The organism is Legionella resiliens (genome assembly GCF_021344005.1).
Lineage (GTDB): Bacteria > Pseudomonadota > Gammaproteobacteria > Legionellales > Legionellaceae > Legionella > Legionella resiliens.
Map to the genome: position 1 here is coordinate 288,357 of NZ_JAJTND010000001.1, position 57,671 is coordinate 346,027.

Sequence of the window (57,671 nt, forward strand, 5' to 3'; positions counted from 1 at the left end):
AATAAGTCAATATTAAGATAAGAAAATAAGTAATGGGGCATGTCAGGGAATTGAAGACCAACAGAACGAAAACGTGCGCCAAGCCGAGCTTATTCTAATTGTAGCCGTTTAAACGGCTACAATTTATGCAACAAATTCAAAATAGCTTATTCCTCAGTACTATCAGAGCCTAGAATTACTATTCGCTCATTATCTTTATAACTGATAAATAGATTACATAGAAAACCCTCTATTTCCTGAGAAAAAATATTTAGCTTCTCTCTAGTTCTCAAACCAAATAGTACCAAGCCGTTTTCTTCAATTTCTGATATAATTTCATTCAATCGATATGATGCCCTAATTTGTTCACCAACATCTAAATCCCCCCAGATTTCTCCCCAATCCTTGATCTCTTGTATAACACTTGAAATAAGATCAGCATCTTTTGAATTTCTGGGTATTTCATAATCGATTTTATAAGCTAATGATTCAATAAATGATTCAACGATCATTTTTCCAGAATGCAGCCTAATTAAATACCTCTCTCCTTCATCAGTTTTTTGTTGCAACTGCTCTATTTTATCCATTCCCATTAGTTGACTAGCCTCAACTCCAAAAACTGCAGCAAGAGCTGTAATAGTTTCCATACTATTTACTCCGTCCTTTTCTGCTCTTGCAATAGTTCTTACACTACAATCGCATAAATGTGCCAAATGTTCTTGAGTCCAACCCCGGCTAACTCGCAGTTCCTTAATAATATTTCTTTTAACTTTCATTTTGAATTCCTGTTTATAACAACAAGGTAACTATATCAAAATAATAGTCCTAACTATCTGACAGTTTACTGACAGTAATAAGACAGCAGTAGGCAAATAAAAAAAATAGCTCATGTCTTAGAGTAAATTATTGGGGGGTTTATTGAACAAACTTACTAAATGCTACTGATTAATGTAAAAACGCTTCTAAATTAGTTAAGAAATACATTTAATTTATCAAAGTTCACAGAAAAATAACTAGAATGAGTAAATTAACTAATATTTTAAGCTCTAATAATAATGTAGAATTATTTTCTATTTGAAAGGGACTTAAAATTCAATGAAAAAATTTCTGGCGTATTGGAGTAAACGGAGGGGGAAATCAGTTACAGATCTTAAACTGTTAAAAACCATTTATAATGCATATTACAATGACTATATTACATTATTTAATAACGAAACCAAAGAACGTGAGACTAAAATCTATGTTCCAATTGATATAGATAAATTATCTAATCAACTTAAAATGGATAGCGAAATATTTCACCAAAGACTGTACACCCATTTAGAAAAAGAATTTGGTCATGAAGATAAGCATTTATTTGTAAAAAAATTGGTGGCAACCATAATTGTATAAATTTTCCTTATATGGCTTCCATTATTGCCAATTTAAGTTCAAAAAAGAAAGAATATTATCTGCCAATAATTATTTCCATAATTGCCTTAGTGATATCTATATATAAAATCAAGTTTAAATAATATATAGGTCAACTTTATCTCCATAAAAACCTTTAGCATATTTTATCTAAAATATAATACCACCTAGCTCATTATAAACATTTGTGCCCGGGGTTATTGAATTAGCTAGACTTTCTTTCAGCTTTTTTAAATCGGGTTCTTTACATAATTTTTGGAATCCATCAAATAAAGTTTTTATGTCAGTATTTATAATATCAGAACACAAAAGATCATAGTCCTTATCGGTAATATGAGGGTAGGCTTTCATAACAATTTCTTTATCAAATAGATAATTTTCAAATTCATTTCTTTTTAATTTACATACTTCAACATTTGACTCTTTTGGTATGTTGATAGTGGGGTCATCTCTATCGACAAGAACTTTTATTTGCACATCATCAAATGCTCTATTAAGTATTGTCAAAGCAACCCCTGCATATTTTATCGCTTCACTTTTATTTGTCGCTGAAATAAATAACGTATCATGATACTCAGAAAATATTTCATTTAAAATTTTCTCGTCCAGAGAATTGCGCATTTTTCCCTCGCAATAAACGATTGTTTTTGGAGCAACCAAGCCCGTGAGATCCTCTAATGCAATTTTAAATATTTTTTGCCAATTTTTTCTTGTAGGCTTAATTGGAGTTAACTTTATACTTTCATCAAAATCACATTCATTCATATCGATAATTTGTGTTTTATCCTTAAGATTTTCCTGTAGAGCATTAAGAAACCCAATGCTATGTGTCGCTATCCATAACTGACAACTATCTGGTACTAATTTTTCTATTTCAATCAAAAGATTTTTTTGTATGGCAGTATTCAGGTGTAATTCTGGCTCATCAATGCAAAATATTGTCTCAGAAAATATTTTTGTTTTTAAAAAGATATCGATTAATAAATCAACAGCCTCTTTTTCACCAGAGGAAAGGTTATTATATGGGAAATTCTTAGATTTGCCCTTTTCAAAATATAAACAGCCTTTATTTTCTACAGGATTACCTAAATTAGATATTCTAATTTCCAGTATTCTTTCGAGAATACTATTTAAAGAATCTATATTTTTTTTTGCCCATCCTTTACCAGATTCTTCGGTGCCATAAACATCAGAAAAAAACTGTCCTATTAATCTTGCATAATTTTCCTCTAATCTATTATCTAAATCACTACTTGTATTTGGTCGTCGCTGATCTTCTTCCATTCCAGGTAATTGGGAAATCTTATTTAATGATATTCTGGGAGTAAATCTGTATGAACTTCGAAAATAGACTTCTGTCTTATTAAACCTGTTTCCTCTGTCTGTTTCAATTTGTATACAGCGATTTCGATCGTACGCATCAGAAGTACCTAGATAAATCCCCTTATAAAGGTACGTATGATCAGCAGACCCTCCTCTAAAATCTTTGGCTTTTTCTTCAATTGCATCAAAAATGCTACTTTTTCCACATCCATTTGGTCCAACTAGTGCAATGATTTTTTTTGGGTTTTCTCCAAGGCTTATAGTTAAATTACTAAACCGTTTAAAATGATCTAACTTGATGGACTTTATTCTCATTTCAATCCTATTTATCTATAAAACCACTTTATCTTTATTAGTATTAGCTTTAAGAATCCTAAAAACACTAGCAATACCGATCCCCAATTTTTCTGCAATAGCTTTTCTAGTATTACCTTGTTTAGCTAAGTTAATTACTTCGTCCGATAATGCCCTAGCTGTAGGTTTGCGTCCTTTATACTTACCTAATACTTTAGCTTTTTGGATTCCCTCCATTTGTCTCTCACGTCTTAAATTAGTTTCAAACTCAGCAAAAACACCTAACATATCTAAGAAGAATTTACCTGCAGCTGTTGAAGTATCTACAGGCTGCTCAATGGCTTTTAAATGAATTTGTTTTTCTCGCAAGTCATGTAATAAATTTTGCAAATCTCGAATACTTCTGGTCAAACGATCGATACGTGTAACGACTAATGTATCCCCTTCTCTAATAAAATTCATACAATCATTAAATGCCATACGTTCATCTTTGGTAGCTCCACTTTTCTTTTCGGCGAATATTTTGATACATCCAGCATTTTTCAATGCTTCTTCTTGAATTGAATAATCCTGATCTGTTGTTGAAACTCTTGCGTATCCTACTAGGGCCATTGATTTATATCAATAAGATTAAGATGCTATGATAGTTACATATCAAAACTCAAAAAACAACTTTATTGATATAAAATTTCATTAATTTCTCAATCTATCATTAGAGTGTACCTTTAGTATATAAATTAGTTTCGGGGATTTTTTATTTGTTCTATGACAGAATCTATATATTTATGATTATCTATTAATCCAACCCACTTCTGAAGTAAATACTTCGCTTTATTAGTATCTCCGGAATTAAATAAAGCTACAGCATAGCCAGCAATATATCTATCACAAATTTCTTTTCTTTCCCCTAATAGTTCTGGGAAATCAATTTTTAATTCATAACAATATCTGGCTTCAAGGTACTTTTCTTGACTCACAAGTGTCTCACCTAACTGGCCACAATTATCTGCATTTAAGAAGCCTGATTTAAAACCTTCTCCGACCAAAGTATTTGTTTCCAATGCCCAATATGCAGGAGTTTTTGCATACAGAATTTTTGGCTCAAGTAAGCTATAATTATTTTTTGAAAAAACTATCCCAAAGCCTCCTTGTAAAAAATATAATCCTACCTTTGCTCCATTCCCAAAAAATTCAGCCGTATAACTTCCATCAGTTGATGTGCCATACGTAATTAGTTGGGGACGTGAGCTAATATTTTCTAAATTCGGAAGCTTTACCACGGAGTCTACATAATTCATATAGCTAAAGCTTCCATTATGTGAACATAAGGGAACAATAATTCCACCCACACTAGAAGTTTTGTTATTTAAACAAACCTCTCTTAAGCAAGAGTACATTCTCATATACATATCATTAATAGTTTTTGAATTAGGCTCTGGCATTAGTAGAATACAAATTGATGCTCCTTCTAGCTCTAATTTAATATCATAATTATGAAAATATCCTTGGTAATAATTAAAGGCAGAAGAATCACCTATAAATCCAGAGTCCTGTTTTTCTAATACGCCATTCTTAATAAAAATAAGCTCTAGACTCTTAAGATCAGCAATGATCAAATCATAATGTTTATTTTCAATTTTGGCTTTTAGGGCTATATCACATATATTTTTTACAGTAGTACAATCTAAAATGTTATTTAAATCTAGTTCGAAATCATTTTTATTGCCTGCAAAAGCAATAGCAATGTTTTGATTAACAATATATTGCTTTAGGCAACCATTGAAGAAGGGATTGTTTTTTTGCTCATGTCTTAGAGTAAGCTGGGTATCACCTAAAATTAATAGATGATTCAATATTTTTCTTGCGACTATCAATGTCAATTAATCTAACCTCTTCTAAAACTAATTTGTATCATAATTATAGACAATTAGAATTTAATAATTTAGTTAGGATAAATGTAAACATGAGCAACCGTTCGAGTAAGTTTGGTTTTAAAATTATAACTAAGCTAATATTTATGACCTTTGATTTGTGACAAGAGTTTTTGAACTCATATAATGACAAAATCCTTCATTTATTAACTGTTCCGCTCATAGTCCACAAACCCATCATTTTCTAGACAATAGTTGCTTAGTATGGGATCGGCACCCCATGACTATAGTTTTCATGTTCATTTTTTGCAGCCTAATCTCCGAATTCAGGTATCAAGGAACAAAAACTTATTCAGCGCATCAAAATAAAATTGTTAGAAACGGGAAATGGGAATTCCTATATATTTCAAGATAAAATGACTAATTGAAATTTTAATTTTTTTAACCAAAAAAAGGCCGTAATCGTTTTGCAGCAGCGCGTTGTTCTAATTGCTCCGAAGTCGTTGGGTGATCAAACTGTTTGATGGGATAATGGGGATGTGGGCTAAAGGTACTTGGCATTAAGTGAAGTACTTCTTGCGTTTCCTTTAGCACCGCATTAAGTTGATAATCAATTAAAGGCGTTTTATTTACCTGGAGGTAGAGCTGCTTTGCCTGTTCGAGACCATGAATTATGGCTTGGTGAAAATGTGAAATGGGCCCTCTTAGTGCTGCAATGTAATCAAAAATAGGCTCTCCAGCTTGTTGTTTCATAAGCAATTCCATCTCCGGATCCAACTGGTGAAGCACTTCTAAGAATTGGTTTTGTTTGGCAAGGAGCATCGACAATTCTTTCGTGATAAGGTGATGTTTTTGCGATCTTTTATCTTTAAATGAAAACGAGTTATGGCTGGATTTATAACTAGCCACAATTTTAGAGAGGGACCCGGTTAATATGGCTAAAACATTTAAGATTTGTTTTAAATCCTCATTTCCTACAGCATAGGCTAATCGATCCATATTCATTTTAGCGGACTGCCTGGGTTGAATCCCCAGATAATACAGCACATTATGATCCAGCTGAAATATAAAGCTCAAGGCATCTTCACAACTTAAACGATATTGCAGCGTTAATTGAATTTTGAGAATTTTATCTTCATCAGAAGAGTCTTCATCGTCACCATCAGCTGTTTCTTGAAGAAGTTTACTTAGAATAGATTGAGTCTCATTAAGATATAACTTGGCTTTATTTATTAAAAGATCAATATTGTGAAACACGCTATGCATAAGATTCAAGACTTTATAGTGTCGTTGTGACCCAATTATAGCATCAGTTCGTTGCAGGACATAAAGGAACAACCTGGCACCATAGATTTTCTATAACCAGGCTCCATCCACCTATTCAAAAAAATCCAAAATCAGCGTAGGCTAGCGCTGAATTTAGTGCCCAACTGGGATGTACCATGCATTGTTTTTACTATACTTAGTATATCAATTAATTGGAGCTTTTTAGTTATGCCAAATAAAGCAGCCCAATCTGACTCCCAAGATATGACTTCAATTACTCATGTTAAAATGACACATAGTCCTGTTGCTCCCGATTGGTGGACTTATCAAACTTCAGCAAAAAGTAATAAACAATTTGATCAAGAAGTTTGTGAAGAAGAACTTGCTGCTTCCCAATTTGCAGTCGCTAAATATATTCTCGCCCACCCGGAATATATTGTTGTCCATGAAGGACTTAGTGAAATTTGGTCTTCTGCCGAAATCGATCCCGAAAAAGAAATTACCCAGCAGATCCGGACTCATTTTAATAAAGAAACCTTTGATAAAGAATTTGATGAATTATCACCGGAGCAAAAAGCCCTATTAAGAGGGCGGCACGGGGCGCCAATTCTATTATATCTTGGTCTTCTAGATACACTTTACCCATCAGCTTCTTTGGAAACTACAGAGAAGTTGGTGCACGATATTAATTCTTTAAGAAGCAATTACGGTTCTCTTATAGATATTGAACAAAAATTTCGAGAGACGCGTGAAAAAGAAGCGATTATTTTATCGAAATGTGCTGCAGATGAGACTGGAGTTAGAAAGGTTTTATTAGTGTACGGTGGGATACACAACTTAGAAGATGCCGTAGAACAACTTGACGATGAAACGATTGTCTTAGAAAAGCCAGTAGACTTGAGTCAAGTTCTCCCCCAGAACACCCATAAAGAAAGTCTAAACACCAACTTAGCTGTAAACCAATTTAATTTCTGGTCAGATTCGCCCAAAAAAGCGTTTACCATCTATGGCGATACAAAGTCAGAGAAAAATGATGACGCGACGAACAAAACCAAACCTACTTAGATTGTTTTGTTGGGCCAAAACGATCCAACCTACCTCGCTGGAAGATCTCCTGGATACCGCGCATAAAGCGCGGTACGTAGACAAAGAAATTAAGCGCGGTAGGTAGGCGAAAAAATTAGTGGGGGTTTCTCATCAAAAACTGACGATACCCCAGGTCAAACGACCCAACCTACCTCGCTATTGGTTAGAGCTAAAGCAAAAATATTTCTTGCTTTTAGGGATAAGTCCTGAATTTAATAGGACTAATGGTAATTATTGTTAACGGATTAACTGGGGAGGGATTTTGGTTTCAAAAAAAACAGGCACCATAATCTTGCTTGGCAGCGCACTGCTAATGCTTGTGATTGGCTTATTGCTCCCACCCATTCCCCAGCCGCAAAGTTATCACCACTTTGCGGAACAACGTACTTGGTTTGGTCTCCACAATGCCTGGGACGTCCTATCTAATCTGCCTTTTGCCTTAGTAGGAATCTGGGGCTTGTTCCTCTTATTTTTTGATAACAAAATCCAGTTTATAGAGCGCAGTGAGCGCTGGATTTGGGTCGGTATTTCGCTTGGACTGATTTTAGTAGCCTTGGGTTCAGGCTACTACCATTTAGCACCAGACAATCGCCGCTTAGTATGGGATAGGCTGCCGATAATGGTCGTGTTCATGTCATTTTTAGCGGCCCTAATCTCCGATAGAATAAACAGCCAACTGGCTTTGTGGTTCTGGCCTTTTCTATTATTCATTGGTATTTTTAGTGTTTTACAATGGTATGCCAGTGAACTTCATGGAACTGGTGATTTGCGACTTTATGTAGCCGTGCAAGCATATACTATCCTGGTAGCATTTATAATGCTGCTGTTGCCATCACATTATACCCGATCCTGGGATATAGCTGTAGTTGCCCTGCTCTATAGTTTATCAAAAGTATTTGAAATTTATGATAATCAGATTTATCGATTCTGTAGCGGTATGACTAGCGGACATACTTTGAAGCATTTGGCCGCAGCATTGGCGGCTTTCTGGTTGATACGGATGATGTGGAAACGACACATTTTATAGCCTATTTTTGCCATATCAATGCATAAGACATGGTCTTGCCCTTTGTTTATTTATATAAGCCCCGCCCCTCTGAAGTACTGTGGCCATAGACAAAAGACCTGCTCCACGGGCAAATCCTGGTTGAAGCACCAGGCTGCACTGTTTGAGTTTAGGAGATGTTCATAGAGATTTGGAGATCAGAAGAACTGGTTGAGGCCAATTTACGCTCTTGGAGCTGCTTCACAATTTCCCTGAATTGATGTGTTATATCTCTGCAGTCATTTACAGGATCTGTTTTTGCCAATGAGTGAATTGAATGAACTATTGTGGCAATATTCTCTGGTTTTTTGGGTGGGTTTACATCATTAAAACCACAATAAGTAGATAACCATTGAAATAATGGCTTTATATTGCCAACAATAGGCTCTGCTACCTGTTGAAACACGCTGGGTCCGTTCATTGAATTTGCAAAACTTGCCACACAATCACCAGTTGCCATGTCCATAGCACAAAATGAAATAGAGCCCGTGTTATTCCCCCAATGAAAGGCAATGGTCTTTCCTGTCTCTTTGTCATTATAAACACCCATCCCCAAACCCCATTGAATGTATGAGGTTTCAGGCGAGGTCGTTGGCGGTAGGCTTGATAAAACGCCAGTCAGTAATGTGGATTTAAGATGTTCATTTTTATAACAATACTGTAAAAAGCTGATGTAGTCCTCTGCAGTTGTAAGCAGCGATCCAGCAGGTCCTCCCGGTACCTCGTCAGGTAATGGGGGTAAAGGGGCAAGAGGACCATCGGGGTGAGGATTGGCCACGTGCGCTTTGGCAACATCTCGACGGGTACCATTGAGATACCCACCTGGCAGCTGCCTCATAAAAGTAGAACTCTGCATCCCCGCTTTTTTAAAAAAATCTTGAGCAACTTCTTCCCACTCTTTACCCGTTTTTTTCTCAAGAACTTCCTTTAAAAAATCAAGTGCTACTCCTGAATAGGTGAATCGAGTGTTAGGGGTTGCGATAAATTTTTTTCCATCATCACCATCCTGACCAAAGTTTGCTAGACCAGAGCATTGTCCAATGACCATACGCGTTGTAAGTGTTCGATAATGAGGGTCTTGCCTAAGTTCTGGGGGGCCATAGTCAGCAATATCCGCTAGAGGTGTGTCTAGATCCCATTTGCCTTGGGCAACCAAATCTAAAATAATAGCTGCTGATACGGGCTTACTTAGGGATGCCGCTTGAAATAGGGTATTTGTATCAACACGGCTTTGTATTGAGGTGTCAGTCTTTCCGTCCGTCACAGCATCGCGGGTACCTTTTTGAGACCAAGAGAATGATAATGCTGGAATATTTGTATTATCAAGCAGTTCATTCATTAATTCTTGTCGTTCTTTCATAAATTCTTCTCGTCCTTTCATAAAATCATGGCCGGTGAATAAAATAAATGCCCACCAGGCTTAGATAATTTGCTACGTGCCAAACGAGCTCAATCCGTAGTGCAAATTCTATCTATAAAAGCCTTATGGGATAAATGGCTGATTTTGCTTTTCAACTGCATTGCATGTACAAAAATTATACCAAAATAGGATTAAGTAAACATTACCTCAGCTCGTTAAGTTTATTTGCGCGAATTGCAAATCTGTTATCAGGAATAAATGTCTTTTAACCAAAGAAGAAGTATTTCTTCTGAATTCCTGTTTTTAATGTTTTTTCTATTTTTGTCTTTCCAGCGCTTCAATTTTCCATTTTTTAACCATTCGAGAATTTGGGGATGAATATAACTTGTTTTACAGATAGTTGGCGTATGGCCTAATAAACTGGCAACTTCTAACAAACTATTTTTTATGTGTTTCATGCGTAAATTTTTTACTTCGAGTAATTTAATAATTCGTGTAAAAAATTCTCGCGTAGCAATCCAGGTTCTAAAGTCTTTGGCAGTAAAATGATGTTGCGTCACAGAATATAAATATTCATTTATATCTTGAGAGGTAATCATTTCGATTTCCTTTTGCTCATTGTAATATTTAAAAATTTCATACCCTGGGATTTGGCCGCACTGCTTTAAAATTTGAACTATATTTTCCTCTTTGACTTCGAAGTTCCATGGATGCTTATTTTTTCCTAAGAATTTAAAAGAGACCGCATTTTTCTTATGTTGCATATGCTTTTTTCTCAGAGTGGTAATTCCATAAGTTTGATTTGTCTTAGCATAAGTACTATTCCCTATTCTCACAGAATAATTGTCCACTAAAAAAAGAACCGAACAAATGATTTGGATTTTATTAAGTGATGGTGGTTTATGAATCTCTTCGTCAATTTTCTTCCGTAGTAAAGGAAGAGAAGAACCAAATTCCAATAAAGACTTAAATTTTTGCTCCTGCCTTATTTGAGTCCATAATGGATGATAAATATACTGCTTTCTGTTTTTGCTGTCTCGTCCTACGGCTTGAATATGTCCCTTTTCATGAGGGCATATCCAGACATGGGTATAGGCAGGGGGTATCGCTAATGATTTGATACGCTCCAAAATTGTTGGATCGGTTATTTTTTTACCTTTTGGGGAGTAGTAAACAAATGTTCTACCTTGCCTTTTCCTTTGGATTCCACCTATGTTTTTTACATACACCAAAGAAGTATTATTATTCATATTCATGAAATTCTTTTTCAAAATGAGGGCTATTTTTTTGCTTCAGTTTATTATAGTGCAATTTTTATAGCTTTATTTCATGGCAATAACATAACTAATGTACTTGAAATGGATGAAATAGAACAACCTAACCCCTGAAATAATCCTTTTAGGATAAAATAAGTCAGCTTATTTGGTGATTTATCCAATACTTACTAAAATGCTTTTTTAAGGAAAAAACGCTTATGTCCTGGAGGGCAATTTTCAATTACCCCGAAGATCTCATAACCGTGTTTTAAATAAAAATCTTTCGCCTGCCAATCAAATGTATCGGTATGAGATAGTGTGGCACCCTTAATTTTGGCTTCTTCCTCAATTTTATTGAGGAGAATAGAGCCTATTCCCTGTTTGCGAAATTCTGGAGCTACATAGAATTCGCTAATGTAAACCATTTGCCAACATGAAAAAGCGTTGATGCCAGCAATAATCAAACCACTTTCGTCCTTTATATGGTAATTAAGGGGTATGTAATCCATTTTAGAGGTATATTGAACTTTACTCCTATTGAATTCACCCAGCGTATTATCGATATATTCAATATCATTTTCTGAACTTTTTACAATGTTGCATTTCACCTGGTGCTCACTCCAGTATATTTAAAGTCATAACTCTTACCTTGATCTGTCATTGGCTCGTATCCTTTATAGATAAATCTCGAATTGATATTTCTATATATTTGATTCGTGATGTGCAACTAGTTATAGTCGTACTAAGTCGAATCTCAGTAATATATTTTACACCATGTCTGAGAAAATCTATTGGGTTTATATTTTGCGATGTAACAATCAAAGTTATTACACAGGATATACAGATAATCTTGAAAAACGTTTTCAAGATCACATTGCAGGTAAAGGGAGTAAATATACGCGAAGCTTCAAGCCGCTCTCAATTGCCCAAAGTTGGGAGATCAAAGGTGATAAATCAATCGCCATGTGCATAGAGCGTTATATAAAAAAACTTTCTAAAGCTCAAAAGGAACAACTAATACTCAATCCATATTCTGATACTTTTATAAACATTTTGTCCCATGAGTTTTTTAAGCAAACGGTGCTCGCTTGATTCCGAAACCGTTCCACGCAGTGCATAGGCCCTGGCCTTGCCTTTTGTTTTTTATATAAATAGGCATAAGGCCTGGGCCAATAGATATCCATATTTTGGGGACAGTGCTTTTAAATTTTGAAATAATCAGGCTTATTAGACAATTATGTGTTATACTTCAACTTTGGTTTAGTTATGAACCATCTATTATCTTCTTATTGCCTATCATGTGAAATTTCATTTTTATTATTAATTTCTTAACTTTATCTAATAGTCATTTGGAAGCATCTTTGGCTATTTGGTAGGATTTTTATGAACGACAATATCTGTCATTATTGTTTAGAAATTAAAGATTATTTTTCAATAAGAGGCCAATACCGAGTTTCGAAGGGAAAGCTCCTTTGCTATCGTCTATGTCTTTCATGTTCTAGAAAACTAATTGGGATTAATAGTTATTCAGATAAAGAAAGTCGTCATATTTTTTTAACTACTGTAAAAGATAACGCTAAAAAAGATCCCTTATATGTTGATAGTTAATCAAAACATCAAAAAACATTCTCAAGAGATTGGTTTAATTTATGGTTAATTTTAAGCAAGCAGATTTGTATAGTTTACTCCGACAAAGAGTGAATGATCATTTTAAAAAATTGAATATTTCTAAACACGGTGGTTATGCCGTCACGATTAAAAGCATCCTTTTAATATCAATGTTATTTATTCCCTATAGCGTACTATTAATGGGCAGCCACAGTACTCTAACTATGATTTTACTTATAGTGATTATGGGAACAGCAATAGCCGGTTTGGGTATGAGTGTAATGCATGACTGTATCCATGGTTCATTTTCCTCATCACCAAAGGCAAATACTCTGTGGGGGACGTTCATATATGTGATTATCATAGGTGGAAACCCGATTTGTTGGAGGCTACAACATAATGTTCTGCATCATCGATTCACTAACATTTATGATATTGATGAAGACTTAAATCCTTATGGATTTATGCGCTTTTCTCCTCATGATAAACAGAAATTAATTTTTAAGCTTCAACATATATACGCTATTTTCTTATATGGGATGACTACGTTAATCTGGGTGTTGCATAAAGAATTCGCTCAGTTGAAAAAATATTTTTTAATGGGTTTAATTAAATCAAAAAAACAATACCGGCGAGAACTTGCTTTTTTAATAGGTTCAAAAACCATTTACTTTACTTATTTACTTCTTATTCCTTTACTTTGTTTAAACATTAATTTTTTTCAGTGGCTGATAGGTTTTATCATGCTGCATGCTGTTACAGGACTTATCATTGCGGTGGTGTTCCAGCTAGCACATGTAACTGAAGATACAGAATACCCAAAGCCTGACAGGAATAATAATATCTATCATGATTGGGCAAGTCATCAAATAAAAACCACATCAAATTTTTCCCCAAAAAATCGTCTTTTAACATGGTTTATAGGCGGTTTGAATTATCAAATAGAACACCATTTTTTTCCGACTATTTCCCATATTCATTATCCCAAGATTTCGAGGATTGTAGAGGAAACCGTTAAAGAATTTGGACTCAAATACCGTAGTTATCCAACGTTAGTCCCTGCAGTAAAAGCACATTTTAAGCATCTCTATAATCTGGGTCATAATTAACCATCACTTGGTTTATTTCCCTATGGGTCAGAATACTGAGCCGTGTACCTGTTTAGGAACTTCGAAATGTCTCCTTCAAGAGACCCTCTTTGTCAGGAATGATAGACGCCACAACCCATTACAAAGCAAAATAATGACATCAATGGCTGTATTGTGAATAAGGTACAGGTTCATCAGGAGAAGACAATGCTCCAGATGAACCTAAACGCTTAATATTAGATTATCAAATGAGGACAAATTATCTATGACGTCCGCGCGAAGTTTTATTTATTTTCTCTTGAGCCATATTAACTTTTAATGGGCGTCCTTCTAATGCTTTCCCATTCATTTCTAAAGAAGACTGGGCATCCTGTTGGGAACTGAAGGTGATAAAGCCAAAACCCTTGGTTTGACCAGTAATGTGATCTTTAATTAACACAAGCTCGTCTACCTTACCATATTTAGAAAATTCTGCTTGTAACGTTTCTTCGGTAATGCCAAATGGTAAGTTGCCTACATATATCTTATTTTGTTTCATTGCCGTTTCCTTAAGTTGTTACGTACAATGATCTTAAGAGTAGGCATCGATAAATAAGAAAACCTAAAGGATATTGCGCGCTTTAATTAAACTACGAGCAGGTATCCTAACATTTAAGGGGTTAATAGGCAATTGACAAAATAGACCGAACCCGCTCATAAAGATTTTAAGGAGTTCTTTTGCATTGCCACCCAAGACTGTGTTGTTGATATCTTTAAGTTTTTCAGCAATAAATTTTAAAATCATAATATTTAATACTTTGCAGCCTACTTCAATCCGAATAATGATTCTTGTAGGGTATCGTAATTAAATTTGAACCCGCTCTCGAGTAACCTTTTCGGCTCTACTCGTTCAGAATCCGTTAATATAACAGATGACTCGCCGAGGAGTATTTTTAAAACTGACTCGGATAGAGGTACTCCAGGTCCCGATTTGACTAATCTCAATTCGTTCAACATTTCAGAATTACGACATGGCTGCGGGGCAGTTATATTTATTGCGCCGTCCATAATCGTGTCGTTGTTCGCAATAAATTCAATCGCTTTAGCAACATCTTTAACCTGTACAAAAGGGACGTATTGATTCCCAGAACCAAATCGACTGGTACAGAAAAAACCAGCGTATCTATAATAGGGTAAAAGACCACCTCTATTGGATAGAACATGCCCAATTCTTAAATTAATCACATTGCAATTCGCTTTTTCAGCTCTATTTTCAATTTCTTTACAGACTTCTACTCTGAATTTTGTTCCAGGCTCACCACCGAATACTGGTTCACTTTCCTCAGTCAAAATTGAATCGCCAGCATTTCCATAAAATCCAGCTGCTGAAGCCTGGAGATATTTTAATGGCTTTTCGCTAGCATTTTCTATGTTACGAATTATTGTATCTATTACTCGAAAGCGTGACTCTGCTATATCCGCTTTTACAGAAGAGGTCCATCTTTTAGCGCCTGGATTTGCCCCACTCAAGTTTAATATGATTGTATTTTTATCAATTAGATCGGACCAATCTTCATCAATGCCTCTGACTTTGACCCCTTCAATATTAATTAATGTATTCGCAGAACGGCTTAAGCAATATACCTCATACCCTTTTTTAATAAATTCCAAACATACCTCTTGTCCGATCATACCAGAGCCACCTGCTATAATGATTCGTTTATTCTTCACAACCTCTGTTTTGTCGGCTTGAAAATGACCATAATAATGCAATAAGGTCCCTATCATCGGGAACGAGACTTTACCATCAAATTTCCAACCTGTTTCTGTTGGTTTTTCGGTCCACTCTGATTTTGGTAATAAAAATGTGGGTAATGGCAGTTTGAATGAATCAAAAATTGTTATGCCTTGCGATTCATATTTTAACGATTTATCGGGTTGAAGCTCTATTTTGTAGATAAAGCGAAATGCTTTATCTAAAATACCACCAATGCCTTCACTTAAATACATTTGTTGGTTAAATCCACGATAAAGCGAGTGTGTTGTTGTATATGTTTTCTGTTGTGGCGTGTTATAGCCAAATACTCTGTTCCAACGTTGTACGTCTTTAGATAAATTGACTACTTCTGCGTAAAATGGTTGCTTGTTCATCTCACTGGGGAAGCCAGCAAGCGCTCCGAATATCTTTGCAAAAGATGTTGGCTTTTCTACAGTAACAACGCCTAAACCACTGCCTCCTATACTTGAAGTTTTAAATTCTTTTATATGATTATCAAGTAAATGGAAGTTAGGAAAAACCCTGGCAAATAAAGAGGTTCGCGCATCATCTGTTATGAATAATCGTGGAGCCTGCCAATATGCTGACTTTTTTGAGCCGCCCAAGCTGAAGGATACTGCATGTTCAAATATAAGTCGTTGCAACGATGGAAGAAGGGTAGTTGCAGAACGCATAACTCCATTTCTTAACATTCTAAGTAATGGATTTTTAACTTGCCCTACTGACGCGATCAAATCCGCAACATTTTGAACTGTTTTAGCACGTGGTTTTCGTTCTTGTTCATATTCAGAGATACCTTGTAAATAGTCTACTCTGTTCAGCTTGGAAGCCAAGCAAGCTGCATCTTCTATGCACAAGCCTGCTCCTTGTGCAATATTTGGAGCAGTAGCATGAGCTGAATCCCCCATTAATACAACTCGATTATCCCGTGATGTCCAGGGAAATTTTTCAACCCCTTTAATTTTAGCAATATCCGTTCTTAGTATTTTATTGGTTAAGTTAATTAATTCTTCATACGCAACAACTGTATCTCCAGAGTCTGTACGAATAGGTTCCCATTCCCGAACCAAATTTTTCAGGAATTCCTTGGTGTCCTGGTTTACTAACTCAACACCATCAATTGGCGATAGGTATGGGTGATTTTTTTGTGTTTTAATCGCAATAAACCAAAAAACATGGGGTGGTTTAAGCGGAACATAACCAAAGCGAACCTCATGATTTCCGTATTTTTTGGATTGGCAAGTTCCCCATGTTTCAAATGAGGTGGACCACCATTTATGGTTTGTATTTACAGGGATCTCAGTATTTGCACGAAAATACGTATAACCAAGATCTGTCTCAAAGACTGGCGGTTTTTCTAATTCAGACATGAGACAATTTCTGATTTTTGAATGAATGCCATCGCAAGCGATTAATAAATCTCCTTTATAGGATTTATTTCCATCAATATTAATTACTATTTGCTCATTATCTCTTTTGTATTCACAGATTTTTTGTGATGTAATAATTTCAACATCATCTCTATTTTTTAAACCCGCTAACAAGAAATTTATTAAATCGTCCCGGTTTAAACATTGAATAGGAAATCGATCACCAAAGTCATCATTCGCTCTTGCCAATATCTTTCCATTGGAATCTCGGTAACTGGGGGGTGGCATGTTATAACCAAATTGATCAATAAATTTTTGGTAATTGGGTATATTCCTCAATACACTCTGGCTTGGCGGCCACAGACCTATTCCACCACCTATGCTTTCCTGATTGCTACTCTCCGATCGAGATTCGAATAGTGTTACATGAATTTTAACTTTTTTATTGCCATGAATTAATAAATTAGCCAAAGTCAATCCCGAGATCCCACCACCTACTATTAGAACATGAACTGATTTAACCACAGTTATCTCCCTCACTATTCAGCCAATCATTCGCACATAAAATATACATGAACTATCATAATTTGCTAGTACGTTAAATAAATGTATTTTCTTCGACGCATACAAAGAATTTATTGCGTTTAGAATCTGAACAATCTACGAATGTGCAAATCGAAACCCAAGCCATTTTTAAAAACATCTGTATAAACCTTAAAACAGAAATGATGTTTCCATTGCTCTGATCCCGCAACGGGTCATTTGGATAAATGGGAAAAATAGAATTTATTATATACTTAATGTTTTCATAATGTACATTTGGTAAAATAAGTACAAGCATGATTGATTTAGTTTTTAATTTCATCGCTCATGCAGTGCGGCGAGTCTTCTCCTTAGGTAAGCTGGAGAACTGGTAAACCATACTTAGTTTTAATCAATAAACGGGTTTGTCGCTGAGGCAAGTAATAAGAAAAAGCATATGCTTTTTTCTAAACTTGATTCGGCGAAGTGAACTCTTCTTATCTTCAAAAAATCATATTAACTGCCTCTAAATTTATGCCTTTTAGGTGAGTGTAAAATTTTGTTGTTCGAGGTGGATTATGAGTTACAGTAATATAGATATGGGTTTTGGTAGTGGGGAAGATAGTAATGATTCTACTTCTAATGAACCAACTCAGGTTGAAGTATGTGAGTCTTCTGGCCGTGGATTTACCTATGAAGACTATTGTGATACAGATTATAATAACACAGAGAAAGAATTACAAAGAGACTACGGTCATTTAGACAGCTTTTATGAAAGCAGCAGTGAATCCTCATCATCAAGTAGTGATGGCCCGGGGAATGATGATCCCTGGTCAGGGGCTAAATTTCTATTATCCCCTTTATCTTCTTTTACAAATTGGGTTATCACTTCGCTTCAAAATACTGAGGAATCTACTTCGAAAGATGAGCTTCCAGAGAGAGGGGATGGGAATTTTGGTGAAGTAGACTATAAGGAACATCAAAAAAACAATGGAAGCTCAACAAATGTCATTGTAAAGGCATTAGCTCACACAATAGAAGACGCTGCCACAATCTCCCGTCAAGAGTGCATGGATCATGAATTTAAATGCAAGGAAAGGAAAAAACTTCATGAAAAAACAGGTGGTGTAGACAATCAAGAAATGGCGGGTGTCAATGTCAGCCTTGATAAGCGTGAGAAGCCTTTATTACCTGGAGCTCGCAAAGAGTTGGAAGGACAAGCTAAGAGCAAGCAAAAGACAAAAAAGATATATGAAAGTGAGCTGGCGCCTCCCAGTGAAGCCATCACGCATGCGCGAAATGAATTTAAAATCGCTGACGAATTTAGTAAAGGCGAGGATGAATTCGATAAAGCAGGTAGTATGATTCATACAGCAAAGGGAGTTGCCGAAGTAGCAGCTCTTGATCTGAATCCAATAGAGGATGTTACTTCTCAGCCTGGGTTCGTTACTCGATCTCCTTGCTCTAACTACTTAATGAAAGTATTAAGAGAGCGTACTGAGACAATAGTTAAAATGTATCAGAGTAGAAATAAAACTCCGACTGCAGATAATGACCACAGTGGAACTGATGAAAGTGAACGCTTGAATAAGCCTTCATCAGGAAAATAGGATAATAATGCAACTAATGAAGGCTGATTTAAGCCTTCATTAGATTTTCTGATACTTTGAATATTCTGCACACACTATTTTTTCACAAATGACATTCCCGTCTGTATGCCTTGGTTAAGTAGTTCCTCTCCTTCATTTAATAAGGATTGACTCTTTCCTCCACTTCCCTTTTTCTGCAAAATCGAATCTAAGTTTTTAGGCAACATAGATGATGCGAACTGCATTGCAGCATCTGGACTAAACATACCTCCTGAAGGGGCACTCATGGAAACACCTTGGTCATCACCAGGGGATTTGTTTTGATCCTGGTTTTGACTCTGTTTTTGCCCCTGTTTCTGTAACATCTCTTCAGCCTTATCCATTGCTATCTGGGCGGCTACTACTCCGACTATCTGGGCCATAATAAATATCTTTTTAAGAAAGTACTACATATAATATAGCACAAATAATAAACAAATATAAATTTATCGACACTGTAATACAGTTAGGCTCAATTTGATTGAAGTAAACGTAATTACTGAGATTAAAGCTAAAAATCTGTTTATGATATTCAACGTGAACAACGATGCATGCATTTTTATATTCATGGCAAGTTAATCCTGGTTGCAAGCACAGCAGGCTACTCTAGAAAATAGGAGCTAATTTGATAATTTATAAAGGCTTTTAATGGTCTTATAATACATAGATACTACTGGTAATAAGCTAATCTTCGGGTGATAAAAATTAATGATGCCAACATTTACTGAATTACAATATTTCATCGAAGTTTCAAAATCGTTAAACCTGTCTAGAGCTTCGGAAATACTTGGTATTAGCCAGCCATCACTGAGTCTCGCAATCAAGCGCTTAGAGCGCAGCGTTGGTACAGAACTTTTAATTAGGCATCAACACGGTGTTGCATTAACCCAGAGTGGGAAACAATTACTTGCTCATGCGAAAAAATTGCTAAATTATTGGCAAGATACCAGAGCGCTAACGTTGGCCTCCAAAGTTGAAGTGCAAGGCTCCTATACCTTGGGTTGCCACCCAACAGTTGCTATTGATATTGTGTCGGGGTTTTTACCTAATTTACTAGAAACTTATCCGAAACTGGAAATCCATTTAAAAAATGACCTTTCACGACGAATTTTAGAACAAATAATTGATTTTAAAATTGATATAGGCATTTTAGTGAACCCAGTGAAACATCCCGATTTGATCATTAGCAAACTATGTAACGATGAAATGACTTTCTGGAGCATAACAAAAAAAAGGAAAATCCACGACGTCTATTCTGGTGAGGCAATTGTTTTATGTGATCCCGATTTGCAACAAACTCAAACTTTATTAACCAAAGGAAGAGATCAGGGATTTATCTTTGATCGTATTATTACTATGAATAGCTTGGAAGTTGTTGCAAGCATGACTGCTAATGGTTGTGGGATTGGTATATTGCCAACACTAATGACCAACACCTTATATCCTAAAAAACTGAAACAGATTATTGATGCACCCGTCTATAGCGAGGAGTTGTGTTTAGTGTATCGCAATGAAATAAGAAGTATCCAAGCGATTCAAACGATTACGACTGCTATAAAAAACTATTGTAATAAATAGCAGATATAGAGTAAACGCTATGGTGAAGATAGAATTATCCTAATTTACTTAATACCCATTGTCAGTAAAAATACACTCGCTTTATATGGAGATATTTTCAAACACAGGGATTAATTATGAATCAGGAAAATATATTAACTGAACAAATAGATGTGGCAAATTTGCAATTTACATCCGCAGTAAAGAGCAAGTTAAAGGATTTAACTAGATGGAGTGAAGATGCCTTGGAATGGCTGATGGTAGAACATTATCAATTTTCATTACGCAACCCATACTTTTTGGCTATCGCAGCAAATACCACGAAACAATTTAATCAAACCGCTGTTTTTGATGAGCTGGATCGTAATTATAATGAAGAAGAGAATCACGCCAAAATATACAAAAAAGCATTATTTGAGATAGGAACAGATGTAGAACAGAGAGGTGAGTTCAATCCAACAACTGAATTCTTTGATAAAATAATGCAACTCATCTCGACCTGCCCCTCTTGCACGCTAGGTGCCATGTATGCAACCGAAACAGCCGCTATATTTGAGCATGAAGTTTTTAGAGATATATCCCAACAGATAGCATACAAACGAAATAAAACATGGGAAAAGGCACGTTTGAAAGCGTTCCACGATATGCATTTGAGTGGAGTAGAACAAAGTCATAAAGATGAACTTGGAAAATTCGTTAACATTGAAACCATAACCAACATGAAGATAAATACTAAAACTTCCCTTATAAAGTCTATAGACAAAAATAAAGTATTGAGTGGAGCAAAGCAGGCTATTGATGCCATGGTTATTTGGTGGGATGCCTTGCTAAATCATGCAATTAGGATGTAGCGCATTATGAAAAACACATTGCAATATGAAATGAAATCAGGAACAGATCAACATCATAGCCTTACTCAAATAAGCGCTTTAAGAAAACAGGTTTGGCCTGATTTTATTCGTATTCCGGATGAGATTATTTTCAAACTATATGCAATCTATCCTGATTTTCAGGTGAGCATATCCAGTCCGGATACAGACGAACTTATTGGGATAGCCAATTCCATACCTCTCATCTGGCATGAATCTCTTTCCAGGCTTTCTGATAATGGCCTGAGTTGGGTAATGAATGAGGGAGTTCATCTGCGGAAGAGCAGTGATGGAGCCAATATGTTATGTGCAATATCTATCACAGTCGCTGAAAATTATCGCAATAAAGGTATTAGCAAAATGCTTCTTCGACATTTAAAACGGATTTCGGAAAATAAAAAATATACCCACTTAATTGTACCAGTCAGGCCGAGTTTGAAAAGCGCTTATCCACTCATACCCATGATTAAGTATATAGAATGGAAAAATAAAGACGGCTTGCCTTTTGATCCATGGCTGCGGACTCATACATCCCTGGGAGCTCAAATAATAAAGGTATGTGAGCGATCGGCTTGTATTACCTCCTCAATTGAACAATGGGAACGCTGGACCAAGGTACCATTCCCTGGCGATGGCAACTATGTGATAAACGATGCATTATCACCGGTAAAAATTGAATTTGATAATAATACTGGAACCTATATAGAACCTAACGTTTGGGTTTCTTATCCTATAAATCATACTGGTGAGGTTCAATGTGAATAGATCGATTCATCTAACGAGGAGAACTAATTTCCCTCAAGATCCAATTGATAAGATTTTCGCGCAAGTTCCATGTGTTGATCAAGAGCGACAGAAAACAGGGTTGCCAGCCCTTATCAATTTGACTATAGGGGAACCTCATCTCAGCATCAACAGCGCAATTCTAGAGGATTTAAGCAACTATTTAGATAAGCCAGCATCAGGTTTAGCATTTCATTATCCACCTCTATACGGTAGTCAAGCTACTTTAGAAGCGATTTCAAGACTGTATAAGTCTTATTATCCTCAGGTTGATTTTACAGAAAACGAAGTGATGATTAGTAATGGTGCTACCCAGGGACTTTGGAATGCATTTAATATTTTAATTGACGAAGGTGATGAGGTTTTAGCATTTGAACCGTATTACAGTACTTATGAAATACAAGTGAATATGCTTGGTGGTAAGCTAATTAAAATTCCCACGCAAACTGATTATTTTAAACCAACTGGAATAATGTTGGAAAAAGCCATATCAACCCATTCAAGAGCCAAGGCACTTATTCTTAATTATCCAAACAATCCTACTGGAATTGACTTAACTAAAACTGTAGCAATTGAGATAGCGCAAATAGTACAAAAATACTCTCATCTAAGTATCATCATTGATGATGTATACCGAGAGCTTACATTCAAAGAACATATAACTCTTCTCGATGTTGACCCATCACTAAAAAATAGATGTATTGTAATTAATTCTGCTTCAAAGGGATTAATAGGAGCACCCGGAATGCGAGCGGGTATGATTGGTGCTAATACTGAATGGATAAGGAAAATGGCAGCCATTCAGGCCATGACCGTTAGTAGTGTTTCTTGTTTAACAGAACAAGTCCTGATTGCTGGAATAAATAGCAAATTATCCGGTTCATCTTCCTATACAGACTGGATAAATAAATCTTTGCATGAATATACCTATAACATTAAATATTTATCTCAACAGTTAAAATTAGCGGGCTTTAATATAATTAATGGCGGAAATGGATTTTTTATTTTAGCAGATGCAAGTTTTCTGCTGGGCCTTACTGTTCCTGACACCATTACCTATCAATTAGAAAACGCTAATGAATATTATCTTTGCAACATTCAGCAAAAGATTGGTACTACTGTCTTGAAAAACGATTACGATATTGTCTCTTATTTATTACATACTGCAGGAGTAGCACTTATTCCCGGTTCCGCTTTTGGGATTAGTGAAACCAGCGGATATATACGATTTTCATGCGCCAAATCCCTGGACTCCATAAAAAAAGCTACATGGAACATTCAAGCATCCATTAAATGCATTGGAATGAGGAACAAGCATGTCAATAATTAATTTATCTAGAGATAATCGTAAAATAATATTTTTATCTTCTCTGGGCGGCGCATTGGAATTCTATGATTTTATCGTTTATGTCTTCCTGGCCAGTGAACTGAGTCAATTATTTTTCCCCAAATCAAATCACTTAGCTTCCTTGATGGGTGTATATGCAGTCTTTGCTCTTGGGTATCTAGTTCGTCCTTTGGGAGGAATAATATTTAGTCATTTCGGCGATACATATGGCCGTAAAACAACATTTGTTATCACCTTAATATTAATGGTGTTGCCAACATTTTTGATCGGTTTACTTCCTACTCATGAAACTATTGGTATCGGGGCTCCTGTTTTACTTATTTTATTACGCTTGATGCAAGGCTTATCGGTAGGCGGTGAAATCCCTGGCGCAATTACTTTTGCGGCAGAACATGTGAGTCCAAAATATCGCGGACTGGCCTGTGCAATTATATTTTTTGGAATTAATTTTGGTTTGGTTCTAGGTTCGGGGATCTGTGTTTTATTAATGATGACTTACTCACATGAACAGATTTTATCGTGGGCCTGGCGCCTTCCCTTTCTACTTGGTGGCATACTAGGAATTATCAGTATTGGGCTACGTAAAAAACTGACAGAAACCCCTGTTTTTAAATTATCCAATCATGCAGTACGACCAAAATTTCCCATATTTGAATTATTCCGTAATTACCGATTGGAATTATTTCAAGGAGTTGCTTTAACGTGGCTTGATGCGGTCATAACCTGTCTTTTATTTCTTTACCTGCCTACGTATTTAACTTCAATATTACATTATTCAAAAGAAACTATTAATATCATCAATACGTTTGCTCTAATTCTTAGTTCCATTCTTTTTGTGGGATTAGGATGGCTATCTGATCATTTTGGGAGACGAATATTTTTGCTAATCGGCTCCTTTAGTTTTATTTTTTTGGGTTATGCGTTCTTTTACTTATTAGCCCTACAGCAAGTTAGCTATGTAGTGATTGTCATGATAGCAGTAAGTTTATTGAGTGCCTGTATTTCCGGAATTTATACTTGCACGATCATTGAATTATTTCCTACGACCGTGCGTTATACAGGAATGGCTCTCTCATATAATATTGGATATGCGATTTTTGGCGGGCTAACTCCTTTAATTGCGACAAGTTTGATTGATATTACTGGAAATATTTTGTCGCCAAGCTTTTATTTAATCATTAGCGCTATTGTCTGTTTTTTAGGCGCTCTTAGTCTTAAAAACAAACAGAATATAGTACCAATCCTACATTAAGAAAAATCAATGGGGTCAGACTCTATTGATTAAATAACCATATCAATCTATATGGATTGATACTAGAGACATGCTTAATTACTCGCAAAATCTACGGGAAGAAAAAAGAGTTTTTACAAGCTAATCGAGCCTGACCCCATTTGCAATAGATTTTGTCTATGGGGTCAGGCCTTGAAATTTGAATTTAGGTTAGCACTAGAAATAAAGTGCTCAGATTACCTTATAAGAAATCGACTATTATCGGGTTGTATTATTCAAGGATAAGTAAAATACTCAAAAAAACTAGCAAAAATTTTTAAAATCAAAATTGAAGGCCTGCCCCCATGGACTCCTATAAATCTAGTTCAACATCAATGCGCTACTCCAATTAACTATATTCAAACTCCTACTAAGTTAAAAAAATTGGGCTTTCCTTATTAAGATTAAATAAGCTTTATAGCGACTTTGTTTCGATTCGTCCAAATATCATTTAATCCCCGATAACTTTCTTTACTTGGGTGTAAATGTCCACGGTTTCTACCAAAATTAGAAAAAATGTTTTGCTCCACCAATTTCAATCGAGCGTCCTCTTCAGTATTGGCCCAAGTATCCTGGCCATTTTCAAGAAGATTTTCATACCCTCCAATATCTCTAATTATTTCTATTGTTTCCTTATCGATTATTCGTAATCTATAATGATTCATTTTTAACTCCAAAGATTAATTCATTCTCCTTTTAGTTTATATTAGCTTATTTTAGATACTAACGATTAATGAACAACTGGAGTCTGAAAAAAATTGAGAGAGTTGATCCTAATCCGTCACAATTACTTCTACAGAACATTTCCACGTTAGGGGACTGGAATTAATCTATTTTTACACGCTCATTGGAGCTGAAAATACCCTAGTACAATGTGAAAGAAGCAGAATTGTGATCACAATCCAAAACAATACCCCAATCGCGAAATTTAATAATTCTTTGATTCACCAAGGTATAAACAGAGTTTTAGTACTATAGTTATAGATACATGTAGTTCAAGGAGAACAATCATGCTGGGTACAATATTACTGGTTATTTTGATCCTTGTTTTAATTGGGGCCTTACCTAGATGGGGGCATAGCAGAGAATGGGGCTATGGACCCGTTGGTATAATTGGGCTTATTTTAGTAATTTATTTAATATTACTTTTGATAGGGCGTGTGCCTTTTTAGAATCTTAACTCTAAAAGAAAACCTACCTATCGAAGGAATTTGAATTTAATTATTGCTGAGAGCATTTGAATTTTAATAATAATTCTTTGCTCTTGCTGGAAGATATTTTGCTTGTAATTAAGAAGATTATTTATAAAGAATAATCGAAAAATGCTGCGATAAAAATAAAGCAACTGGTCGAGTGCAACTTAAATGAAATTTCTATTAAGTATTGTCTCTTCCTGGCAAAAAAATAACTTCATTAGGGCAACCAAATACTATCGTAAAACCATAAAGCGAATTCATTTTAATTGGAGCACTCCTTCTAATGAGTCCCTTCACCAAGTAAAACATAGCTTTTTAGCTTGCGTGAAAATTGAATCAATACCTCGATACCTGATTCTTCTGCTTTTTTGCACCACTGGCTTAATAATTCAATTAATTCTTTTTGCGAGGATACTTTTTTTAGCCATATCTGTTGCAATGCCTGGCGATAATTATAAACAAGCCGTAATTGTTCGAAGTGATTTAATAAAGCTTGCAAATGGTAGTTTGTTTTTGTGGTTTCTTGGCGTAATAGCCGTTTAGCACCTTTAAATAAATGCCATCCATTTTTATTTTTAATATGGCTGCGTTTTTCATTTTTTAAAATGGGCACAATGACCCATTTGTAGTAATCGGACATTACTTGGAATCGGTTACTAATGACTGCCTTTACAGTATTTAAATCAACATAGTGTTTGGTATTATCCCTAGCCAATTTGGGAGGACGCTTTTTCACCTTAGCAAGTCCTAAAAAAGATAGAAAGCGTATATAAATCCAGCCCAAATCAAACTCCCACCATTTCACAGCAAATTTAGCCGAAGAAGTGTATGTGTGATGATTATTATGAAGCTCTTCCCCACCTATTAGAAAACCTAAAGGAAATACATTGGTTGATCTGTCAGGACATTCAAAATTGCGATATCCCCAATAATGACCTACTCCATTAACTACTCCCGCTGATATTGGAATCCAAATCATTTGTATTGCCCAAATAGTAATCCCAGGAAAACCAAACAGCAGCAAATCAATTAAAAACATAATTAGTATTCCCTTATGGGAATGTCGAGAATACAAATTACGCTCTATCCAATCATTGGGAGTGCCAAATGAATATTTTGCTATCATCTCTTTATCTTTTGCTGCTTCGCGGTATAACTCAGGAACCTGCCAAAAAACCTTTTTTAAACTAAAAACCTGAGGGCTATGCGGATCACCCTTTCTATCTGTCGTTACATGGTGTTTGCGATGAATAGCAACCCATTCCCGGGTTATCATGCCCGTTGTTAACCAAATCCAGAAACGAAAAAAATGACTCACTATTGGATGCAATATTAAAGTGCGGTGACTTTGACAGCGATGCAAATAAAGAGTTACCGCAGCAATAGTGATTTGAGTTAGAACCAAGGTGGCTAAAATATATTCCCAAACTGTTAGGTTTAAAATACCAAAAATCATAGGAAAACTCCTTTCCCTTACTTCCGTTGTTAGCATAGTGCATTAACATCGGATTTAACCTGATTCTTATTTTCTGCTTAACTTAATACTACTCCACAATATGGTACGCGTAAGTGCTTAAGACTAATTTAGTCATAAATTTAATAGGTACTTTGCCAATGAACAAGGAGAGGTATTTGAATAACGAAGTTCCATTAAACTCTCAATATCTCTTTTCTCGGTACGACTAACAAATTAAAAAGAGAAGGCTTTCCCTAGACACAATCTACTTCTTTAATTATAGCACCATTCTATGCGCCATAGGACTCATGATAATGGATATTTTCGAATAATAGAAACTCCTGGATCAAACAGTTTTGTTAACTCATAAGACCTGTTTGCAACTTGCTGGCGAATGATAACAATCCGATTAGTGATTTTTCCTCTGAGCCCATTAAACAGATCAAGACTCGGCACAAGAAAGGGGACTCTATTGTTCCAGGTATCTGGTGCGTACTGTGCTTGAATTAATACCTATAATTAATCCAGAAGATAAGAATGCATACTATACTTAAAATGTAATGATTAAGTAGGTTTATTATGAAAAAACATCCTTTTCAAAAAGGGATTGAAAAGTCAAACGAGAAATTAAAAGAAACTGATTTAGGCGTTTATAATCAATCAAAGAAAGAAACTGGTCTCCATCGTGATAACCATAAAAAAGGCAAAAAAAGATAACTCCTTGTTATCTAACCGCGGATTTGTCTGAATACTTAAAGCAGTTTGCAAATCAGCCATGCAAAGAATGACCTTATTGATCCAATTATACGCATCCAAGTTAATATTTCAGTAACATTAACTGTTCATAATTTGAGCTACCAAATTTAAATTAAGGCAACTCATTATGTTTACACCCATTGAAAAAAATCGAAAGCAAGAACACAGTCGTTTATTAGAAAATATAACGGAATTACATTCCCGCATTTATGCTTGCAGAAGCACCGTGCTAACCTCTCTTAAGAAAGAAAATCTCGAACCAACCGAGCTAAAAAGTTTGCAAGACATCAACTGGAATTTATTTATACTGGAAATGAACAGTGGCTCTCAAAGAGATCAATTGAAACATTGTCCATATCTTGGTAATGCAGCACTTAATGCTCATGTTGAGCAATACGAAGAACACAGTGAGGCGTTCGGTTTGATATTGCAGGAAATGAATGGGCTCAATTCTATGAGTGGAACTAAAAACAATGCTGACAACTGGTTCGATTGGGACTATTCAGAAAATGAATCCAGTGAAGAATCAGTTAGCTTGATGAAATAATTAACAATAATTCATTTTGAGACTATTTATTGACACAAGCCTCTTGAACCGTCCGGAATTTCCGGATGGTTCTAATTTCTATTGATCCCTTTGAAAATATAAACAATTATTCCACTCATCTTTTTATGTTGAAAATAAAAAATTACTAAAGTGGGAGCTTATTTTATACGATGTTTGTTATTCTATTATTCCTTATTACTTGGATTGTTGCATTATGAGCAAATATGGCACAAAATTTAAAACAATAACTACCCAGCTCGCTACTCCTTTAGAGGAAATAATTAATGAATTAGGACAACAATCGGAGCTGGAAGAATCAGAACTCGAACAATTAGAGCAACCCCGCTTAGAACAAATAGAGCAATTAAGCAATAACCGGCACAGTATTTTTTATAGATTGAATCATGATGAAAAACTGAATAATGGGGTACTTATCGCCATGCTGTCAGGCATACTCCTCTTTACGGTATCGCTTTGTTCTCAAGATAATAATCGCGCTATAACAGGGTTAACTATTACCTTGGCTGCGTTCTTTTTAAGGGTTGTAATCGAGCTCATGGAAGAAGCCATGGAAAATAATCATGGCAGCTATGTCTATCAATCGCACTATAGGAATAGGAATTAACTTATTTCCCCAACTTTGAGCAATTGAGAGAGGTTAAAGCTTCGAGTTATTTACTAACCTTACTTGAGAGATTATCTTAAAAAATTGTTTAAGATAATCTCTCTAATTTTTTAAACACTCATAACCTAATCCAATGAATAAAGCGTTGCTGGATCTTCATCCCACTCCAATTTAGATTTAGGCTGACATTGATTATCCTTATTCGATTTAAAAAAACAAAATGCATCCCGAACATCTTGAGAAATAGTTTGAAATGAATCTATTTTTCTTTGAATGGATAATTGATCATCTGATGCTGAATTTGAAATATCATAAGAAGGTAGTTCAAATTCGGAAAAATCGTCTGATGAACGAGATAATTGAGACTCACAATCCGAATCCATATTTTGGAAAGAACAATACATCCAATTTCTTAAATGACGATATAAAGGTTTGGACCACAATAACTGTCTATATTTACCTTTTTCAAATAAGGCAATATCAGATATATCTTCCTGAGATAATGGTAATTCTGGCATGGGAGCACCTAAAAAAGCCCATCCAGAAACTGTCCTTGTTACTGCCATAGAACTTGGCATTGTTGCCTGTAAAAATTTTTTTCTTGCTTCCTCGACCCCAGCTTGATCAATTACGCTATAAATGCATTCAATTGGAGTTTCGTTGTCTTTATTTTTTAAACCTGGGTCTGCTCCAGCGGCTATGAGTAATATAGCCGATTGCAGCAACTGATTAGTATAAATACTGGTGAGTATGGCTGCAATGGCATGGAGCGGCGTATTACCTGAATTACTTTTTAGATTCGGATTAGCACCTTGTGATAAAAACAATTCAACTAATTCGGGTGATGAGACCGCATAAGCTAAAGCTGATTTGTTATTTTCATCTACAGTATTTACATCTATTCCTTTATCCAAATACCACTTAATCGTATCAATCACTGCTGCTTTTAGAGTTTGATTTTGTGCTCCTCCAAAAGAGTTGCCAAGAAACTCTTCTTGGGCAATTATTGACGCAAACTTTACATAAAGAATAAATTTTTCCTGGTCATTTTTTGCTTTATTCAGCTCTACTTTTAATTTGGCTTGTGTTGATAGGTAACCAAAAGCTTGATCTTTTTTTGTTCTTCTAATCATTTATCTGACCCTATAGGGATAAATTAAGTTAAATCAAAATGGAGCATAATAATTACTCAAATATTAAGCTTAAATAATTTCTGTCCCTGATAATATATTTACCAGTCCAAGATGATTAATAAGCTATGAATAAAGAGGTAAGGTATGGAGTTTGCAATTATTCTCTTTTTCATAACACTTTAATGACGAATGATGAGGTATCGGAGATATCTGTGGATTTGTTTTATGCTTTTTTCCTTCATGAAAATCACTAGCGCGTCCTAAATCGACATCATGTATCCCAGCCGTTTCACAGAATATTTCCACGATTGTTTTTAAGAGTTGGACCTTTAAGGTTCTTATGGTTTTTAAAGGCCTCCAATCGCAATAATCATCATTCGTCATTCACTTCAAGAATTCCCTTCATTATGCCGCAAGTATATTTATTTTAATTTTAATATCAATAACCTATAAAAAAAATCATAGAAAATAAGTTCCTTAATTAACTGATTTATTCTATTTCATTTAGAGGCTTCCCAATATCCTTTATGTTCCACAAAACAATCGCTTAGAAACAAACAATTCAAGCCTGAGACAATGACCTGGTAAATGCCTTTGCAATGATGCCAGAACATCAGCTAAATGACCTTAAAGATGTAGAAGTTACCTATTATGGACGTCCTGATAAATTAAGTATTTATGATACTACGAAACAACCATACCTTATTTTGGAATAACTCACCGCATATTGGAAATAGCTAAAGAAAGTAATCCGAGCGAAAATATAACTAACTTAAGGGATCTTATAGAAACATGCAAAAAGAACCTGGATAAGCAAGTTAACGAAGAATATGACAGTCAACTAGAAATCAACATTGTTTAGGCTGCCAGGCCTTCTAACAATAAAATTAACAAAAATCCAACGAAAAAACATACAGTAATAGATGGAGTTTCACGAACTTCATGAGCTTCAATTAAAAGTTCTTCTGTAACAAGATAAAGTAACGCTGCCACACCAAAAGATAAAATTACATTGGTAACCGTTTGAGGTAAATGAATTAACAAACTTGCACCAAGACCTGCACCAATCGGAATCAAGATTGCTAAAATAAAACTAGCTAACAAACGGATAGGTACACTAACTTGCCTTGCTCCTAAAGTGGACGTGGTCGATAATCCTAAGAAAAAAATTTCAATGGAAAGGGCTATAGCTATAAGAACTCCTCCTCTTTCGCCCGCTAAAAAAGAGACACCAATCAAAATACCATCTACTAATAAATCAATTCCAACTGCAGTTAATAACCCCCATGATACACCGTTTTTTTGTTGTTCGAGATCTTCTAATCTACTGGTAAACCATTTTAAGAACAACATTCCAAAAACACCTAATGAAAAACCAATAATAAGTGCAAAAGGATCGTGATAAGCACCAATTTTGGGCAGGAGTTCTTTTGCTACTGCAGCAAAAACAACTCCAGCAGCAAAATGTTGCGTGGCGCTGGTTATCTGATTACCCGGCTGATAAATACTAGCAATTCCCCCCCCAATAAACATTAATGCAGCAGGCATTAAAGAATATAGAATAATAAAGGTGATTGATGGAGCCATAGCCGTTTTTTGATTAGAGTAATAGTTCCAGCATAGTGAAACATTCAAACTGATTCAAGTCCAATAGAACTTCTCTCATAGCCGGTAAATTGCTGTATCAGGAGTACATAGGCTCTAAACGGAACGTTTTTAGGTATCTCTGCCAAATTATTTTTTTATTGTTACAACGCATACTTACCCCTTGAACATTGCCTTTCCTAACCAAAAAAAACACACATCATGTGCCATTTTTTTTGAATTTTTCGCTAAAATCCAAGATTCAACTTCCTGACAAATATCACTATTTATAGCTTTTTTATTCTGTTGTAGAAAAAAAGCAATTAGCCATTTCATCTCCAGGCTCCCTTGATCAGGTAATTGGATAGATGTTGTTTTAATTTCTTTCTCAAAAGGTATATGCAAATTAAGTAATGCGGATTCTATATCGTCCGCAGTATAAAATTGCTCGTTTTGATTTCCTATATATGCCTTGAAGTGGGATTGAATTTCATAAATTCCACGACGTCCTCTTAATACAATTAAGCCTGACTCTCCACATTCTGCTATTTTCCTAACCATATAGGGTAAATCCAAAGACCAATAAAGGCACTGGGAGGCGATAACCCAATCAAAATATTCATCACCTGGATGTTTTAAAAAATAGCTTTCGGCAGTGCCGGCAAAGGTATTCATTTGAACGGGAATAGAAAATTGATTTTTTGAATACTCTAATAAAGCATCTCCACTTGGCTCCACACCCGTTATAGTAACTTTTGCGGGCATTCTACAGGCATAAGTATCAATTATTCTTTTTATTAATGCGCCATCATGGCAACCTAAATCCAAAATATTTAGCTGATGCGAGGATGGAGAAAATCGAGTGCGCATTAAGTTAATCAGTATGGATTTTTCACTAGCATTAGCAAAATAGGTTTTGAAGAACTCACTGCTATCATACATAGACATGTTTATTTTTCCTTATTCTTTAGGGTCAATATAAATTAGCTTGGTTTGGTGGCTGCAACCAATTGCTCTTGGAATAATTAACCCCCACAGTTTCGATGAATTGAAAAGATAAGGCCTTGCGTGAACAGCTTGAGTAATTAACTGGGCTGCAATGGACAAAATTACCATGAAATAATAATGCATCCCCTGCCTTAACTTCTAAGGGCGTATAACAATAATTTTCTGTGATAAAATCAGGAATATAAACATCATTGAGCGGCTCAAATTGTCTGGTTTTAAGTTGATGACTTACCCGTGAAACCCATTTCAAAGGCCAATGGTTGCTACCCATAATACCATACATGCATGCATTTTCTATACATGCATTCTCCAAAGCCAACCATAAAACAGCTACAGAGGTAGGCTCAGTGTAAGCAAATGTTGATTCCTGATGCGGCCTCACTTCACTACCTGAGCCATAAGGATACTTAGGAATATAAACACTCAGATGACAAATTGGCCTTCTATATCCTATACCCTTCAAAATCATCATCAGCATGGGGTTCCGATACACTGTTTGCTGCATCATTGAATACTTTTCTATGAGATGCATGCCATGCCCAATCCGATTAACTACTCTTACATTATCTATCACTTCATAAAATACATGTCCTTTGTGATTTGAGGCTTGAAAATAGGGCTGTGTTACATATTCTTTAGGCTCTGATTCTTGCTTTAAGGGGTTTTTAGAATAAAAACAAACGATTTCATTATCCCAGTTTTGAGCAATATCCAATTCTGCATCGTGTTGTATCAGTTCAATTTCACTCAATAAGCCAGTTAGTTCTGCCTGATTAATATAATCTTTAAGAACAATAATGCCATTTTTGTCATAACTGCAGACTGCCTGTTTTAAATCAGATTGCAGATCATAAAGATTATATTCTGTTAACGCATTTGAATTAGCGATAGTTTTCATCTTTCACCTCATTTATAAACGGACATATGACTTTTATATCCAAGTCAGGATGCTTTCGTCGCATTACTGTGTAATTTAAAGGAAAAATTACAATTTCTGTTGACGCACTCGCTTCCGCATTAATGAGATGACCACCAAAAAGTTGAAAATTATCACTACCTAAAGCTGCATGGATATGTACAAACCAGCCTTCATCACTTAAGGTTACATTGCCAGTCAAGGATGCAATTTCGTAGGTTTCCTGAAACAATTTCTTGGTATGTTGTTTGGTATCACGATGATAAAAACCCATTGTGACATTGGATAAAGCACCAATACCGCTGATACTTGCAGATTTTAAATTAACATAAGATGCATAATTTATTATGCTTTTAAATAAGTCCTCCCCTTCTTTTAGACTTAAAATATACGGGGAACATTCGTATTGACGCATGATAATGGCTCCTATTGTATAAACAATAAAAGCCATCACCAAAAATCTTCTAAAGACAGGGTTAGTCAGGATGACTTAAGAGTACCAACCCTAATGATTTTCTTAATGTAAATTAAATCAATTTGAATTCAGCATGTCAAGCAAGATGAGTGTGATGGTTTAAACGGGGGATTATTCTGGAAATCAGCGTAATCATGGGGTCAGACGCGATGGATTAAAATAACCATTTCAATCCATCGGGATTGATATTAGAGACCGGCATACACTCGCAAAATCTATGCAACGATAAAAGAGTTTTTACCAACCAATTGAGCCTGACCCCATTGGTCCATAAGTGGCTTATAAACGCTTTTGCGACAAAACCAAATTATGCGCCTTCTTTGGGAACAGCCTTTTTGTTAGATTTAGGTGATGTTTTTTTCACGGTTTTTTTTGCGTTTGTTTCTTTTGCAACTGCCACGTCAGCAGCTTTTGAGGTTTTTTTGGAAGTTGGTTTTTTTACGGTTTTTTTCGCAGGTTTTTCACTTTGAACGTTGTTGTTGCTTTTTGCCTGTAGAACTAAATTTGCCTTTTCTTTTAATTTACGTCTTATGGCTTTGAACTCTTCTGTACGAATTTTAGCAAGATCCTTTTGATATGCCTCACCAATTAATACGTTTCTCTCGATTTTTTCAGATAATAATGCGTATTTTTTCAGTAAGTGTCGTGCATTTTTAGCCTGCTCTGTGGAGTCAATTTTAGTTGGAAATTCCTGAATCTCAGCAGCAATTTTTTTAATTTTTGTTAACTCCATTGGAGTTGCTTGTTCCATGATAAGTCTCCTTTTGATAGCAGTAAAAAAAGTATAGTCTATGGTTGGGAGGTCTTCCACCTGGAAAAACACCATACCTTCACTGCGGGCAAATCCTGGCTGCGAGCAACCTGGTTACGCTTAATACACTAACTGAGTTATTGTTATCAAAGTACATTTTAAAGAGTATTATCGCAAAAAGTCCCGAAGACTTTCATCAACTTCTCACTTAATTGCACTTGTAGTTCTGTCGTATTCGACACACCATTGCCATGCAACGCAACATGGGTGAGAGTAGGATGAGTCTCTTTAACCCTAATATTGCGGCAATGCCTTCTCGGCGCAATTGATTAAATTGTAAATCCAATAGTCTTAAATTACTCTCGAAAATTTTTAAAATCCCGATTCTCACTGCTTCAATTGCTAGATTTGGGCACAATTTTCTGAATCCAAATAAATCACAAAGCAATCGATCCATTCAAAGGCTGATACCTTGATTGGTTAAGGTAGATTGAATCAATTTTTAGATAACAAACTCTTCATGATAATCCATGTAATAAAACCACATATGCCAATCAATATTACAGCAGGGATAATATTGTGTAGAGGCAAAAATAAGATGGCAGAGAGATTTAAAACGATTGCTAAACAAGGTACCAAGAAGGGAATTCTAAATATTTCAGTACTAATTTTCTCTTTTTTTGCATTAAGTTTAATTTTTATTAGAGCCAGGTTACTTAATGAAAATACTATCAAAACTATTGCGCTTGTAGAACTTGCCAGATCGCCCAAATTACTTGTTGATACCAAGCAAAGTACTATTGGAAAAATCAGAAATATAGCACTATAAGGGGTATGAAATTTAGGGTGAACCCTCTGTAACAATTTCGGTAAAAGTTTTTCCTTTGACATCCCATAAAGCAGACGCGATGCGGTAATGTAATTTAATAAAGCTGAATTGGAAACTGCAAAAATGGCAATAATTGAAAACAAAGATTTGGGAAGAACAGGAGAAGCTTTGCTCACTACATCTAATAAAGGGGCTTCAGAGGTACTCAATTCACTCCCTGGAATAATCGTTGTCGCTACCCAACTTACTCCTAAATACATAATCCCCGCAATTCCAACAGAGGATAATATGGCACGAGGTAGATTCTTTTTGGGTTCCTTAACTTCTTCGGCAATATTCGCCATATCTTCAAATCCTGTGAATGCAAAAAAAGCTAAAGCTGTTCCTTGAAGCACATCACCTATTCCAGGCGTTTCTGTAGGAGTGGCAATAACGTGGCTATGATGTGTTGCCAAGTACCAAAATCCACAACCAAGCACTATCAGTAGGCCACTTACCTCAACTGAGGTACTTATTATATTAGCCATTGAGGATTGTTTGATACCGCGTAGATTAATTAAGAGTAAAATAAACAAAAAACCGAAAATATCTAGCCTACCGGGGATATTAAATCCTAAAGCGCGCAGATATCCGGCAAATGCATGCGATAAAGTTGACATGGAGAGAACCGTAGCACAAAAGAGTAACAAGCCTGTTAATATCGAAAACCATTGAGTACCAAAAGCCTCATGAATATAAATAGATACTCCACCGCTTTTAGGAAATCGATTCCCTAATTCACTATAAGATAGTGCGGTTAATGAGATAATCCCCATTGCAATAGCAAATGAAAACCAAGTTAATGAACCTGCATGACCTGCAATTTTCCCTACAAGGGCATAAATTCCGGCCCCAAGAATATCACCCACACCATATATAATTAAAGCACCTAAACCAAGAGCTCTAATTAATCCGGATGAAGAGTTTTTATTCATTTCAAGTCCTTTTAGGAATAAGAGAAGTCACATAATTTAAACATTAGGCTCACTTATTTGTTTGCATGAAGTAGAGCCAAGGTATAGTGCGCCCTGCGTATAGACACAATTATATAGCATCGAAGAATAATGTCTGCATGTAGAGACAATTAATGTCTATTGATATAGGCGATAAGCATGTTTTGTATATAATTCCTCTTCATTCTTCAGTTTACCGAAAATTACAGATTAATGAATCAATCGAGTCTGACCCCATTGATCGTTCAACTAAATAAACCCGAAATAAACCCTTTGAAATTCGAGGGAATATTCAGCTTCTATTGTAGAGCGAATAAGTTGTAAGCGTACTTTTAAATTTGTCTAGAGATATTTATTCAATTTTCTGAGGTTCCTACACTTGCCAAAATTATTCGAAATTTTGCTGTTAATCGGTCGACCGATCCGGCAAGTTAATTTTAATTCCCCGTAAAATTTACGGGTTATCATCAGTTGGGTCTGTGCATATAATGACCATTATTTCGAGAATAAAATTTTAGGAAAGTATGATGGCCAATGAGCATAAAAAAACTAAAAACAGTAAACAATCTGAAGATAGTAGTCAAAATACCCTTAAGCTTTCAGAGCGCAGATCATTACTTACCTATCATTTTCAAGCAGATGAATTGGAAAGTTTTAAAAACCAATTCTATAAGTATATGGAGGGAATAGAAAAGGGGCGTTTACCTGCTAGTAAAAAACAAACCTTTACAGCATATTTTTTAAGTGCCCTTGCTATAACCGATCCAGTAGAGTTTCTCGATAATGAAGAACCATTCGCCTTTGCTCGCTTTTCTTCAACTTCTGAATCATACACATTAAAAAAACTGTTTATGATACCAAATTCTACATCCCCCAAAGGCCATCTTGATAAACTAAATCGTGTGAAAGAAAAAAAATATCTTGGGTTGTTAGCTGATCTCTATGAGCAATATGGCAGTAAATATGAAGGAAAAAGAAGCAGATATACTAAATCTCATTTTTACTATTGTCTTGCTATAAGTGCGATTTATCGAAATAACTATGAAGCAATCTTAAAGTTTAATGATCTTTTTAGTGCACATATTAATAAAAAAGAAATCTCAGATTTTTTTAATCATATCATGCAAGAGATATTCAAGGATAAAAATCCGGACTTACTGAAAGGGAAAAGAAAAATTGAGGCTTTGAGACAATTGGCATCTAAAACTAATTTTACAACAATATTTACAGATAGATCTCTTAGTGATGCCTCTAAATGTTTTGGAGAAATTAATTGGGGTGAGATGCTAATTAATAATTTAAGCTTCCTTACCAATAGTTCTGAGCCAACAATACAGATATTTAATCAAATTCTTACTCATTACAGTGGCGACCATAATTTTTATCTTGCCCTAATTCAAACATTAAAAACATTTCGTACTGATGCTTCTAAAAAAGAAGTTATAAACCCGTTATTAGTTAATTTTTTTAATAACCTAATTAAAGTTACTGATATTCTTGAGTTTTACGATTATTTAATGTGCGTTTATAAAATTGAAAGCACAACGGATCAGCCTTTAATTTTTTCACATATTATTGATTTTATCCGAATAAAACAAACCGCTCCCGAAATTGATTCTTTATTAATCAAAAAACTAAAGGAACTCAGAAAAGACCCTGCAAATAAAGAAGCGACAGATGAACTAGTAACTACTTTTTTTAATGCAATGATTCATTGTTCTAATGTGTCCACTTTTGAAACCTATCTTGAAGATTTATATGAAATGGACAACCCAAAAGATCAAGAGTTAATTTTCACTCATGTTCTTAAATTTTTAAGAGCGTTAAAAAGTGACAACGGTAATCATGGTAAAGTTGATAGTTCTCTTATAGATGAATTCGAAACAAACTGGATGGGCCGTTTACAGACGATCTTAAGTCAAACAACCGATGAAAAAATACTTGCACCACTCATAGGATCTCTGGCAACAGCGAATTTTAATACTCCTTATCAACGTGAACCTACGCCAGCTACATTGATGCCATCACGTACACACCAAACAGCACCATTTTTTTTACGACCAAATGGATTAGTACCAACAACAGCGCCTGTATTGCGAGAAACACCACAAACTACTCAAGCTGCTAATCCATCAAGCTTAAAGTTACATCAATTCTTAACTACAGATGGGAGGTATGGCCCCTACTATGCGCCCAAACTCAATGAGAACTCTCCTAACGGGACTCTCTCTCTTGCAGAAATTGCAAGTCACTCACAAAATATTCACTTAACCCCTATGGAGCATTCTTGTTGGGTGATTGCTAAATATCTTAAGGAAAAATATTTAAGCAGGCTATCTCAACCATCACAGTTTACTAAGGATTTCCACGATTATATTTTAAATAAAGCGAGAAATTTACACGTTAAGCAGCTTTATTCTTCGAAAATAATAAGTGAACATACTAAATTCAAGGACTTATCATTAGAGGATTTTACCCAGCTGAGTGAAGTTTTTCTCCCAACTAAGATCTTGGGTAATCTGTTTCATAGTAATCCTTATTCAGCTCTAGTTGCTAATTATCCTTTAGCAAATGAGAATAAATATTATACTGCCCTTAGATTTATATATTATGCTCGCGATCATCGTGTTTTTAAAACATTCACTAAGCCTTGTTACAACAGTTTTACAGCACTTCAATCTATTACATTAATCTGCTGCGCTATTAATGACCCCACTTACAAGCGTAGCCAAGAACAGATAGAGGATCTCTATGAGATAGTAATCACTGGTATGTGTCACTCATTAAGAGAATATAGTGATAAAGATGACAAAAATTCAGATGATGCTACGAGATGTGCCCCGGGAATGATAGAAGCCGTTCTTTTGTCTTTAGCAGGAGCCACTGATGATCCTAATCTTGATTATCAAACAATTACTATTGATACCCTTGTGGCCAGATTTAAAGATTTTTATAGAGAACAATTTAGTGCACTAACGGAGGAGGCTCAAAAGAAATACACCAGGGTTGATGATGATTATGAATATCTTTCCAGGGACTTCTTAAATCTTCATAGAAAGGAATTTAATGTCTTAGTAGCGATGTATGTTAAAGATAAACATTTTACTCAAGCTCAAATTGATGCTTATTTAGATTCTGAATATTGGGAGATAAAAGATTTTAAAAAAACAGATACATTGCCTATGGACATTACTCCTACCACTATTGCTCCTCAAAAAGTTGATGAAAACAGTTCAAATAAAGCAGCGCATTTACACTTTTTTAGAACTCCTAAACTACGTGCTCAGACAACAAGCGCATCTATGGAAAGTTCTGAAGATAAATTTAAAGAATCGTCCAAACCCGCTAATTATAAGACCGCTACTACTCAAGAGAAACTAGATGAGTTTAATAATATTATTAACGAAATAGTTTTTTCTGATATTCCATCCAAAGCTTTAGTAGAAACCTTAATATCCTTACTTAAATCTGGAATTGATGTGGATGCAGTTCTTACTGAAAAGGGGCAAACTGCATTACATTTGGCTGTGATTCATAATAAATCGGATTTGGTTGGTTGTCTTTTAGATCATGGTGCCGACAAGGATGCACAAGATTCTGATCTTAAAACGCCACGAGATTATTATAATGAAGATCCCAAAGCTCATGTTGATATGATGATGTATTTTAGTATTGAAGAGAACAAGTCTGTTTCACTGTGACCTTGCTTAGTGTGTTTCCAGTTGCCTCATAGATGCATCTGCATATGATCTTTTCCGATTTTTTTTCTAAAAAATATGGAGAAAAGCATAAACTGGATGAAACGAATACAATTTTTTAACTAAATGAAAACAACATGTTGAATGGTTACAGAGGGTTTTAAATATGAAAAGTCCGATTTATACACGTATCCTGACTTACACCGAATTTACTTCCATCGAAAATATTTTGTATAATAATAGGTCAATTGTTTTATGAACAAAGAAACATGAAAAATAAAATTGCTATCAGCAACGAGTTCCTCATCCAACGTATCGGTCAGGGTATTAAGCTAATAAAGCCAAACCCGAAGGCTCATCATTTTAAAGAACACGCTCACTACACAGTCGCGGATTTTCTCGAACAGCCTTTTAACATTTGGTTCAGTAATTCTGAAAGTGCTTTTGCTACTGTAAATGATGAATGTGCGAATATATGCGGATTGGATTCTGTGCAAGCATCCGTTGGCAAAAGGCCAGTTGACTTTATGGTAAAGAAACAAGCCGTTATCGCTACCCAGCATGATGAAAATATAATGATAAAAAAGAAGTTAGAAGTTACTGAATTTGACCTTATTCTCGTTGATGGGTCTTCTCATCAATGTCTTCTCTTCAAACTCCCTTGGTATAATGAAGAAAATAAAATAATTGGCACCTTTGGATGCGGAAGTATTATTGGCAAGCATAACCTAGCCGAATTTTTATCTAAATTAATTGGCCTTGGTTTATTGAATATGAATGAAACTGGCGTTACTAAAACTAACTTTCTGTCTAAAAATGACAATGCTTTTCCTTGTTTTTCTCAACGCGAATCGCAATGTTTGCACCTAACTGTCCGAGGTAAACCAGCAAAGCAAGTCGCTAGCGAATTAGGAATTTCGCAACGAACAGTTGAGGAGTATCTGAATAATATCAAATTTAAATTAGGTGTTTCCTCCAAAGCAGAACTAATTGATAAGGCACTCAATTATTTTTTATGAATTAGATAAATGAAAAAATATTACACCCAGTGATTTACATTTAAAGTTACAAAAGCGATCTCTTACGGACCAGCTTGCTCTGTGCTGGTGTATGATGTTAATTCGTACAATTAGACCCTTACTGATTTTACGATTAACTAGGCCTTATGGGAGCGGATTCAACATCCCTTTTTATCCATCAACTAATTTGTATACGTGTAAAAAAAAATTCCATGAACTCTATCTGTGGGCAATGAACGAAATCCATTATTTTTTCTATTATTCTATGACGGGGCATGGTTCATTACATTGGAGTAGCCGGTAAAATATTGCGAACTAAACGCTTGCATATTAGCTGATTGGTCATAACCTGCCCGGCTGCAAATCCCAAAGAACATCAGATCGTTATTTATGGAATTAAACAGCTCATTAGGGTCAAGATTTTCTTTAAAGCCAGAGGCTCTAGGACTAAGTTTATATGTGGGTGTCGATCCCGTTCATTACTCCGGCTTAAATGATTCACCAGAATATTCATCAGACTCCTCTTCTTCAGAATCTGCGTTATAATCCCAATTTTCCCATATATCTCCAATATAAAACTCTTCTTTTAAGGCATCATATTGCCCTCGTAAGACACTATACACTTTATCAAAATATTCAGGGTTTAACTCGATGTATTTTTCTCTATCACTTTCAAATTGATCCCATTTGATTGAACCGACCTCATCACTAAACTCTTCTAAATAGTTATGTAAATTAGCTGCGAGCCTATAGTCGTCAAACTCGAAATCAGCATTATTGGTTAAAATATGTTGAATCATGAGTTTTGTTTTTAATTGCAATATCTCCACTTTTAACTGACAAATTTCTTTGAGCACTGCAGTATTATCCTTTAGGAAAAGATTAGTAAAGTTGGTGAGGAGGCCCTCAACAGTACTATGTATTTTTTCTTTTTCTTTTAATAGCTGTGAATTGAGCTCATTATTTAATATTTCCTTATAAGAGGTTTCGATATGAGACATATCCTTCCTTAATTCTTTACTGACCACCTTATAAATATCAAACACCTTCTTATGAGAAGGATTAATAAAAAACCGGTTCGAATACGACATATATACTCCGAAAGTACAACTATATTATCTAATTATACAATATGAAAATTAAATAGACATTGATGATGGATTATATTTTATGATTCGTGTCCTAGAGGGTCAGGCCTTGAATTGTGAATTATCAATTAGGAGTTGATGAATCTATTGACGATCCGAATCAAATAGATTAAAAATATGCTAAGGAAAAAGATATAGTCCAACATGGCAAGATCACTACGGATAGAATTTCCAGGAGCATTGTATCATATCACCTCAAGGGGTGATGGGCAGGAGCGCATCTACATTTCAGATGAAGATCGAAATTTATTTTTAGACACTCTTTCGGAGATATGTTTAAGGTGTACATGGGTATGTTATGCATACTGTCTCATGGATAATCACTATCATTTGTTAATAGAGACTCCAGCTGGCAATTTAAGTAAAGGTATGCAGTTACTTAATGGTGTCTATACTCAAAAATTTAATCGAATACACAATCGTGTGGGGCACGTTTTTCAAGGACGCTTCAAAGCAATATTAGTTGATAAAGATATTTATTTTCTTGAGTTATCAAGATACATTGTATTAAATCCTGTACGCGCAAAAATGGTTGCTTCACCGCATGAATGGAAATGGAGTAGTTACCTGGCAACAATATTAAAAGAGTCGAAACCAAATTGGTTGTATGTAGATAAAATCCTTTGTCTATTTAGTGAAGATGTTCCCTCAGCCATTCGGAAATACCAAGAGTTTGTAACTGATGGAGTAAGGAGTAAGTCTCCATGGAGTAATTTAAAAAAACAAATTTATTTAGGCAGTGATGAGTTTATTAAAGAGATGTTGAAAAAAATTGACCCTCAAATGAATCTAATAGATATCCCCAAAACTCAATATAAAACAGAGAAATACACTTTAAAGCAAATAGAGCAAAAGGCAGGCTCAAGAAATGAAGGGATTCTCGTTGCATACAAAAGCGGACAATTTAGTTTAAAAGAAATTGGGGATTATTTTGGTTTGCATTATTCTACTGTAAGTAAAATAGTTAAAAAATTATGACCATAGATTTGTAAATTCAAAATTCAAGGCCTGACCCCTAGATGATGCTATGAAAAATGATAATTTATCCCAACTCTAACACTCCCAATAGAAGTAGTAAGAGCAGTATTCACAGCAACACTTCCCCAAAGAACAGCTGGTGTTTCAGCACTATTGTGTTGTGCAAGTACAGCAGGCGCGCTCAAATTATTCAAACGATAGTAAGTATAATCAATCTTTGCACTCCAATTGGGCTTAAATAACCATTCCACTCCTGCACCCGCAGTCCATCCGGGGAGAGTCTTGCTTAAGTTATTTTGAATGGCAATAGCCGGAAAAACTGTTGGCCCTAATGATTCATTAGCTGTCCAAGCTGTATTCAATTCAATATTACCATAAGCAAAACCTCCTGTGCCGTAGATTAAAAACGTTGGATGATACAGGTAGCCTAAACGAGCACTCACGCTACCTAAATAATTAATCTTTTGTTTAACAGCCAGAGACCCTACATAATACTCATCAAAATCCGCTAAATTGGCCACTTTTTGCAAGGCATAGATATGATCTGGATCGATTAAACAATCAAAACTGATATCGAGACCCAGTAAAACTTTTGTGCTCTGTTGATGATTGTAGCCAACTTGACCTCCGCCTAAGAATCCATTGGAATGCAACGAAAAATTGTTAGTAGCCACTTGAGCTAATGCACTTGCAATATTACTAGCCCCTAATGGAAATGTTTGATTGATATAACTAGTGGAACCGGTCGTGGCAACTTTATTGGCTTGAGAACTCCAGTACCCTGCGTTAGCGCCAAGATAAAATCCAGTCCAATTGGGCTCTGGGCTAATTGCCCCCATGTTGCCAGAAAATGTAAAATTGCTGGCAGCAGTCATCATTAAAGAAAGCGCTATTTTTTTCATAACTGTTCTTAGCAAACTCCATTTTCGATTAGCCCAAAATAGGGGCTCAAGATCCTGTTAAAATTGTGCCAAAAATTGTGGGACACTCATATTGGTACCAGGTAAATTATTATAGAAAACATCACCCGGCTTAACAGGTATCATATAAGACCAGTGGGTTAAACCACTGACACCGTTTTGCCCACTATTCATTTGCATGATGAAAGAACATTGACTACTACTTTTCACTCGCAAGGCACCTATACCATTGACGAGATCCGTTCTTGATGAGGTACCTGAATAAAAAGTGATGTAGACCTTTCCTTCGGAAGTCACAGAGCCTATTAAATATCTTTGAGATAATATACTGTTATTTATAGAGGTATAGGATTGTCCAGTAAAATATCCTTGATTATAACTGGAAATGACCCAAACCGTTTGGTCACTAACTGGAGTAAAATTAGCATTATCATAGAGATAGGCAAGCAATGTTTGTGGAGGAACTATCCATGTGGAATTTTTAAAACAGTATTGGTAGGGATCCGCTGAACCCAATGATTCATTTGATTCAACTGCCGTAGAATGAGGTACTACAGGATTACCAATTGCATACGATACTGATAATAAATTTGATAGTACGATAGCGATTAAAATTTTATAACTCATTAATTATCCTTAAAAATTTTGATAGCGTCCCATGAGATTCTAGCTTACTTAAATTGTGCCAATCAAACCAAATTTTTCTTTCACTTGAGTTCTCTAATCCCAATAGACTTAGTTTTTTAAAATGTGTGCTTTAAGGCTTGAGCCATCAGGAAAATGGATTTAACTCGTTGATCTACAAGGGTTTATGATGGTCTTTGGTGGGACTAGAGGGTCAGGCCTTGGAGGACTAGAGGGTCAGGCCTTGAATTGTGAATGATCAATTAGAAGTTGATGAATCTATTGACGATCCGAATCAAATAAAATAGATATAGATATAGATATAGATATAGATATAGATATAGATATAGATATAGATATAGATATAGATATAGTATGCTAAGGAAAAAGATATAGTCCTACATAGCAAGAGCAATTTAGTTTAAAAGAAATTGGGGATTATTTTGGTTTGCATTATTCTACTGTAAGTAAAATAGTTAAAAAATTATGACCATAGATTTGTAAATTCAAAATTCAAGGCCTGACCCCTAGATGCTGCTAGATGCTGCTAAAATAGAACTCTAACTTCCTATGAAAAAATCATTTGATAAATTGGCAAATCAGATCTAACAGGCGTGATGGAAAACTCAAGTAAACTATGTTATAAACGCACCGAGATTAGGATGAGAATCGGTTTATACTACAGACTCATGAATATCCATCGTGATTTTAATAATATGGAATTGCTTTTATGACAAAAAAAACAAAAGGAAACGCTCATTGTGGGAACCTAAGCAAAACTCACCACCATGGAAAAACAACAAACCTACCCGATTCTAAGCGACATCATTTTTTCTCATCTAAATTGATGAAAAATGAACCTGAGGTTGCACCAGAAATGGAACTTGCATTAGTTGTTACAGCACTTCAAGCAGCCTTGTATAGGCCTCGCTAATATCAGATAAAAAGAAACAATTTTTTTGTGGAATAGATATTTTTAACCAAGATTTATTTTAAATTAGAGTGTCCTAGCAAGCGTAGGTCGGGTCCGTGGCCCGACATTTCTTATCCTTTCTCACCAAAATCAGCCAGACTAAATTCATCATTACATTCCCAATATTCTTAAGAATGTCTTTTTGAATAAACCGATGAATACTTGGGTATGATAGTCTGATAGATTTGCTACATATCTATGGTTGTCTAATGTATTACACCAAGCCCTATCATTGGCAACGATTCCTTTTTGAACGCATATGTCATTCAATTAGCTATAATAAATATATTGTTGCTACAAAAAAGAAATCATGAAATTTTTTACAAAGCATCTGCGTTCTTTTTATGAAGTTACAAATAAAAAATCCGCATTGCAAATAACATCAAATATGCGGTATAGCCTGATTCATATTTTATCGATTCAGCTGATTCTAATGGCTTTGATTTTAACCATTCATACGCTTATCCTTCAATTTTGGTTGATCGTTGTCTTATTGATAATAGGAATAGTTTTGGCTGTTCTAAATCAAATTTTTTTGAAAAAGAAGAGAAACACCTATCTAAGCGGACATTTTCTGATCTTAAATACTTTTTTGGTCATCAGTTTGACATATTTTTGGGTTGGGGGACTATCAAGCTCTTATTTAGCCTGGTATCTAATCCTTCCCATGATAGGCGGTGCAATTCTTGGTATTAGGGGTTTAGTGATTTATGCCTCCCTTTCATTGATATGTATTTTCTTTTTTATCCTGTTCGAGCCTATGTCTATATACAAGGTTCCACCTAATTATTTAACTGAAATTGAACTATTCAATTTTATTACCATCCTTTTTCTGGAAGTTACCTTGTTATACAGTATATTATATGAAAATTTAAAATTTTCTTCTGAATTGATAGAACAGAACTTTCTTCTGCAAGCGGATCAGAAAAAATTCCACTATTTAGCAAGACACGATAACTTAACTAACTTACCCAATAGAACATTTTTTAATGCTTACCTAGAAAATTTACTTTCCTCCGTTAATGTTCAAACACATTCGGTGACTCTTTTATTTATGGATCTCGATCATTTTAAATACATTAATGATACTTACGGCCATCATGCGGGAGATCATGTACTTCTAAAATGTAGCAAGCGCCTACAGCACTGTCTTCGTAACAATGATTTCATAGCCCGTATAGGGGGGGATGAGTTTGTTGCCACCATTGTACATAATAAAAACGATGGTGTTCCTGATAATTTTGCTAAAAGGATTTTACAAGAATTTAATAAACCTTTTTTCATTGACAATACCAAAGTTACATGTCATCTCAGCTTAGGTGCCGCATCCTATCCTAGCGATGCGACTTCCTTGGAAGTATTATTAAAAAAAGCAGATAAAGCCATGTATGAGATGAAAATGAAAAACCGATCCAGGGAAAACTAACACGTCATTTCAGCAAGCGTAGGCGGGCCGTGACCCGGCATTTCTTATCTTTTCTCACCAAGATCAGCCAGACTAAATTCATCATTACATTCCCAATATTTCTTAAGAACATCTTGAATAAACCGATGGGTCGCATCAATGGGGTCAGGCCTTGAATTGTGAATTATCATTAGAAGTTGATGAATCTACTGACGATCCGAATCAAATAGATTAAAAGTATGCTAAGGAAAAAGACATAGTCCTAGTCCAACATGGCAAGATCACTACGGATAAAATTTCCAGGAGCATTGTATCATATCACCTCAAGGGGTGATGGGCAGGAGCGCATCTACATTCCAGATGAAGATCGAAATTTATTTTTAAACACTCTTTCGGAGATATGTTTAAGGTGTACATTTCTATTTCCTCGACTGGTAATGTGATAGAGCCCACCAGCAAACTCAATGCGCAAAGGTCTTACCATCGCTAATCCTGGACTTACTTAATTCCTTTTGAAAGAAAATTAATACATCGGGAAATAATTATCAAGAATTTCCCTGACTCGCTGTCTTATATGGATAAAGGCAAAAAGCAAGATCTGCCCCCTAGAACTGGTAAAAATAAATAATTTTCAACAGAAAATCAATAGGTTACCTGATAACTCGTTTTTGTTGCTCTGCTGAAAATTCACCATTATATACACGACTTCATAGTTTTTGAATTTAGGAAGAACAGAGATATATCATTCAACTCATTTTTTTATAACGTTCATAGATTTTATTTGAATAACAAGCTTTTAATTTGATTTAAATTTGCTATAGAAAGGAGATTAAAGTTTCCGAGAAAAATTTTATTCTAAATTTACCGATATTCTATTAGGAGAAACGCTTTTCTTATTAAAAAGTATATTATACTTATAAATGTATAATTACAGATAATTCGTTGTGGAAAAAAAGCACGATAGCAATATAAATTCATTAAATAGCATTCCACCAATGTTTCAATATGTCTGGGTGGGTGGGGAAATTAATCCTCGGTATTTGTCAACCATACGAGATATATCGGCAGCTGCATTTCGCAGTGGTTTTAAAGAAACCATTATTTGGACCGATAATGATGAATACATTAATAAACCACTAAGACGTCTAGATTTAAATACACCTTCGAAGAAATATGATTCGAGCAGGAAAAAAAACAATACACGTGAAAATCCACATAGAAAGCAAAGAAATCAATCAGCTGACCAACCCGATTCAAAAGTGGCTCTATCTGCTGAAACTTTAGATATACCCATTAGCGCGAGAAACTTCCATATTAAATTAAAAAATATTAATGAATTGCTGAACCTGCTTAAAACTGACCCTATGTTCCCTGATAAAGAAACAAATGCCTATATATACAACTTATTAAGAGAGTCTATTGGAAATCGCAATTTGGCTGCGGTTAGTGATTTAATTCGATATTGTAGCTTGTATTACTATGGTGGATACTATCTGGATACTGATTTACTACCGTCGGTTGATAGCACTACAAAATTTATGCCAGATAAACCTCCGTTAGGAATAATTGGTCATATCCAGCAACAAAATCACCCGGAAAGCAAGCGCACTTTAGCTCGTATGTTGAAAATACCATTACCCTTAGAAGTTGATGGAAATAATGATGCTTTTGGGGTTGTTCCCCGTCATCCCATTTTACGAGTAGCTATCCAAAAGATGCTTGCCGCCTATGCTAAGCAAGATTTAGAACCAATCATATTAAAAGACATTAGTGTTGAAAAAATTGCAGATAGAATAAAAGACACTTTAACTTCTTTTGAAAGCAACTTTGTATCTCAGTTAAAAAATGATAAAGCAACTCAAACGGAATTTATACAATCGCTTTTGAATAAATGTTTTGAGTTACGATTATTAGATAATGTAAATTTTAATGAAATGGAATTAAAAAATTCTCCTCAACGTACGCCAAGTAGTGTTGCAAAAGATAAACAAAAAACACTACTTTCAATTGAAAAATTAATTGCTGAATATACTAAGCAATTAAAAATCGACAATTTTACTAATGAAAATGTTAAAGAATTAAGTAAAAAGTTAATTAATTATATCCAAGAAGAAATAAAAATATATCAAGAAACGTATAGTTTAGGATATGAGGGTGCCACAGAAATGGATTCTAAAAGGTATCCATTTGTCACTCAAGAGAGCAACGATCAAAATAAAAGAAGACAGAATACCTGTATAGCCAGTGTTAATTCTTTTTGTGGAGCTATTGAAGACTTTTTACTTCATAAAGATCATAATGGAGCCTCTCCTTATACCGATAAAGAACTTGAGGCATTTTCTCCTGAAAAATTAACTAAATCGAATTTCGTAACTAATATTCAATCCATTAAAGCACCAGGGGATTACAATGAAGAAGTTTACTTAGCTGGTTGTGAAGTTAAAATAAAGTGCGATAAAACATGGCTACAAAATACTAAAAGCAAGGTTTCCTATGATGAAAATGCTTTACCCGCAAAGAAAAAATTTGAAGATTTTTCCGCAAGCAGTAAAAATGAGAACAAAAAAACAATTGAACATTCGGAACAAGCGACAAAACAAACTGCTAAAACAGAAAAAGGGGAACCAGAAAGTATAGTCCTACCTAAATTTGAAACCATACCCAATAAAAATAAAGTAACTATTAGTATCATGAAGATACCTCTGAATGAAAGGGAAGAAAATATTTTCGCGGTCTACACGGTATTAAAGAATGATGGATTGCTGAGAAATCCCGATAGATCCGTTCCTGCAATTATCAAGACCATACGAGACATAGTGGTGAATATCGACCCTTCAAAAGAAGAAAATATAAGCAATGCCATTATTGAAATCAAAAGAAAAATAGCTGAAAACAAGGACAATAATTACAATGAGAATGCTGATGACATCATCCATGCATTTGCAAAACCAAGCTGTTGCGATTTTCAAAAAATCCGTGCGGCCTTAACGGCCAACCCTAAAATGGACGAAATAATGAAACCTGTCAGAGTAGGAGGGCAGCAACTGTAAAAGCGGATGGAAGGTCGGATCTTGCCTTTTGTCTCTTGTATATAATGTTGTTTTATAATTCTGCTAATTCTTGAGTAGTGAAGTCAAAAAATATTTTCCAATTTCTTTCATAGAATACAATCCACTTTTATATGAACTATATATTGCCTCATCTCGATTCCCTGACATTCGTTCATATTCTTCAATTGTAAGCCCTTTAACTAAATCTGGCACATGAGTCCTGGAAATATCTGTATAATCAACTTTAGGGGCAACATGCCTCACTACTCTGGAAATTAAGTCATCCGAACCAAGATATATTTGCTGCTTTAAATCAATCCACGGACTTTTCTTACTTAAGCCTGCATAAACAAATTGTTCATATTTTATTAGTGCTGCTGATTTTATAGAATCAAATGATGACAAAAGCCAGTCAACTGTAAGCCATGAAGGAACTGGTACTCTACCACTTGTTGCTAAATAACTACTCCAATGCCACTCATCTACCTTTTCAACCATGTCTGCCCTAATAGGATTTAATACTATGTAACGCGACAACTCTCTTTCTCAACCAATATAGATTTATAGCGACCTTGTAGGACATGCCCAATCCGCTTGTGTAATTTATTAAATTTCTGAGTGTATACCCTTTTAGATAACATATGCCTTTTGATAGATTTCCAAGCGGTGTTTCAATGAGTAAATTGTAATGATTTGTCATCAAACAATACGAATGACATAGCCACTGATATTTTAAACAGGCGTCTCCTAAAACAGACAAAAAGTTCTCTCTGTCTTCATCTGATAAATAGATCGCTTCTTTTCTATTTCCTCGACTGGTAATGTGATAGAGTCCATCTGCAAACTCGATGCGCAAAGGTCTTACCATCGCTAATCCTAGACTTACTTAATTCCTTTGAAAGAAAATTAATACATCGGAAAATAATTATCAAGAATTAATCCCTGACTCGCTGTCTTATATAGATAAAGGCAAATAGCAAGATTTGACCCCTAGAACATAAAAACGAACCACCTAGAAAGACTTTATAATTTCCTTCATTTAACTTAATATCCGACGATTTGGAATTAAAATGAGAGAGTGATATGTTTGGCAAAGAAGAGATGAAACCTGATTATAAAATAGTATTAAATTCCCGTGACGAAATGTTATTAAAAAAATATGGGAATAGAGATACTTATTATCTTGATGAAAGGTATAAATTAGCAATTCTTGTTGACATATACAGCGGAAATTACAAGCCAGAGTTAAAATCTGATGACTTGGCTACAGAGTATTCCAAGTTATTAGTAGCATTTTGTCATTTTGATGGGAAATGGATCCCTGAAGGACGTTATCGTTTTAATCCTCCTTTAATGCACACTGAAAATAATATCTTGGTTATTGGTAAGAAATTTGAGTCAATTTCTAATTGTACGACGGCTTTACTTCATGGGAAGGAACAAAAAGCCATGAAATTAATTTTAGATGGCTATGATTTTAAACAAGGGAATGACCGCTTGGCCTTATTAGAGAAATACAAAAACACATGCTTTGCTGAGGAGAAATTCATAGTGAAGACATGCTTTATTCCTGGCAAGAACATCTTCGATACGTCAAAGTTTATTATGGAACACCAACAAGAACTTAATATAACCCTAAGCTAACTGCAGAATAAAACATAAGTAGCCTGGTTGCTTGCAACCAGTAGTTAGAGGGTCAGATCTTGCCCTTTGCCTCTTGTATATAATGTGGTTTTATAATTCTGCTGATTCTTGAGTAGTGAAGTCCAAAATATTTTCCAATTTCTTTCATAGAATACAAATCCACTGACTGGTAAAGTGGATAGAGCTCACCAGCAAACTCAATGCACAAAGGTCTTACATCCCTAATCCTGGACTTACTTAATTCCTTTTGAAAGAAAATTAATACATAGGGAAATAATTATCAAGAATTAATCCCTGACTCGCTGTCTTATATGGATAAAGGCAAAAAGCAAGATCTGCCCCCTAGACACTCTTTTTAATTGGCACAACAATGCACATTATGCCCAATCAATTAACTATAATAAAAATAATACCCTTAATTGTGGATAATTTCTATGTTTCAATGGAAAAAGAAACTTCAGGAAGAAAAGGTGAAAAGATTGGTTCAGGAGTTCAAGGTGATGTTTATTCTAATGGTGATCAGGTAACAAAAAAATATGCAAGTACCCTTGGAAATGAATTTTTAGAGTATGTAGATAAACCTAAAGAACATATTGTTCAAGGCGAAATGGAAGCGTGGAATGCATTTTATAAAAGATATGATCCGTCATTTGCAACAGCCTCTATAGATAGAAATGGTAATTTAGTCATGCCTAAAATACCTGGGATAGGAGCTAATAAGTACCTTCAATCGGGTGAACTTGGAGAACATTTCAAGAAAGATCTTTCATTATTCAAACAAATGGTTAAACAAGTCATGCAAGATGTTACTGGAAAAGAAATGCGTGACCAAAAAGATAATGACGTCTTAGTATCAATATTACCCTCAGGAAACTACCGTTTCCTACAGGTTGACTTTGGTGAGTTTGGCATGTACAAGCTCATTAATGAAGTTGAACGGTCTAGGCAAGTGCAAGAATCAAACAATTCTCCCCATTGAGGTTTGATTGCTCATTTCTTATGCTTCCAATCCATAATGGTACATTCTCTGTTGGGAATGAAATTTCGCTCACATGCAAATTTATTTTTAGTTGCTTTTAACTCAATAGACTCACCAAGTACGGTTCTTCCAAAAACACTCCTTGCAACCGAAAAAAGCCATTCACTTTTATATAATATTTGGATAAAGCATCAAAGCATGATTTCGGGAGTCAGGACTCCGTAAACAGATACAATATGAATAAAGGCAAATAGCAAGATTTGACCACTAGACACTCTTTAGAAAAATGTTCAGAGAATATGAGGTGTGAATTCCAACTTCACTTTGTTATTTCAAAAATCGAGCTAAAACACGAGACATAGGGGTCAGGATCTGCCCCCTAGATGTGTTTTCGAATGAGCAGAAAACTCACGATCAGTCGTTGCCTTAAAATTTCCTTAATATTTATTTGTTAAAATAATTACACTTTGACCAAAAATAATCCCAAAATGCCCTCACAACTTAAAAGCCATGATGAATTATCATCAATAGACTCAGCAATAAAAATTGATCAATTACTAAACGATATAAAAAAACTGATAGATGAGTGTGAAAGCGATAAGGATTTAAAACTTATCGTAAACGGTTATCCTCACTTAGTGCCAATTATGATTGGCCACTATGGCTCTGTCATTACTAAAAAGTTTAATTTAATTCCACTGGGTTATCTTTTTAATTTAAATTATGACTTTTCGTTATTTTTCTTTAATTCTTCAATATGGGAAAAGCTCGCGTCTACTGATAAGGCTAAGCTTTATCTCTCCACGAATATACCCTCATTGAAGAAAGTGAGAGAAGCTATAGATTTGGCAATTTCCAATCAAGATAAAGAGGAAGAAGAAAGACTCACCTTAAAGCTAAAAAGAATGATGGAAGAATTAACAGCCCCTGGTTTTAATTTCGACTCTGAGAGTATTTTTGGTAATAGCTTAAATTGGTTTGCCGAAGAATATGAAGAAGAATTTAAAGAGCTTGGAAGGTATTACCTCGACCTTATTTTAAATATCAATCAAGGAACTATTTTTGAGTTTCTTAACCAAACCACAACGGCCAATAATATGCCATTTACACATGGTTTGGCGGCTTACGTATTTTGTAATTCCAGCATGATAACCAATGCTATTAGAGAAGTGTCAGATTTTCTCGATGCGTATAGTTTAAATGTTAATGCTTACAATTATACAGACAATTTAATCCGGTTGATTGTGAATCATGAACATCTCATGGTTAAACTCTTTGATAGCTATAGAGTTTTTTCCAAAATAGATCCCAATGGCTCTAGAGAATTTTCAGTTTTACATAAAGCTTTGTTGGAAAAAATGAGAGCGACCCCCAATAAATTACTTCGTTTTGTAGAAAATGAAGAGCAATTCCAAGTCTTGCATACAGAAAATGCCAAAAAAGCACGCTTTCAATTTCCTTCTTTTGAACAATTTACCAGAGACATCTTAGTCACGAGTCTTAAAACACATCCGCACTTGAGGGATGAAATAACTCAAATTCAACATTTTCTCGATGGAGATGCAACTGTTGATTGTTACTTTGGTCAAACTACAAAGACCTCTGCAGCTTATCAGCTATTACGCTTAGTGATTTACCCCGAATCAATAAATCAAGGTAATGCCAACATTTGTGGGGCGGCAGTTTTTTTAAAGGTTTTAATGAACAGCTATCCTGATTTTACAATTCGAATGCTGATCAATTTCATTAGCAATGGAGAAGTTTGCATTAACGGCAAAACAATTGCGAACAACGACTATTATGAGAGCAATAATCTTCTCCATGCTTTTTTAGTTGCATTACGTCATAGCTCTAACAGACTTGGATATTTACCTGGTTTACCTAAAACCATTGACTTTGCCCAAGGATCTACTCCTAATTTTCAAGTCATATCCTGGTTACAAACATTTGGATTCAATTGCACCAATGCGAGTTATCATACCTATACCAATGGTAAACCACTAGGCGGTATTTACACGCTCTTCTTTCATCGCACGGATCAACGCAGTTATACCGGTTGGGAAGAAAACTTCACTTTTGTATTGGATGCCATGCAAAAGCAACCCAATGCAAAATTTATATTGGGTGTCTCAGCTGGACTAACACATAGACTCTGTAAACACGCACCATCCGCAAATAAGGGCGATGCCAGTATTTTAGGCATTGCCGCTGATCACTGGGTAGAATTAACCAATTTGGCGATGAATGACGACGACACTGTAGACGTGACTGTATTTACTTATGGTGATTATTACCACTGTACTCTGCCTAAAGAAAAGTTATTAGATGGTTGGCGAGGAGCTATTATTGCTTCTCCAGAAAATAAACCAGAACTCTCTCTCGAGTCCGATACTGAGACGTCATCGGCAGTGATCGTGGTTTAGTTTAGTTTCATTTGATATGAGTAAACTTTGGGGCTCTGTTTCAAAAACGGCCATGGGTGTATCATTTAACCTAACTGCATCAATGGGGTCAGGCTCTGAGAGATCGGCACCTATTTTAAGAAACGGATTGACTTGGAACTCCAATAGATAGCTGTCTTTTATGGATAAAGACAAAAAAAAGATCTGACATATTTTGGGTGATTTTTGAGCCAACGAGAAACCACAAAAGACAACCTCAATCCTGAAAAAATATGATTTAACCCATTGATTTACAAGGATTTATGATGGTCTTTGATGGCTTGAAATCGAACCCGTTACCATGGTTTTTTGATGATCCCATGAGATACTATCAAAGACCATGAAAAACGACATCTACTCTAGCTTATCGCTCTTTTTCTCAAATTCACCAAGTTGTCTTTCATGGTATGAAATTGTAAGCGGATGGTGCCGTTTTGGTGCCAATAATTAGAGTAGACTCTGTTTGTTCAAGCCACCATGCTACCTTGATAAATCCATGCTCAAAGATTATATTAACAACAAGCTTACGGCGCATGATTAATCCCGCTGTAAATCCAACAACCGACTGCTATACTTCCGATTATTGATGCTCTTTGAAAAGAAGAAGGTATTCAATTTAAGGTACAATATTTCATTAATTATCATTCAATTATGGAGAAGAAAAAAATTTGCTGGTAAGGATATTTCATTAATGAGAGAAATAGAGGGTCAGATCTTGCCCTTTGCCCGAGGCTATTTTTTTAGCTAATCCTTGGCTCGAGATGCAATGATTGCTTTACAAAAAGAGAGAACCGAGGATTTAGCATTACTTAAACAGCAATTGCAAAAATCTCTGCAACAATATGACGCCGCGCTGGATTCAGTGCAAAGTGAGGATAAAGGCAAAGCAAGATCTGCCCCCTAGGACCCCGAATTTTTTAAATAAAGAGTAGGAGTAAAACTTGGACTTAACACTACAAATTATAGGATATTTCGCCTCTCTTCTAGTATTCGCGACCTTTTATGTTAAACGCATTATGACATTACGCATGATTGCAGTTGGCAGTAATGTGGCCTTTATCTGGTATGCCGTAGGGGCTGATTTAGTCCCCATTATTATTCTGCATGGTTTATTATTGCCATTAAATATTTACCGGATTTACGAATTAAAGAAGAATATTAACGCGATATCAGATCCGCATAAGCTGGATGTAAAAATTCTTGAAGGATATGCTGAAAAAAGAGTAGTCAAAAAAAATGAGGTAATTTTTGAATTAGGTGTCATTAGCCATTCAATTTACTTTATCAAAGAAGGGGCAGTCAAAGAATTCTCCCCCGATGCCCATTGGCATACTCGAGAATTTAAAGTGGGAGATGTATTTGGGTTACTAAGTTATTTTTCCAAAAGTGGTAAAACATTTTACCGTGCCCAAGCCACTGAAGACAGCGTTCTTTATGTAGTAAGCCATGATAGATTAAACGAATTATGTCTGCAATCTCCTAATTTTGGTTTTTTACTTATGGGTTGGCTTGCCTCCCGCTTAGAAAATCATCTGCTTTATGAAAAGCAAGCTCGATCAAACCAAACAATTTAAAGTTCTCGTGCAAGGCAAATGCATAATGAAGCATCAGTTAAATTTATATTTAAAAAATAAACGAAGTATGGATGAGGTTTAAAACTCCAAGGGGTGAATAATTAAAACTTACATTGTTTCACGCTCGAGGATTTCCTGTCCTTAATGGGTAGTACTAGTTTCACAAATCATGTACACATTAGGGTCAGGTCTTTCCTATTTCATCTAGGGATAAAGGAAAGACCTGACCCCATTTATGTGAAAGAAAATTAATACATCGGG

The 57,671-nt window shown here is 35.3% G+C and carries 52 protein-coding genes; 27 read left to right on the forward strand and 25 right to left on the reverse strand.

From position 1 onward, the window contains the following. Window positions 1-146: 146 nt before the first annotated feature. A complete protein-coding gene (locus tag LXO92_RS01215) occupies window positions 147-755 on the reverse strand; it encodes a helix-turn-helix domain-containing protein (protein ID WP_010948269.1) in 609 nt (202 codons plus the stop codon). A gap of 319 nt (window positions 756-1,074) precedes the next feature. Here LXO92_RS01215 and LXO92_RS01220 point away from each other — a divergent pair, with 319 nt between their 5' ends. After that, on the forward strand, window positions 1,075-1,371 hold the full coding sequence (locus LXO92_RS01220) for a hypothetical protein (RefSeq protein ID WP_232890208.1): 297 nt from the start codon (window positions 1,075-1,077) through the stop codon (window positions 1,369-1,371). A gap of 168 nt (window positions 1,372-1,539) precedes the next feature. Here the strand turns inward: LXO92_RS01220 and LXO92_RS01225 are convergent, their stop codons facing one another. The 4 genes from LXO92_RS01225 to LXO92_RS01240 form a co-directional block, all read right to left on the reverse strand. After that, entirely contained in the window at window positions 1,540-3,027 is a 1,488-nt protein-coding gene (locus LXO92_RS01225; protein ID WP_232890210.1) for an AAA family ATPase, read from the reverse strand. Window positions 3,028-3,042: 15 nt separating this feature from the next. Next, the gene (locus LXO92_RS01230; protein ID WP_232890212.1) at window positions 3,043-3,618 is read right to left on the reverse strand and encodes a recombinase family protein; all 576 of its coding nucleotides are present in this window, start codon (window positions 3,616-3,618) and stop codon (window positions 3,043-3,045) included. 125 nt (window positions 3,619-3,743) lie between these two features. Beyond that, entirely contained in the window at window positions 3,744-4,886 is a 1,143-nt protein-coding gene (locus LXO92_RS01235) for a tetratricopeptide repeat protein (protein ID WP_232890214.1), read from the reverse strand. Between the two features lie 432 nt (window positions 4,887-5,318). Further along, window positions 5,319-6,215 (reverse strand): hypothetical protein, encoded by an 897-nt coding sequence (locus LXO92_RS01240; RefSeq protein ID WP_233291513.1) that lies wholly within the window; start codon window positions 6,213-6,215, stop codon window positions 5,319-5,321. A gap of 156 nt (window positions 6,216-6,371) precedes the next feature. Between LXO92_RS01240 and LXO92_RS01245 the strand changes: the two genes are divergently transcribed. Together LXO92_RS01245 and LXO92_RS01250 are read left to right on the forward strand one after the other, a co-directional pair. Further along, a complete protein-coding gene (locus tag LXO92_RS01245) occupies window positions 6,372-7,208 on the forward strand; it encodes a hypothetical protein (protein ID WP_232890218.1) in 837 nt (278 codons plus the stop codon). Between the two features lie 283 nt (window positions 7,209-7,491). After that, window positions 7,492-8,256 carry a hypothetical protein gene (locus LXO92_RS01250; RefSeq protein WP_232890220.1) on the forward strand — a complete coding sequence of 255 codons (765 nt, stop codon included), beginning with the start codon at window positions 7,492-7,494 and terminating at the stop codon, window positions 8,254-8,256. A 148-nt stretch (window positions 8,257-8,404) separates the two neighbouring features. On the opposite strand, the gene LXO92_RS01255 is transcribed toward LXO92_RS01250, so the two are convergent. The 3 genes from LXO92_RS01255 to LXO92_RS01265 all read right to left on the reverse strand — a co-directional run bounded on the left by LXO92_RS01255 (window position 8,405) and on the right by LXO92_RS01265 (window position 11,498). Next, entirely contained in the window at window positions 8,405-9,634 is a 1,230-nt protein-coding gene (locus LXO92_RS01255; RefSeq protein WP_232890222.1) for a serine hydrolase domain-containing protein, read from the reverse strand. Between the two features lie 248 nt (window positions 9,635-9,882). Beyond that, complete coding sequence (locus LXO92_RS01260; protein ID WP_232890223.1) at window positions 9,883-10,890, reverse strand: DNA topoisomerase IB; 1,008 nt, start codon at window positions 10,888-10,890, stop codon at window positions 9,883-9,885. Between the two features lie 188 nt (window positions 10,891-11,078). Continuing rightward, window positions 11,079-11,498 carry a GNAT family N-acetyltransferase gene (locus tag LXO92_RS01265; RefSeq protein WP_220471042.1) on the reverse strand — a complete coding sequence of 140 codons (420 nt, stop codon included), beginning with the start codon at window positions 11,496-11,498 and terminating at the stop codon, window positions 11,079-11,081. A gap of 166 nt (window positions 11,499-11,664) precedes the next feature. Here LXO92_RS01265 and LXO92_RS01270 point away from each other — a divergent pair, with 166 nt between their 5' ends. The 3 genes from LXO92_RS01270 (at window position 11,665) to LXO92_RS01280 (ending at window position 13,607) form a co-directional block, all read left to right on the forward strand. Continuing rightward, on the forward strand, window positions 11,665-11,982 hold the full coding sequence (locus LXO92_RS01270; protein WP_182350943.1) for a GIY-YIG nuclease family protein: 318 nt from the start codon (window positions 11,665-11,667) through the stop codon (window positions 11,980-11,982). Between the two features lie 291 nt (window positions 11,983-12,273). Continuing rightward, window positions 12,274-12,498, forward strand: a complete 225-nt coding sequence (locus LXO92_RS01275; RefSeq protein WP_232890225.1) for a hypothetical protein — start codon at window positions 12,274-12,276, stop codon at window positions 12,496-12,498. Window positions 12,499-12,539: 41 nt separating this feature from the next. Beyond that, on the forward strand, window positions 12,540-13,607 hold the full coding sequence (locus tag LXO92_RS01280; RefSeq protein WP_232890227.1) for a fatty acid desaturase family protein: 1,068 nt from the start codon (window positions 12,540-12,542) through the stop codon (window positions 13,605-13,607). A 238-nt stretch (window positions 13,608-13,845) separates the two neighbouring features. On the opposite strand, the gene LXO92_RS01285 is transcribed toward LXO92_RS01280, so the two are convergent. Next, window positions 13,846-14,124, reverse strand: a complete 279-nt coding sequence (locus tag LXO92_RS01285; RefSeq protein WP_182350945.1) for an RNA recognition motif domain-containing protein — start codon at window positions 14,122-14,124, stop codon at window positions 13,846-13,848. Window positions 14,125-14,390: 266 nt separating this feature from the next. Continuing rightward, window positions 14,391-17,237 carry a DUF1731 domain-containing protein gene (locus LXO92_RS01290; protein WP_232890228.1) on the reverse strand — a complete coding sequence of 949 codons (2,847 nt, stop codon included), beginning with the start codon at window positions 17,235-17,237 and terminating at the stop codon, window positions 14,391-14,393. Between the two features lie 575 nt (window positions 17,238-17,812). Between LXO92_RS01290 and LXO92_RS01295 the strand changes: the two genes are divergently transcribed. Continuing rightward, a complete protein-coding gene (locus LXO92_RS01295; protein ID WP_232890230.1) occupies window positions 17,813-18,844 on the forward strand; it encodes a hypothetical protein in 1,032 nt (343 codons plus the stop codon). Window positions 18,845-18,918: 74 nt separating this feature from the next. On the opposite strand, the gene LXO92_RS01300 is transcribed toward LXO92_RS01295, so the two are convergent. Further along, window positions 18,919-19,245 (reverse strand): hypothetical protein, encoded by a 327-nt coding sequence (locus LXO92_RS01300; RefSeq protein WP_232890232.1) that lies wholly within the window; start codon window positions 19,243-19,245, stop codon window positions 18,919-18,921. A gap of 325 nt (window positions 19,246-19,570) precedes the next feature. Here LXO92_RS01300 and LXO92_RS01305 point away from each other — a divergent pair, with 325 nt between their 5' ends. The 5 genes from LXO92_RS01305 (at window position 19,571) to LXO92_RS01325 (ending at window position 24,671) form a co-directional block, all read left to right on the forward strand. After that, window positions 19,571-20,440, forward strand: coding sequence for a LysR family transcriptional regulator (locus LXO92_RS01305; protein ID WP_182350948.1), 870 nt, complete (start codon window positions 19,571-19,573; stop codon window positions 20,438-20,440). Between the two features lie 116 nt (window positions 20,441-20,556). Further along, entirely contained in the window at window positions 20,557-21,270 is a 714-nt protein-coding gene (locus tag LXO92_RS01310) for a DUF3865 domain-containing protein (protein WP_232890234.1), read from the forward strand. 6 nt (window positions 21,271-21,276) lie between these two features. Continuing rightward, the gene (locus LXO92_RS01315; protein ID WP_232890236.1) at window positions 21,277-22,053 is read left to right on the forward strand and encodes a GNAT family N-acetyltransferase; all 777 of its coding nucleotides are present in this window, start codon (window positions 21,277-21,279) and stop codon (window positions 22,051-22,053) included. Further along, window positions 22,046-23,401 (forward strand): pyridoxal phosphate-dependent aminotransferase, encoded by a 1,356-nt coding sequence (locus tag LXO92_RS01320; protein WP_232890238.1) that lies wholly within the window; start codon window positions 22,046-22,048, stop codon window positions 23,399-23,401. The genes LXO92_RS01315 and LXO92_RS01320 overlap by 8 nt, the downstream gene beginning before the upstream one ends. Next, window positions 23,388-24,671: an MFS transporter gene (locus tag LXO92_RS01325; protein ID WP_182350952.1), complete on the forward strand. Its 1,284-nt coding sequence runs from the start codon at window positions 23,388-23,390 to the stop codon at window positions 24,669-24,671. The genes LXO92_RS01320 and LXO92_RS01325 overlap by 14 nt, the downstream gene beginning before the upstream one ends. Window positions 24,672-25,093: 422 nt before the next feature. On the opposite strand, the gene LXO92_RS01330 is transcribed toward LXO92_RS01325, so the two are convergent. Further along, complete coding sequence (locus tag LXO92_RS01330; protein WP_182350953.1) at window positions 25,094-25,354, reverse strand: hypothetical protein; 261 nt, start codon at window positions 25,352-25,354, stop codon at window positions 25,094-25,096. Window positions 25,355-25,699: 345 nt separating this feature from the next. On the opposite strand from LXO92_RS01330, the gene LXO92_RS01335 reads away from it, so the two are divergent. Further along, the gene (locus LXO92_RS01335) at window positions 25,700-25,861 is read left to right on the forward strand and encodes a DUF3309 family protein (protein ID WP_182350954.1); all 162 of its coding nucleotides are present in this window, start codon (window positions 25,700-25,702) and stop codon (window positions 25,859-25,861) included. A gap of 304 nt (window positions 25,862-26,165) precedes the next feature. Here LXO92_RS01335 and LXO92_RS01340 read toward each other — a convergent pair whose 3' ends face one another. Beyond that, window positions 26,166-27,341 (reverse strand): DesA family fatty acid desaturase, encoded by a 1,176-nt coding sequence (locus LXO92_RS01340; protein WP_232890240.1) that lies wholly within the window; start codon window positions 27,339-27,341, stop codon window positions 26,166-26,168. A 579-nt stretch (window positions 27,342-27,920) separates the two neighbouring features. On the opposite strand from LXO92_RS01340, the gene LXO92_RS01345 reads away from it, so the two are divergent. The 3 genes from LXO92_RS01345 to LXO92_RS01355 all read left to right on the forward strand — a co-directional run bounded on the left by LXO92_RS01345 (window position 27,921) and on the right by LXO92_RS01355 (window position 29,269). After that, entirely contained in the window at window positions 27,921-28,058 is a 138-nt protein-coding gene (locus tag LXO92_RS01345) for a hypothetical protein (RefSeq protein ID WP_182350956.1), read from the forward strand. A 166-nt stretch (window positions 28,059-28,224) separates the two neighbouring features. Beyond that, entirely contained in the window at window positions 28,225-28,644 is a 420-nt protein-coding gene (locus LXO92_RS01350; protein WP_182350957.1) for a hypothetical protein, read from the forward strand. A 214-nt stretch (window positions 28,645-28,858) separates the two neighbouring features. Continuing rightward, window positions 28,859-29,269, forward strand: coding sequence for a hypothetical protein (locus tag LXO92_RS01355; RefSeq protein ID WP_182350958.1), 411 nt, complete (start codon window positions 28,859-28,861; stop codon window positions 29,267-29,269). A gap of 125 nt (window positions 29,270-29,394) precedes the next feature. On the opposite strand, the gene LXO92_RS01360 is transcribed toward LXO92_RS01355, so the two are convergent. The 7 genes from LXO92_RS01360 to LXO92_RS01390 all read right to left on the reverse strand — a co-directional run bounded on the left by LXO92_RS01360 (window position 29,395) and on the right by LXO92_RS01390 (window position 36,939). Continuing rightward, on the reverse strand, window positions 29,395-30,402 hold the full coding sequence (locus LXO92_RS01360; protein WP_232890242.1) for an ankyrin repeat domain-containing protein: 1,008 nt from the start codon (window positions 30,400-30,402) through the stop codon (window positions 29,395-29,397). 858 nt (window positions 30,403-31,260) lie between these two features. Then, on the reverse strand, window positions 31,261-31,989 hold the full coding sequence (locus LXO92_RS01365; RefSeq protein WP_182350960.1) for a ZIP family metal transporter: 729 nt from the start codon (window positions 31,987-31,989) through the stop codon (window positions 31,261-31,263). Between the two features lie 174 nt (window positions 31,990-32,163). Then, a complete protein-coding gene (locus tag LXO92_RS01370; protein WP_232890244.1) occupies window positions 32,164-32,934 on the reverse strand; it encodes a class I SAM-dependent methyltransferase in 771 nt (256 codons plus the stop codon). A 25-nt stretch (window positions 32,935-32,959) separates the two neighbouring features. Further along, window positions 32,960-33,892 carry a phytanoyl-CoA dioxygenase family protein gene (locus LXO92_RS01375; RefSeq protein WP_232890246.1) on the reverse strand — a complete coding sequence of 311 codons (933 nt, stop codon included), beginning with the start codon at window positions 33,890-33,892 and terminating at the stop codon, window positions 32,960-32,962. Beyond that, a complete protein-coding gene (locus LXO92_RS01380) occupies window positions 33,876-34,325 on the reverse strand; it encodes a PPC domain-containing DNA-binding protein (RefSeq protein WP_182350963.1) in 450 nt (149 codons plus the stop codon). Before LXO92_RS01380 ends, LXO92_RS01375 begins: the two co-directional genes overlap by 17 nt. Window positions 34,326-34,692: 367 nt before the next feature. Further along, a complete protein-coding gene (locus tag LXO92_RS01385) occupies window positions 34,693-35,136 on the reverse strand; it encodes a hypothetical protein (RefSeq protein ID WP_232890248.1) in 444 nt (147 codons plus the stop codon). Between the two features lie 495 nt (window positions 35,137-35,631). Next, window positions 35,632-36,939: an APC family permease gene (locus LXO92_RS01390; RefSeq protein WP_232890250.1), complete on the reverse strand. Its 1,308-nt coding sequence runs from the start codon at window positions 36,937-36,939 to the stop codon at window positions 35,632-35,634. Window positions 36,940-37,484: 545 nt separating this feature from the next. Between LXO92_RS01390 and LXO92_RS01395 the strand changes: the two genes are divergently transcribed. Then, on the forward strand, window positions 37,485-40,658 hold the full coding sequence (locus tag LXO92_RS01395; RefSeq protein WP_233291514.1) for an ankyrin repeat domain-containing protein: 3,174 nt from the start codon (window positions 37,485-37,487) through the stop codon (window positions 40,656-40,658). A 266-nt stretch (window positions 40,659-40,924) separates the two neighbouring features. Further along, the gene (locus tag LXO92_RS01400) at window positions 40,925-41,674 is read left to right on the forward strand and encodes a helix-turn-helix transcriptional regulator (protein ID WP_182350966.1); all 750 of its coding nucleotides are present in this window, start codon (window positions 40,925-40,927) and stop codon (window positions 41,672-41,674) included. A gap of 479 nt (window positions 41,675-42,153) precedes the next feature. On the opposite strand, the gene LXO92_RS01405 is transcribed toward LXO92_RS01400, so the two are convergent. After that, window positions 42,154-42,675 (reverse strand): hypothetical protein, encoded by a 522-nt coding sequence (locus LXO92_RS01405; protein ID WP_233291515.1) that lies wholly within the window; start codon window positions 42,673-42,675, stop codon window positions 42,154-42,156. Between the two features lie 291 nt (window positions 42,676-42,966). Here LXO92_RS01405 and LXO92_RS01410 point away from each other — a divergent pair, with 291 nt between their 5' ends. Beyond that, a complete protein-coding gene (locus tag LXO92_RS01410; RefSeq protein WP_232890252.1) occupies window positions 42,967-43,800 on the forward strand; it encodes a transposase in 834 nt (277 codons plus the stop codon). Between the two features lie 47 nt (window positions 43,801-43,847). Here the strand turns inward: LXO92_RS01410 and LXO92_RS01415 are convergent, their stop codons facing one another. Both LXO92_RS01415 and LXO92_RS01420 read right to left on the reverse strand, forming a co-directional pair. Beyond that, window positions 43,848-44,702: an outer membrane protein gene (locus LXO92_RS01415; protein WP_182350970.1), complete on the reverse strand. Its 855-nt coding sequence runs from the start codon at window positions 44,700-44,702 to the stop codon at window positions 43,848-43,850. 57 nt (window positions 44,703-44,759) lie between these two features. Next, complete coding sequence (locus LXO92_RS01420) at window positions 44,760-45,347, reverse strand: hypothetical protein (protein WP_232890253.1); 588 nt, start codon at window positions 45,345-45,347, stop codon at window positions 44,760-44,762. Between the two features lie 727 nt (window positions 45,348-46,074). Here LXO92_RS01420 and LXO92_RS01425 point away from each other — a divergent pair. The 3 genes from LXO92_RS01425 to LXO92_RS01435 all read left to right on the forward strand — a co-directional run bounded on the left by LXO92_RS01425 (window position 46,075) and on the right by LXO92_RS01435 (window position 50,772). Continuing rightward, on the forward strand, window positions 46,075-46,278 hold the full coding sequence (locus LXO92_RS01425) for a hypothetical protein (protein ID WP_182350972.1): 204 nt from the start codon (window positions 46,075-46,077) through the stop codon (window positions 46,276-46,278). 349 nt (window positions 46,279-46,627) lie between these two features. After that, on the forward strand, window positions 46,628-47,743 hold the full coding sequence (locus LXO92_RS01430) for a GGDEF domain-containing protein (RefSeq protein WP_182350973.1): 1,116 nt from the start codon (window positions 46,628-46,630) through the stop codon (window positions 47,741-47,743). 974 nt (window positions 47,744-48,717) lie between these two features. Beyond that, a complete protein-coding gene (locus LXO92_RS01435; RefSeq protein ID WP_182352899.1) occupies window positions 48,718-50,772 on the forward strand; it encodes a TcdA/TcdB catalytic glycosyltransferase domain-containing protein in 2,055 nt (684 codons plus the stop codon). Between the two features lie 63 nt (window positions 50,773-50,835). Here the strand turns inward: LXO92_RS01435 and LXO92_RS01440 are convergent, their stop codons facing one another. Next, the gene (locus LXO92_RS01440) at window positions 50,836-51,270 is read right to left on the reverse strand and encodes a hypothetical protein (RefSeq protein ID WP_232890255.1); all 435 of its coding nucleotides are present in this window, start codon (window positions 51,268-51,270) and stop codon (window positions 50,836-50,838) included. Between the two features lie 7 nt (window positions 51,271-51,277). Continuing rightward, a complete protein-coding gene (locus tag LXO92_RS01445) occupies window positions 51,278-51,640 on the reverse strand; it encodes a transposase (RefSeq protein WP_232890256.1) in 363 nt (120 codons plus the stop codon). Between the two features lie 215 nt (window positions 51,641-51,855). Between LXO92_RS01445 and LXO92_RS01450 the strand changes: the two genes are divergently transcribed. The 5 genes from LXO92_RS01450 (at window position 51,856) to LXO92_RS01470 (ending at window position 57,410) form a co-directional block, all read left to right on the forward strand. Beyond that, window positions 51,856-52,416: a hypothetical protein gene (locus LXO92_RS01450; protein ID WP_182350975.1), complete on the forward strand. Its 561-nt coding sequence runs from the start codon at window positions 51,856-51,858 to the stop codon at window positions 52,414-52,416. A gap of 370 nt (window positions 52,417-52,786) precedes the next feature. Next, on the forward strand, window positions 52,787-53,395 hold the full coding sequence (locus LXO92_RS01455) for a hypothetical protein (RefSeq protein ID WP_232890258.1): 609 nt from the start codon (window positions 52,787-52,789) through the stop codon (window positions 53,393-53,395). A 488-nt stretch (window positions 53,396-53,883) separates the two neighbouring features. Further along, a complete protein-coding gene (locus LXO92_RS01460) occupies window positions 53,884-55,818 on the forward strand; it encodes a hypothetical protein (protein WP_232890259.1) in 1,935 nt (644 codons plus the stop codon). Window positions 55,819-56,602: 784 nt separating this feature from the next. After that, window positions 56,603-56,740, forward strand: coding sequence for a hypothetical protein (locus LXO92_RS01465; protein WP_182350978.1), 138 nt, complete (start codon window positions 56,603-56,605; stop codon window positions 56,738-56,740). A 37-nt stretch (window positions 56,741-56,777) separates the two neighbouring features. Continuing rightward, window positions 56,778-57,410, forward strand: a complete 633-nt coding sequence (locus LXO92_RS01470; protein WP_182350979.1) for a Crp/Fnr family transcriptional regulator — start codon at window positions 56,778-56,780, stop codon at window positions 57,408-57,410. Window positions 57,411-57,671: the final 261 nt, after the last annotated feature.

Bases quoted from the DNA above. Each gene is read 5' to 3' on its own strand.
- LXO92_RS01215 (WP_010948269.1), bottom strand. From the start codon at position 755: ATGAAAGTTAAAAGAAATATTATTAAGGAACTGCGAGTTAGCCGGGGT.
- LXO92_RS01220 (WP_232890208.1), top strand. From the start codon at position 1,075: ATGAAAAAATTTCTGGCGTATTGGAGTAAACGGAGGGGGAAATCAGTT.
- LXO92_RS01225 (WP_232890210.1), bottom strand. From the start codon at position 3,027: ATGAGAATAAAGTCCATCAAGTTAGATCATTTTAAACGGTTTAGTAAT.
- LXO92_RS01230 (WP_232890212.1), bottom strand. From the start codon at position 3,618: ATGGCCCTAGTAGGATACGCAAGAGTTTCAACAACAGATCAGGATTAT.
- LXO92_RS01245 (WP_232890218.1), top strand. From the start codon at position 6,372: ATGCCAAATAAAGCAGCCCAATCTGACTCCCAAGATATGACTTCAATT.
- LXO92_RS01255 (WP_232890222.1), bottom strand. From the start codon at position 9,634: ATGAAAGAACGACAAGAATTAATGAATGAACTGCTTGATAATACAAAT.
- LXO92_RS01260 (WP_232890223.1), bottom strand. From the start codon at position 10,890: ATGAATATGAATAATAATACTTCTTTGGTGTATGTAAAAAACATAGGT.
- LXO92_RS01270 (WP_182350943.1), top strand. From the start codon at position 11,665: ATGTCTGAGAAAATCTATTGGGTTTATATTTTGCGATGTAACAATCAA.
- LXO92_RS01275 (WP_232890225.1), top strand. From the start codon at position 12,274: ATGAACGACAATATCTGTCATTATTGTTTAGAAATTAAAGATTATTTT.
- LXO92_RS01280 (WP_232890227.1), top strand. From the start codon at position 12,540: ATGGTTAATTTTAAGCAAGCAGATTTGTATAGTTTACTCCGACAAAGA.
- LXO92_RS01285 (WP_182350945.1), bottom strand. From the start codon at position 14,124: ATGAAACAAAATAAGATATATGTAGGCAACTTACCATTTGGCATTACC.
- LXO92_RS01295 (WP_232890230.1), top strand. From the start codon at position 17,813: ATGAGTTACAGTAATATAGATATGGGTTTTGGTAGTGGGGAAGATAGT.
- LXO92_RS01300 (WP_232890232.1), bottom strand. From the start codon at position 19,245: ATGGCCCAGATAGTCGGAGTAGTAGCCGCCCAGATAGCAATGGATAAG.
- LXO92_RS01305 (WP_182350948.1), top strand. From the start codon at position 19,571: ATGATGCCAACATTTACTGAATTACAATATTTCATCGAAGTTTCAAAA.
- LXO92_RS01310 (WP_232890234.1), top strand. From the start codon at position 20,557: ATGAATCAGGAAAATATATTAACTGAACAAATAGATGTGGCAAATTTG.
- LXO92_RS01315 (WP_232890236.1), top strand. From the start codon at position 21,277: ATGAAAAACACATTGCAATATGAAATGAAATCAGGAACAGATCAACAT.
- LXO92_RS01325 (WP_182350952.1), top strand. From the start codon at position 23,388: ATGTCAATAATTAATTTATCTAGAGATAATCGTAAAATAATATTTTTA.
- LXO92_RS01330 (WP_182350953.1), bottom strand. From the start codon at position 25,354: ATGAATCATTATAGATTACGAATAATCGATAAGGAAACAATAGAAATA.
- LXO92_RS01335 (WP_182350954.1), top strand. From the start codon at position 25,700: ATGCTGGGTACAATATTACTGGTTATTTTGATCCTTGTTTTAATTGGG.
- LXO92_RS01340 (WP_232890240.1), bottom strand. From the start codon at position 27,341: ATGATTTTTGGTATTTTAAACCTAACAGTTTGGGAATATATTTTAGCC.
- LXO92_RS01345 (WP_182350956.1), top strand. From the start codon at position 27,921: ATGAAAAAACATCCTTTTCAAAAAGGGATTGAAAAGTCAAACGAGAAA.
- LXO92_RS01350 (WP_182350957.1), top strand. From the start codon at position 28,225: ATGTTTACACCCATTGAAAAAAATCGAAAGCAAGAACACAGTCGTTTA.
- LXO92_RS01355 (WP_182350958.1), top strand. From the start codon at position 28,859: ATGAGCAAATATGGCACAAAATTTAAAACAATAACTACCCAGCTCGCT.
- LXO92_RS01360 (WP_232890242.1), bottom strand. From the start codon at position 30,402: ATGATTAGAAGAACAAAAAAAGATCAAGCTTTTGGTTACCTATCAACA.
- LXO92_RS01365 (WP_182350960.1), bottom strand. From the start codon at position 31,989: ATGGCTCCATCAATCACCTTTATTATTCTATATTCTTTAATGCCTGCT.
- LXO92_RS01370 (WP_232890244.1), bottom strand. From the start codon at position 32,934: ATGTCTATGTATGATAGCAGTGAGTTCTTCAAAACCTATTTTGCTAAT.
- LXO92_RS01375 (WP_232890246.1), bottom strand. From the start codon at position 33,892: ATGAAAACTATCGCTAATTCAAATGCGTTAACAGAATATAATCTTTAT.
- LXO92_RS01380 (WP_182350963.1), bottom strand. From the start codon at position 34,325: ATGCGTCAATACGAATGTTCCCCGTATATTTTAAGTCTAAAAGAAGGG.
- LXO92_RS01385 (WP_232890248.1), bottom strand. From the start codon at position 35,136: ATGGAACAAGCAACTCCAATGGAGTTAACAAAAATTAAAAAAATTGCT.
- LXO92_RS01390 (WP_232890250.1), bottom strand. From the start codon at position 36,939: ATGAATAAAAACTCTTCATCCGGATTAATTAGAGCTCTTGGTTTAGGT.
- LXO92_RS01395 (WP_233291514.1), top strand. From the start codon at position 37,485: ATGGCCAATGAGCATAAAAAAACTAAAAACAGTAAACAATCTGAAGAT.
- LXO92_RS01400 (WP_182350966.1), top strand. From the start codon at position 40,925: ATGAAAAATAAAATTGCTATCAGCAACGAGTTCCTCATCCAACGTATC.
- LXO92_RS01405 (WP_233291515.1), bottom strand. From the start codon at position 42,675: ATGTCTCATATCGAAACCTCTTATAAGGAAATATTAAATAATGAGCTC.
- LXO92_RS01410 (WP_232890252.1), top strand. From the start codon at position 42,967: ATGGCAAGATCACTACGGATAGAATTTCCAGGAGCATTGTATCATATC.
- LXO92_RS01415 (WP_182350970.1), bottom strand. From the start codon at position 44,702: ATGAAAAAAATAGCGCTTTCTTTAATGATGACTGCTGCCAGCAATTTT.
- LXO92_RS01420 (WP_232890253.1), bottom strand. From the start codon at position 45,347: ATGAGTTATAAAATTTTAATCGCTATCGTACTATCAAATTTATTATCA.
- LXO92_RS01425 (WP_182350972.1), top strand. From the start codon at position 46,075: ATGACAAAAAAAACAAAAGGAAACGCTCATTGTGGGAACCTAAGCAAA.
- LXO92_RS01430 (WP_182350973.1), top strand. From the start codon at position 46,628: ATGAAATTTTTTACAAAGCATCTGCGTTCTTTTTATGAAGTTACAAAT.
- LXO92_RS01435 (WP_182352899.1), top strand. From the start codon at position 48,718: ATGTTTCAATATGTCTGGGTGGGTGGGGAAATTAATCCTCGGTATTTG.
- LXO92_RS01440 (WP_232890255.1), bottom strand. From the start codon at position 51,270: ATGGTTGAAAAGGTAGATGAGTGGCATTGGAGTAGTTATTTAGCAACA.
- LXO92_RS01445 (WP_232890256.1), bottom strand. From the start codon at position 51,640: ATGGTAAGACCTTTGCGCATCGAGTTTGCAGATGGACTCTATCACATT.
- LXO92_RS01450 (WP_182350975.1), top strand. From the start codon at position 51,856: ATGTTTGGCAAAGAAGAGATGAAACCTGATTATAAAATAGTATTAAAT.
- LXO92_RS01455 (WP_232890258.1), top strand. From the start codon at position 52,787: ATGCACATTATGCCCAATCAATTAACTATAATAAAAATAATACCCTTA.
- LXO92_RS01460 (WP_232890259.1), top strand. From the start codon at position 53,884: ATGCCCTCACAACTTAAAAGCCATGATGAATTATCATCAATAGACTCA.
- LXO92_RS01465 (WP_182350978.1), top strand. From the start codon at position 56,603: ATGATTGCTTTACAAAAAGAGAGAACCGAGGATTTAGCATTACTTAAA.